Raw genomic sequence first — 55,177 nt, forward strand, 5'->3', positions numbered from 1 at the left:
AGGTAGAACTCCGCATCCTGCGAGGGAGATGCACCGGCCGCGGCTCCGTCGAACTCAGCGAGGGAAACGGAAGTCAGCTCTTCGCAGTTCAACTTCGAGAGCAGACGTTCCTGGATTGGCCTTGGCACATTTGTGAACGGTCGATTCCAATGGCTGTCAAAGAGTACGGCGCGACATTGAGGCGCCAGCGAACCAGCTCGAAACCGGTCGAGCTAGTATCCGGGCCGGGTCAATCCGAGACAATTTCGTAGTGAAGAAGCTGGGCTTCGTCGAGTGCCGACTTCACTCCAGGCGAGATGACGCCGGAGCCGAAGAGGATAATATCTTCACGGCGTACGAATACTTCATGGCCGAGTCCCATGGACACAAATGTGCCCGAAGAGCTTCGTTCGAGAAGCCGAGCTCTGCCATTCAATATGGTGAAGGCGGCGTGGCGCCTCGATACCCAGGGCCGCTCGACGATGATGTCGCATTCCGCCGATCTGCCGATTGTCACGGATTCGCCGTTTCGACAGGATCGCAGCTGATCTCTGTAGCGGATGACCAGATGAATCTGCCGCGGCAGGACCGAGCGTCTATCTGTAGTGGCGCCATGGCTGGTGATCTGCGTACCGGGGGCCCCATCGTCGCTCCACAGGGTATAGACATCGAAGAACTCTTGCTTCCCCTTCAAGGCCATTTTGTCGAGGAGCCGCAGGCCCTTGCGGCTTCTCGGGGAAAGGGCTTCGCAGAAGCTCTGGCTGATCAGCACCTCTCCGGGGTTCGCCGTGGTGGACAACCTTGCGGTGACATTGACAACGTCACCGAATATCGCGCCCCGCGCCCGAATGACCGCCCCGAAATGCAATCCGATACGGGCGCTCAACGGCCCTTTAGTCAGTTGATGGGTAATTTGGCAGACGGCCCTCAGCGCCATTTCCGGGCTCTCGAAGAGGCTGAGTATGTCATCCCCTTTCGAGTAAATGAAATCACCACGGTGCTTGGCGACAATCTCGCGCATCGTGTCCAGGCAATCCGAGACCTGCTGTAGAGCGGCATCGTCTCCGATCCGCTCATAGAGTGGCGTGCTGCCCACGACATCAGCTAAGAGGACTGCGGCAAGAAGCGTTTCCTGGTCCATCGATCTCGTGTCCGACCCAAAAAGTCAGCGTGCGTGTATAACACACGAGGTTGCCTGCGACATATCTGCTCGTGCGCCTGGGCCGGGGCGATGCCTCAGGTGATCGTCGCGGACGGACGGGCGTATGCCATTCGTCGGCTTCGTGCCGACATCCAGAACCCTCTTCGCCCCAATCGTTCGCGACTTCGGTGCTATGAGTGGACTTGGTCTTTTTAGGTTCGGAAAGGCTGACCGAGTTGCAACGGGCGACGGCCTTCTCATGCACCATCAACCACGACCCGATCTCGGCCCTCCGACTTCGCACGGAATAGTGCCAGATCGGCGGCTTTGACGAGATCATTCGGGCTCTCGTTCGTATTTGGGACCGGTGGCGACGCCAACGCCGTGCTTTGCGATAAGATCACGGATCCATTGATCAGATTTCAGGTATATTCTCTTTGAAGATCACCTGAAGTCGTGGTTGATGCGGTTCATAGTTCAGGTGCCTGACAGAGTGGCTTAAAATGTTGAGCGCTTCCCGCGCCTCGACGCGCGGATTTTGATCTATGACCGCATCGAGCGTCCCATCCAACAAAAGTTCCTTGGTGCCGTCTGTCACCTCGTGGCCGAGAAAGAGAATGTCTTTGGCGCGTCCACGCTCCTTCAGCGCCCGAGCGATGCCGGTGTTGCCGGCGCCGACATTGTAGATCGCGGCAAGATCGGGGTGCCGGTCCAGAAGCGCTGATGCTTCCGAATAAGCCTTCTCTCGGTCATCCAGCATTTCGCGCATCTCGACGATCTCGAGATTGGGCGACTCCTCGGTCAAGATGTGCCGGAATCCCATTTCGCGTTCCTCATGGCCGCGATAGGACAGCGAGCCGGCGAACAGCGCCACCTTGCTTGGGCGTTCCGACCCCATGAAGCGGTTGAGCAGATAGCCGGCCAGCCGCCCCGCGGCGCGGTTGTCGATGCCGATATAGGCCACTCTCGGAACATGCAGGATGTCGGAGGCGATGGTCACCACCTTGACGTCATTGGCCGACAGCGAGCGGATCGCCTCGCGCACCGTTGGATGATCGAGCGCGATCACGCCGACGCCTTGTGTCTGTCCACGCAATTCTTGCAGCAGGCGGGCGAGCCGGTCGGGGTTGAAGCCCTCTATGGTGGCGATGTGGACGTCGAGATCGGGGCGCGCTAGGGCCTGCGCCTCGATGTGTCGATGCAGCATCTTGATGAAGGAATTGGTGCCGGCCGGCAGAGCGAAGTCGAGACGGATGACCTCTCCAGGTGAGGGCCTGGGCGGCGCTCCGTTCGGGCCCTCCGCGATGTAGCCGAGGCGCTGCGCCATTTCGAGCACTATCTCACGCGTGCGCGCCCGCACACCGGGCCTGTTGTTCAGCACGCGGTCGACGGTGGCGGCGGAAACGCCGGCTTCCCGGGCTATGTCAGTCAAGGTGGAACGCACCGTCTTCATCTCCTCAATGCATAAGATCGCACAATGCCGCTAGCCCGTCCGACGGCCATAGCTGCCAGCCATCAGCGATTCTGATGGGAAATGATGTATCCAGCCTAAGCCGATGCGCAAGGAGGTTGGGCTAAATCGCGTCGCCCGGCGTGATAGTCGCGTGCCAGAAAGGCAGATTTCCCATCAAATCGAGTCATTGAGCCGGTGTGTCGACCTTTGCATGACGTATTTTCTCCGCAGTTGCGGTGTTACGATGTATTTTGAGTATTTATGATGTTGACAGCCTTCCGGTGCTGCCGTCAATATCCCTCAATGGGCTCGTGGAGGAAACATCGGGCCTGAGGGAGGAATTCCAATGTCTGATTTGATCCGCATATCGCGACGCCGATTGTTGGCGTCCGGAGGAAAGGCGGCGGCGTTCGTGGCTGCGGCCGGTATCGCACCGCAATTCATCCGTCCCGGCCGTGCCGTTGCGGCCGACGCGCTGGCGCCAGGCATGGTAGGCGGCCCCACCGGTTTCGAGGGCGCCGAGCGCTATCAATATGGCGCCGACACGCCGGAAGGCCGTGCCGTTGAGGCGGCCAAGGCCTTGAAGGGAGCAGGCAAGGCGCCGGCCAAGATCGTGCTTGGCCTGTCGGATGGCTCGATTGGTCAACTCACACAGCCTTTCCCGGCGGGTGCGCCGTCGATCAAGGAGCTGTGGGAAAAGGAAACCGGCATCCAGATTGAGATCGTCGGCCTGCCGAACGGCCAGGAATTCACCAAGACGATGCAGGACATCTCCACCAAGGGTGGGGCCTATGACATCTACTCGACGGAATGGAACCGCCTCGGCGACCTTGCCGAGACCGGCGGCATCGCCAAGCTCGACGACTTCGTCGCCCAGTACAAGCCCGAATGGGACGATCCCAAGACAGGCTATGTCGACGGCGCCAAGGGCGTGTCGCTGCTCAACAAATATCGCGGGTCCAACTATGGCGTGTCGCTGGACGGCGACTTCCAGACCTGGGTCTACCGCACCGACCTGTTCGGCGACGCCGCCGAGCAGAAGGCGTTCAAGGACAAATTCGGCTACGATCTGGCGCCGCCGAAGACCTGGAAGCAGCACAGTGACATCGCGGGCTTCTTCCAGCGGCCCGACAAGGGCCTGTTCGGCTCCACCGACCTGCGCAACCAGGGCTGGGGCTACACCAACTGGTATCAGCGCTATGTCTCGATGGCATCGCCCAACCAGTTCCTGTTCGGCGACGACGGCAAGCCGCTGATCAATTCCGAGCACGGCATTGCCGCCACCAACGAATATGTCGGCTCGCTCGTTCATCACTCGCCGGACGCGATCTCCTGGGGCTGGCCGGAGCAGTATGGAAATTTCGCCAAGGGCGGCGCGGCGATGACCTGCGCCTTCTCGAACCTGCCGAAATTCCTCGACAATGCCGGCAACAAGGATTCCGCCGTCACCGGCAAGATCGGCTCGATGCTGCCGCCCGGCCGCGAAGTCGACGGCAAGCTGATCAGCCGTTCCGTGCTGTGGTTCTCGCTGACCGGCATGGTCTCGTCTCAGTCGAAAAACCAGGAGGTCGCCTACCTCTTGCTGCAGTGGCTGGGCTCCGCCCGCATCTATGCCTGGATGAGCGCCAATCCGGGCGGCTATCTCGATCCGTTCCGGCTCTCGGATTTCTCCGATCCGCTGGTGCGCCAGACCTACCACGCCTACCACATCGACGTGGTGCGCGAGACCGTCGCCCGCACGGTGCCGACGATCAACTATCCCGGCGCCACCGCCTTCCACAACGCATTGGACGAAAACCTGATGGCGTCGCTGACCAAGGCCAAGACGGCGGAACAGGCGATGGCCGACACGGAAGCGGAGTGGAAGAAGATCGCCCGCCGCATCGGCGAGGACAAATTGCTTGAAGCCATAAGGACCAACAAGGAGGCCTGGCCGACTGTTCTCGACCCGATCAGCTGATCCGTCTCCCTGGATCAGCGCTGGAGGAGCATCTGTTCCTCCCCGCCGCAGTCAACGCCACCAGCAAAGCAGCCAGATGAAGCGTTCCGTCCCCTTCGAGATATTCCGCTACGCCGCGATCTTCGCGGCGATGGCGGTGACGCTGGTACCGATCCTGTGGATGGTGTCGATGGCCTTCAAGCCGATCGCCGAATGGTCGGCGACCGGCGCCGACCTGACATGGTGGCCGAAGAACCCGACGCTCGGCAATTTCCAGTTCGTCTTCGGTGAATCCAACAACAATCTGATCGTGGCGCTCGACCGCACCGCGCTGAAGCCGATCCTGTCGTCGCTGCTGTCGGCGGTGTTCGGCACGGCGATCGCAATGTCGGCGGGCACGGCTGCGGCCTACGGGCTGTCGCGTTTCGGCTCAGGCCAGAACCTGCCGCTGGCGCTGATCCAGCTCAGGCTGTTTCCGCCGATGGCGGTGATGATCCCGGTGATGATCATGTGGGCCTTTCTCAACTTCACCGACAGCTGGTTTGGCCTGGCGCTGATCTACGGCATCGTCACCCTGCCATTCGCTTTCTGTCTCATGAAGACCTTCTTCGACGACATGCCGCGCGAGATCGAGGAAGCGGCGCTTGTCGAAGGTTGTTCGCGGCTGCGCGTCTTCACACGCATCACGCTGCCGATGATGCGCGCACCGCTAGCCAGCGCCGCCCTCTTCGTCTTCATCCTCAACTGGTCGGACTATCTGATCGCGCTGCTTCTGACGACGCGTGAATGGGTGACGATCCCCGTCTACATGGCCTCGCTGTCCTCCTCGATGACCGGGCAGCTCTATGGCGCCAAGGCCGCGCTCGGTCTTATCGCCGCGGTGCCGCCGGTCATCATGGGCATCGCCATCCAGCGCCATCTGGTGCGCGGACTGACGTTCGGCGCGCTCAAGCAATGAGCGCGGTGACCGTGACTGTCTCAAAGGACGCAAAGGCCGCGCTTGGCAAGCCCGCGCTGCGGGACGAGGGAGCGCGGCTGGGATTCCGGCTGACGCTGCCGGCGCAGGTTTTGGTGCTCTTCATCTCCGTCTTCCCGCTGCTGATGCAGCTCTACATCAGCGTCACCGACTGGTCGCCGCTCTCCGGCCTCGGCTGGTGGAACGCATGGGAGATGTGGAACAGCTTCGCCAACTACACCGACCTTGCCGCCGATGCGCGCTTCTGGAGCGCGCTGAGGCGCACGGCCATCGTCATGGTCGTGTGCGTGCCCGTCGAATTCCTGCTTGGCCTGGCATTGGCGACGCTGTTCGCGGACGATTTTCCGGGCAAGCGGATCTTCTATTCGATCCTGCTGATGCCGATGATGGTGGTTCCAGCGGTGGCCGGCTACATGTTCTTCATGCTGTTCCAGTCGGGCGGGCCGCTGAACGACATCCTGTCGGCACTCAGCGGTTCCCGCGTCACCATCGCCTGGCTGTCTGACCCCACACTGGCGCTGATCGCGGTGATCATCGCCGATATCTGGCAATGGACGCCGCTGATGTTCCTGATCCTGCTTGCCGGCCTGGTCGGCGTGCCGCAGGACCAGATCAAGGCGGCGACCCTGCTCGGCGCCAACCCGTGGCAGCGCTTCGTCACCATCGTGCTGCCGAAGATGAAGACGATCATCATCATCGCGCTGGCGATCCGCGTCATCGAGAACTTCAAGATCTTCGACACGCTCTACATCATGACCGGCGGCGGCCCCGGCGTCGCCACGGAGACGATCTCCGTCTACATCTACAAGGTCACGACGCAGGACCTGATCTGGGGCTATGTGGCGGCGATCGCGCTGGCCATCCTGGTCGTGCTTTCGATCGTGGCCGTATTCGCCATGAAGCGCATGGCGCGGGCAAGGCTGGTGCCGGCATGAGCGCGATCCAGCTGCGCAACCTGGTCAAGACCTTTGGCGAGTTCACGGCGCTGAAGACCATGGATCTCGATGTCGCCGATGGCGAGTTCATGGCGCTGCTCGGGCCTTCGGGCTGCGGCAAGTCGACGACGATGAACATGATCGCCGGCATGGAAGAGCCGACCAGCGGCAAGATCCTGTTTGGCGAGCGCGACATGGCCGGCGTGCCCATGGGCCGCCGCGGCGTCGGCTTCGTTTTCCAGAACTACGCCATCTTCACCCACATGACGGTGCGCCAGAACCTTGCCTATGGGCCGCGGATGCGCGGTGCGGCGAAAGCTGAGATCGACCGCCGCGTCGGCGCCACCGCCGAGCTGCTGCAGTTGACGCCGCTGCTCGACCGCAAGGCCGACCGGCTCTCGGTCAACATCCTGCAGCGGGTGGCGATCGGGCGCTCTGCAATCATGGAGCCGGCGATCTTTCTGCTCGACGAGCCGCTGTCCAATGTCGACGCCGCCTTCCGGGCGGTGATGCGGACCGAGCTCAAGCAGCTGCAGCGCCAGTTCAGGCAGACGATGGTCTACGTCACCCATGACCAGCTTGAGGCCATGACCATGGCCGACCGCATTGCCGTCATGGATCACGGCGTGCTGCAGCAGGTGGGAACGCCTCTGGAAGTCTACAACAATCCGGCCAACGTCTTCGTCGCACGCTTCATTGGCGCCCCGGGCATGAACCTGCTGAAGGGAAGGCCGACGGAGAGCGATCGGGGTCTGGTGGTCGATCTCGGGCCGCTGGGGGTCACGCCGACGCTGCCGGACGAGCTGGCCGCCACCTTGCGCGGATCGCGCTCCGAGGTGCTTTACGGCTTTCGGCCCGAACAGGTGTCGCTGGTGCAGAGCGGGCACGGCCTCGCCATGCCGGTGAGCTTCGTCGAGCGGATCGGCGCGAGGACCATCGTCCATCTCGGCGATGGCGAGACCGCCGTGAAGGCGGTGTTCGACAATAATGTCGGACTGTCGATCGGCGAGCTTGCCGTCGTCGCCCCCGTGGCATCGTCCGTGCGTGTCTTCGATGCCCGCAGCGGCATTGCGATGAAGGCAGGTTGACATGGCCGATATCGTCTTTCGCAATGTCAGCAAGCGCTACGGCACGGCGCTCGCCGTCGACGACGCCTCGTTCACCGTCAATGACAACGAATTCTTCTGCTTCTTCGGGCCGCCGCTGGCGGGCAAATCGACAATCCTGCGCCTCGTGCTCGGGCTGGAGACGCCTGACGCCGGAGAGATCCTGATCGGCGGCAAACCGGTCAACACCGTCTCGCCGGCCGAGCGCAATGTCGCCATGGTGTTCCAGAACCTGGCGCTGTTCCCCCATATGAGCGCGCGCGACAATGTGCGTTTCCCGCTGGTCGAGCGCAAGGTCGCCGAGGCCCAGATCGAAAAGCGTGTCGCCGACGTCGCCGCCAAGCTGCATATCGGCCACATCCTTCACAAGCCGCCGGCGCAGCTTTCCGGTGGCGAGCGGCAACGCGTGGCCATAGCCCGCGCCCTGGTGCGCGACCCGAACGCCTATCTGATGGACGACCCGATCTCTGCGCTCGATGCGCGGCTGCGCGAGGAAACGCGCGTCGAGCTCAAGCGCATCCAGCGCGAACTCGGCAAGACGCTGATCTACGTCACCCATGACCAGGAAGAGGCGATGTCGATCGCCGACCGCATCGCCATTCTGGAGAATGGCAGGATCCGGCAGATCGGCGCTCCGGCGGAGATCTACGACCGCCCGGCGAACACCTATGTGGCGCGACTGCTTGGTTCGCCGATGATGAACATCCTCAAATCCGTTCGCGGCGACGGTGGCATCGAGGCCGCAGAAGGCACGGTCAGCATCGCCGATCGCGCTGCTCCGGCCGACGCGATCGAAATCGGGCTGAGGCCGGAGGACATCCAGGTCCGGCCCTGGGTCGACGGGGGCGTTGGCCGCCCGGCACGCGTGTTCGAGGTCGAGCCGCTTGGCGGCTACACGGTGGTAACGCTCGCCGCCGGAGAGGCGCGGCTGAAGGCGCTGCTGCGCGGCCAGCCCGACATCAGGCCGGATGCGGCGGTAGCGATATCCTGCGAGCCGGCCCGGGTGCATTATTTCGGGCAGGACGGAGGCGCGTTGGCGAGATGATCGCGGCTGCGAAAACAGAATTGCGGGAGGAAGACATGGCGAGCGAAGGCTTCGAGCCGGACGTGAAGGTCCGCACGAAAGAATACCGTATCGGCTGCATCGGCGCCGGCATGATCATGGCCGAGTGCCATCTGGCAGCCTATCGCGAAGCGGGGTTCAACGTGATGGCGATCGCCTCGCGGACCCGTTCCAATGCGCAGAAGGTCGCCACGCGTTGGGACATCCCGACCGTGCACGACACGCCGGAACAGCTGATCGAGGATTCTGAGGTCGAGATCGTCGACCTTGCCTTTCCGCCCGACCAGCAGCCGGCGCTGATCCGCCATGCGCTGAAGCAGAGCCACGTCAAGGCGATCCTGGCGCAGAAGCCACTGGCGCTGTCGGTCGATGAAGCCGTGAAGCTGCGCGACGAAGCATCAAAGTCCGGCAAGATCCTCTCGGTCAACCAGAACATGCGCTACGACCAGTCGATGCGCGTTCTGAAGCAGATCATCGACAGCGGCGCGCTGGGCGACATCGTCTTCGCGCAGATCGACATGCATGCCATCCCGCACTGGCAGACTTTCCTTCAGGACTACGACCGGCTGACGCTCGCCAATATGAGCGTGCATCATCTCGACGTGCTGCGCTTTCTGTTCGGCGATCCCTCGGAAATCACCACGCTGACACGCAAGGACCCGCGCACGACATTCGAGCATAGCGACGGCATCACCGTCTCGACGCTGCGCTTTCCCTCCGGCGTGCTCGCCGTGTCGCTGGAGGATGTCTGGTGCGGACCGCGCCAGGAGGGCTATCTGGACGACCAGCACATCAACTGGCGCGTCGACGGCACCAAGGGTGTCGCCAAAGGCACGATCGGCTGGCCGAAAGGCGCTGCCTCGACGCTGACCTATGCCTCGACCGAGACGACCGGCGGCGAATGGGTCAGCCCGAGCTGGGACACGATGTGGTTCCCGCATGCCTTCATCGGCGTGATGGAGCAATTGCAGCATGCGGTGAAGACAGGCGCGCCGCCGGCATTATCGGTGGCCGACAACGTCAAGACGATGGCGCTGGTCGAGGCCGGCTATCGCTCGATCGACGAGGGCCGCACGGTCAAGCTTTCCGAGATATCGATAAACTCAGTCAACTGAATCGCTTACAGGGAGGAATTCACATCATGATGCAGGCAGGTATTTTCACCGGCTATTTCCCGTACGGCCTCGAAGAGACGGCGAAGAAAATCCGCGGGCTCGGTTTCAACACGGTGCAGCTCGACCTGCATTTTAGGGATATCGATCTGTCGGCCGGGCAGATCACTGAGGAAAAGGCCAAGCAGGTGCGCGACGTCTTCCGCGACAACAACCTGCCGATCTGCTGCGTGTCGGGCTACACCAACATCATCCATCCCGACAAATCCGAGCGCGACAAGCGCGTCGGCTATCTCAAGGAGATCATTCGCAACGCCCGCAGCTTCGGCTCGCCCTACGTGATCTCCGAGACCGGTACCTACAACACCGAATCCGACTGGGTGCATCACCCGAAGAACAAGACCGAGGAAGGATTCGAGGAATGCCGCAAGGTGATCGCCGAGCTTGCCCAGACCGCCTATGACCATGGCGCGGTCTTCCTCCTCGAGACCTACGTCAACAACGTCGTTGGCTCGGTCGAGGAGACGGTGAAGATGTTCGCCCAGGTCGACCATCCCGGCCTCGGCCTGCTGATGGATCCGACCAACTATTTCGAAACCCACAACATCGACAGGATGGACCAGATCCTGAACCAGGTGTTCGATACGCTGACCGACAAGATCAAGATCGCGCATGCCAAGGACGTCAAGCGTTCGGGCAGCGACAAGTCGGAAAAGCATGCCGACATCGGCGACGAGGATGCGATGGAGAGCCACACCTTCCGCGGCGTCGGCGAGATCGAGCTGCCGGCGCCCGGGCTGGGATCGCTGAATTACGATCTCTATCTGCAGCGGCTGGCGGAAAAGCACCCAAACATCCCGGTCATCATCGAGCATCTCTCGGAAGACGACGTGCCGCGCGCGAAGAAATTCCTCGACGGGAAGTTCCGCGCCAACGGCCTGTGAGCGCCGGTTGCGCCGCCGGCGCATGGCGGCGCAACTCCAACCAAGGGAGGAATGAATGTTGAAATTCGCATTGAAAGTGGCTGCCGCGGCAACGCTGGTGGCCGGGGTCTCCTTGAGCCTGCCGGCATTCGCGCAGGACGGCCAGAAGACCTTCTATCTGCTGTCGCATGGTGGCCCTTCGGACGCGTTCTGGATCGACTGGAATGCCGGCGCGACCAAGGCCTGCGACCAGCTCAAGGTGACCTGCAAGATCTCGTTCAGCGGCGGCGACATGGCGGCGCAGAAGGAGGCTTTCAACTCGGCGCTCGCCGCCAAGCCGGACGGCATCGCCACCACCTCGGCTCAGCCCGGCCTGTGGACGGAGGAGGTGAAGGCCGCCAAGGCCGCCGGCATACCGATCGTGTTCTTCAACACCGACGATCCGGCGACCGGGCGGCAGGCCTATGTCGGGGCCGACCTCAGGGAAGCGGGCGTCATCTGGGCCAAGTATCTCGTCGACCACAAGATGGTGAAGCAGGGCGACAAGGTGTTCCTGCCGGTCGAAGTGCCGGGCGCCAGCTACCAGCAGCTCGAGACCGAGGGCATCGCCAGCGTCTTCGATCCGCTCGGCATCAAGTACGACGTGGTCGATTGCGGCACCGACCCGGCCGGCATCATCGCCAAGATGACCGACTACATGGTCGCCAACAATCCGCCGGCAATCATTGCACTCGGCGATTCCGTGGCAGCAAGCATCAAACGCGTCTTCGACGGGGCCGGTGTGTCGGCCGGCAAGGTCCCGGTCGTCGGCTGGGGCAACTCAAAGGAGACGGCCGAGGCGGTCAAGTCCGGCTTCGTCAATGCTGCGGCCTGGCAGTACCCGTCGGCGCAGGGCTTCATGCCGGTGGCGCTGCTCGGGCTTGCGGCCTCTGGCGAGCCGATCGGCTACGACATTCACACATTCAGCCTCTACGACGCCTCGAGCGTCGAGCCGATCCTGAAACTCTACAACAAGTGACGACAATCGGCGCCCCCCCCCAAATGGCGGGCGCCGGACGAAACGCATGGTCCTGACAGATATGGCAATCACAGCAGACGACGACACGCAGCGAGCGAAGGGCAGGTCTGCGCTGCTGCGTTCGCCGCAATTCTCCTCGCTCATCATCCTCATCGTGCTGCTCGTGGTGTTCGCCATCGCCGACGGCAACTTCCTGTCGCCGCTCAACATATCCAACATGATGGCGTTCCTGCCCGAGCTCGGCATCATCGCTCTCGGCATGACGCTGCTGCTGACGGCGGGCGAGTTCGATCTGTCGGTCGGCGCCGTGTTCGGCCTTGCGCCCGTCGTGGTGATGCTGCTGGTGCAGAATGGCGGTGTCGACATCGGCGTCGCCCTCCTGGCCGGGCTTGTGCTGTGCATCGCGATCGGCGCCATCAACGGGCTGATCGTCACCAAGATCGGCATTTCCTCGTTCCTGGTCACGCTGTCGATGCTGCTCGTCGTGCGCGGCGCGGCGCTCTACATCACGCAGGGATTCCCCCTGAAGTCGTGGGACCAGCCCGGCTTCTTCGTCACGCTGCTTGCCGGCAGCTTCAATGTAGGCTCGTTCCGGTTCTACACCTCGCTCTGGTGGTTCATCGGCCTGTCGCTGCTGGCGATTTACATCCTGCGCTACGCCAAGCTCGGCAACTGGATCAGCGCCATCGGCAGCAACCGCAACGCAGCGGTGGCGCGCGGCGTGCCGGCCGACGCGGTCAAGATCTGGCTGTTCATCCTGACCTCGGTGGTGGCCGGGCTGGCCGGCATGATCAGCGCGTTCCGGATTTCGGCCGCCTCGCCGGTGGCCGGCACCGGCTACGAACTCGAAGTGATCGCCATGGTGGTGGTCGGCGGCACGGCGCTCACTGGCGGGCGCGGCACCATCCTCGGCACCATCGTCGGCGCGCTGATGCTGCGCGCCATCCGCAACGGCATCGTGCTGATCGGTGTGCCGGGCTTGGCATACAACATCTTCGTCGGCGTCATCATCCTCGCCATGCTCATCCTGCACGCTTTGCTGCAGAAGAACGCCGCAAGGAGCTGAGGATGGAAGTGCTGCGTCTGCAAGACCTGCAAAAGTCCTTCGGCAACGTGCGTGCGCTGAAGAACGCCTCGTTCACCCTCAACGAAGGCGAGGTGGTTGCCCTGCTTGGCGACAATGGCGCCGGCAAGTCGACGCTGATCAAAGCGATCTCCGGCGTCTTCCCGGCCGACCACGGCGACATCTTCGTGCGCGGCGAGAAGGCGTCGATCCGCTCGACGCGCGACGCGATGGACCTCGGCATCGAGACTATCCATCAGGACACATCGCTCGCGCCGGACCTCAGCATCGCGCGCAATCTTTTCTTGGGTCGGGAGCCGGTCAATTTCGGCTGGCTCGGCGTGTTCGCGCCCCTCGACCTCGCCAAGCTTCGCAACGCCGCCTCGGCGCTGCTGAAGCGGGTCGGCATTTCGAAAAAGCTCGATGCCGATGCACTGGTTAGCACGCTCTCGGGCGGTGAGCGGCAATCGATCGCGATCTCGCGCGCCATGCAGTTCGCCGCCAAGGTGATCATACTCGACGAGCCGACCAACAATCTTGGAGTCGAGGAAACCCACGGCGTGCTGCGCTTCGTCAAGGAGGTGCGCGACGCCGGCCACTCGGTGCTGCTCATCACCCACAACATCCACCACGTGTTCCAGGTCGCGGACCGCATCATCGTCATGCGCCGCGGCGAAATCGTCGCGGAACAGACGGTCGCCGACACCGACCTGTTGACGGTGGAAAGCATCATCACCGGCGCCGACATGTCGGCCTTGCTCAAGGAGGCGAGGGCAAAGTGAAGGACGTCGCATGGTAGAGCTTTACGGCAAGACGCTGTCGCGAAGGCAGGTGGCCGAGCGGTCCGGCATGCTATCGCAGTTTGCCGGTGTGCGGCTTATGACGCTCGGCGACGGCGTGGAGCGCGGCATCCGGATGCTCGAGTTCCGCACCGGCTCCGGCCTGCGCTTCACGGCGCTGGTCGACCGGGCGCTTGATATCGCCGATTGCGACTTCCGGGGCCAGGCGATCGGCTGGCATTCGCCGAGCGGCTTTCGCCACCCCGGACTGCACGAGCATGAAGGGGAGGACGGTTTCGCCTTTGGCCGGTCGTTCTCGGGGCTGCTCGTCACCTGCGGCCTCGATCATATACTGGGCCGGCAAGACGTGCCGGCCGAAAGCTACAATTATCCCGGGCGCAAGCGGGTATTGCACTCGCTGCATGGACGCATCGGCACCGTGCCGGCGCGGCTGACCGGCTACGGCGAGGCCTGGGACGGCGACCGCTGCGTGCTGTGGGCGGAAGGCATCGTCCAGCAGGCAACCGTGTTCGGCGAGGATCTCCAGTTGCTGCGCCGCATCGAGGCCGATGTCGGCGGCACCGAGATCCGGCTGTCGGACCGCGTCGTCAATCACGGTTTCAGCCGCACGCCGCACATGTATTTCTATCACGTCAATGTCAGCCATCCCCTGCTCGACGAGGGTTCGCGTTACCTGGCGCCGATCCGAGATGTCGTCTGGGCGGCGCACGCCGGCGAACGCTACGAGGCGCAGAAGGTCGGCTACCGAACCGTGCCGGCGCCGCAGCTGGGATTCAGTGAGCAGGTCTGGGAGCACGAGCTTGGCGCCGATGCGGCGGGCGAGGTGCCGGTGGCCGTCGTCAATGATCACCTGGGCCTCGGCTTCGAGGTCGTTACCCGCAAGGATCAGCTGCCCTGCACCTATCAGTGGCAGAACTTCCAGGCCGGCCTATATGCGTTGGGAATCGAACCCTCGACGCATCATGTTCTCGGCAATCTCGCCGCGCGCGAACGGGGCGAGATGATCTGGCTGGACCATGGCGAAAGCCGCTCCTATGACGCCGTGTTCCGGGTGCTCGACGGTGCCGGCCAGATCGCCCAAGCGGAAGCGAGGATAGCGTCGATCGCCCGGCAGCCGCAACAGGACTACCCTGCGCTGTCGGGCGCTTTTGCGAGACTGCAGGCGGGACCGGCTTGAAACGCACGATCGGTTGCCGCGGCGGGCGAGAAGTGCGCCGGAATACGGAAGCAGGCGCGGCCCGGCCGGCCCCAGGCGGCCCTTGCGGAGCGCAGCGGGAAAGCGGAGATGACGATGACGGCAAGCAGGATGCGTGACTACAGCCTGGTCGGTGAAAGCACCAAGCGCGCCATCGAGACCGGATTGGCTTCGGCCGAATGGTATCACACCGATGTCCCGCGCAAGGCGATCAAGGAGTTGATGCAACGCTCCGACGGGCCGGCGATCCGCGACACGATCATCTGGGTCGCGGCGATCCTGGTGTCGGCCGCCGGCATCGTATGGTTCTGGGGCACGTGGTGGGTGGTGCCGTTCCTGTTCGTCTATGGCGTGCTTTACGGCTCGTCGAGCGACTCGCGCTGGCACGAATGCGGCCACGGCACCGCGTTCCGGACGCGCTGGATGAACGATGTCGTCTACCAGATCTCAAGCTTCATGCTGATGCGCAACCCAGTGCAATGGCGCTGGAGCCATGCCCGCCATCACACCGATACCATCATCGTCGGCCGCGATGCCGAAATCGCCGTCATGCGCCCCCCAGATCTGCTGCGGGCGGCGCTCGCCTTCACCGGTATTCTCGATTTCCGCTATTCGCTGCCGACGCTGGTGCGCCAGGCGTTCGGCAAGCTGTCCGATGAAGAGAAGAGCTATATCCCCGAGATGGAGCAGCACAAGGCGGTGATCGCTGCGCGCTGGCATGTCGCCATCTATGCGGCGACGGTCGGGCTGGCGTTGTTCACGTGGTCACTGCTGCCGCTGGTGCTGATCGGCCTGCCGCGCCTCTATGGCAGCTGGCACATGGTGCTGACAGGGTTGCTGCAGCATATCGGCCTGGCCGACAATGTCGTCGACCACCGGCTGAACACGCGCACCGTCTACATGAACCCGGTCAGCCGCTTCATCTACTGGAACATGAATTACCATGTCGAACACCATATGTTCCCGATGGTGCCCTATCATGCGCTGCCAAGACTGCACGAGCTGATCAAGCACGACCTGCCGGTGCCGAACCCGTCGATGTGGCATGCCTATCGCGAGGTCTGGCCGGTGCTGCTTCGACAGCTGAAATATGAGGATTTTTATCTCGAGCGGAAATTGCCGCCGACAGCCAGACCCTATCGCGGCGAATTTCACCAGGTGGATATGTCGGCGGCCGCTGAATAGCGATAGCGAATTTTGCCGGAGCCGGAGATGGCTGACTGGATGAAGCGTGCGCGGTGGACGACATCTCGAAAGAGGATGTCATCTGCTTCGATCCTCCCGGTTTGCCGCTCGCCCGATGACGAGTTCTTCGCCACCGACGGATATTGGACGCATGAGAAGGCGCATCTAGCCGAAAGCTGGTGATCGGCGACGTCATCGAATGCCTTGAAGCATATTGGCCGCTTCAATTGCGGCCGGCCAGGCCAAGGGCGCGCCGGGTCTGCGTCAATCTCGCGATCTATCCGGTGAGAGTCGAGGCCGGCAAGGTGATGCTCCAGATCTGACGCTTGGTAACCGGTCCAGCACCGCGTTTAGCAAAGCAGAGTGACGTTTTCATAGCCGAAAGAGACGGACCGTGGCCGATCTGCGCCATGAAGGCTAAGCCAGCTGACCATGCTGCGCGTGCTGGTCATTGACGTGGCCGAGGGGCGCCGAGCGGGCAGGGGTCGATCGTCTCGGTACCGCTGGAGCTGTGCTGAACCCTATATCGCGATGCGGCCCCCAGCCTGTTCACCGTGCGGACTAGAATTTCTTCGAGATCGGCACCGCCGGCGGTTTTCTTAGTTGGGCTTTCCGCCTCTGATCGACGAGGTCCTGATTCACTGCTGCTTCTGCTGATCAGCTTTGAGGTGCTGATTGTGCGGTTTGATCTGGCAGCGTTGATACTGGGCGCCACCGCGATCGAAGCGGATGGACAGCGCCTACCGCAGCGGCAAAACGACCGCTGAGCAAGATCAGTGTGAGGGAAGGAGATGGAATTTATTGGTGCGCAGCAAGCGCGGCAAAGCTGCGCAGCTGATCGTGGCTGGAAAGCGTCGCTACAAAGGCGGTGCGTTTGTCAGTTTGGAAGCCGACACGCGTCCGGCAGGCGACGGCGATCTCGCTGGCTGACTGCGGCGCGGGATTATTGTTGAACGACGGCAGGAAGTAGGCTCGGTCCGCCGTGCGTCCAGGACTCGCGTTCGAGTGGATTATGGTTCGGGGTGACGATAGCCGATCTGCGCAGCCCCGAACCTCCAGCGCTTTCCGCATGTTGGGCAGGGGTAGAATTGTCACTTTCACGCTCGATCTGCTCCGCGTGTGCGTCAGGATGATGCTACACTCAAACTCTCGAAGGTTCATGATCCTCTTCGGTAGCGACGGATTCGTGCCGTAAGCGAGCCGCCCCGGGAAACTGATTTCAATTCCTTCGCAGCCGCGGTCAACGAGGCGCGGTCATTCCCGGCGGCTATGATGAGCTCCATCGCCTGCTCAGGCGTTATGCCGTTCTGCTGGGCAAAATGGAAGTGTTCGTTGCGTTCGTTGGACGAGACCCGGTTCCTGTCGCCAAAATCACGCTCGCTTTTGTTGTCCGTCATCATCTTCTCCTTCAACCTCAATTCGTCGGCCCGAACCGCCCGCTGGAGCAAAACTTCCGAAACCGCCGTACGCGAAGGCCCATCGAGCCTCGCTAGGGCTGCTGTGAGTAGAAGTAAGCTCCAGCTGGCGAAAGCTGGGGGAGCTTGTCCAATGCCGGGGTGGGCTCGGCGCACGCCGTGGCATCGCTCCGGCGACTTTCACCACCCGCCCAGAACACGGGTGGGAGCAGCCTCGGAATGTTTGCCCGACCGCCAGGCAATGAAGATGGAACTACGCGACACCGAGTTCCTCGTCCTGTGGCATCAGCAGACGCTCTCGTGGATGTCTTACCCGGCATTCTCGCCCGAATGATCGAAGTGGATGGCGAGGCCAAAGGCGAGCGCTCGCTCGGCGATCATATTGACAAGATGGCTTTCGCCGATCGACAGCGCCGGAAGGGCCTCTTTCAACGCCTCGAGAGCATGCCGTGTCGACAAAAGACCCCGCCGCTTGCGGCTGCTCACATATTGATCGATCAGGCACTCCAGTGGCATCTGCCTGCCTCCGCTTCGGACAGGATCTCGTAGCGTGGCTGCGGAGCGACAGCATTCACATTGGTTAAGAGACGGCGGCGAACGCCATCATGCATGCCGCCAACAGACGGCGGTGGGGCTGATTTACGCCGGGTTGGAGCGCTATCCTAGGGTAAGCATGGCGCGACCGTCGCGCCGGGTTCGGACATTTCGATGCTACTGCTCCGGTACCGCGGAGGTTTGTGGATGGTTGCGTGCCGCCTCGGCGATTTCCGGAATGAACTTCGTCGCGGTGCAGCTTCGGTTTACATTGGCGCGGGCGGTAAATACCTCTTGCCCGCAGACTTGCGAAGCGAGCGCGATCGGCACATGCACCGCCAGTGGCAACTCGGTCTCAGCCACTCCTAGATGTCTTGCAACCTGTTGCTTCACCTCCGGCCGGCCGAGCGAGACGTCAACGCCGACATCATCCTTGGCGGTCGGCGACGATCCTTGCGCCGGCAGACGATCGTGCTTGCCTGTTTGCGATGAGTCGCCGGATTGTTGAGCCGGCTGACTTGTCTGCGCAGATGCCTGGGCGCCCAAAATCAGCGAGGCCCCCAGCCCCAAAAAAGCCCGGAGCCCCAAAGACACAATCCGAAGTCCGAATGTGCTCATTGTCATGTTCCTCACCGTGGGTTCAAACTTGGCGCCGCTCAGAGGTCGGTGTTGCTTCGGCCTCTTTCGAAGACAGGGATGTCTTCCTCGTCCTCATCATTGTCACCGGTTGGTATGTCCTCGGCGTAGCTGCGGGTCAGTTCCTCGGTTTCGCTTAAGCCGTCCATCGTCTCATTGGCGCCTGCCCCTTCATCATGACGACCGGTAATTTCGCTGCGGGGCCTTGCGCCGAGCGGCTGGTCGACATCGTCGGCTCCCACGAAACCTGGCTCCGCGCCGTGCCTGTCTTCGTGGCCCACGGGGCTGTCCAACACGGCGGCATCCTCCGGGCGAATGGGTTCATCATTGGCGAAGTCACTTCGTCTCGAATGCGAGGTCTCGTTTTGCTTTGGCATGTCAGGTCTCCTGTTCGTTTGGCAACTTCGACGACGCTGGTGCTTGCACGCCGGACTACCTGAGCGACGCACCTTTAGAGTTCCTGCATCGACCACCGCTTAAAGGTTGCAGCATCCCTGAGCGCGGAGGCAGTGTTGGCCACAGACTCCACAGCGCCGCGAAGAACCAACGTCGTGGCCAGATCCACTCAGCCCTGAGAACCGCTCTTGCTCAGTTGCTGGGCATGTTTGAAATGCTGCCGGATCACCGGCGCGGTCTTTTTCGCATGGGCCGCCAGATGTTTTGCCTGACCGTTTTCTGCATAGGAGGTCATCAGCGTCAGGGCTTCCTGGTGCGCTGCCACCTGGGCGTCGATATAGGCGTTATCGAACGCCCCGCTGCTGTCGTTGCTCAACGCTTCCAATTGGGCAGCATGCTTGCTTGTCATCTCCGGCGCCACTGCGACGTCGTCCTTCTTTGCCGCCGCAATGAGCCGCTTGGAAGAGGTCGTGTGGTCCTTGATCATCATGCGAGCGAATTCCTTCACTCGTGATGTCTTCGATTTCCGCAGTGCCAATTCACTCGACTGGATCTCGAACATATCTGAGCTCGCAGCTGCTTTGACAAATTCCTGCGGGGACGTCGTCGCGGTCTGAGCCATTGCCCCCGGGCTGATGAGACCGATGGCGATCGCAGCTAAAAGCGCTTTGACGAAATGCATGTTGTGCTCCTGCAATATTGCTTAACTGGCCCAACACGGCCGAGCTGCCGTTGTTCCCTTTTTGGTGACAATAAATACGGGGCGGCAGGCGTGGACCCCGGATGGCTCCGGCTCAGGGCTTTGATCATAGATCCGGCCGTAGCCAAGACCGGTGACTGCGCGGAGCTCAGCGCGGCCGTCGGCTTGGTGGGCAGCACGTTGTGCGACATTCAAATCTCCTAAAGAAATCGTCGGCCATCGTCGCGATGCTTCAGGCAGACCAGTGCGATTTTGCAGGGTTGCGCTGACGGGATTCTGATTCGGCCCGCCGGTCGGGTTCGTCAAGAGGAGCTAATATAGCATTGTATGTCAGATCGGCCGTATTAGCCGCTTACTGATCGTCGCATGGTCCATCTCTGAATCTTGTTGCACCGCACAATATTATTGACGATGGGGTGCTTAGGCAAGGATATTGAATGACAAGTAGAGGAATCACGTCCGAGTCAAAGTAAAATTTTATTATATCTTACTCTTGCCAATTACCAAGTAATGACCCAAGACGCATCTTTCGCGGGCCGTTAGCTTGTTTTTAAACTCTAATGCGTCACTATCGGGTCCGTAAATGCCCAAAAATGTCCCATCCTTTGAAGGGCAACAAGGAGGCGTACTATGGCAAGAATTTTTGAAATTCTTATGGGCAGTCTGACTGCCGGATCTGTTCTCGCAATTCTTTGCATGCCAGCGACAGCAGCTGGAATTAGTGTCGGAGGCGTCGGCGGGGTATCCGTCGGCAGCGGAGGAGCCAGCGCTAATGTGGGCGGCAACAGCGGCGCTACGGCTAGCGTGTCCCTAGGCGGTTCTGGGGCAAATGCCGCAGCCTCCGTCGGCGACACTGGCGGAGCGACTGCTTCCATCGGAACCGGCAGCGCCAATGTCGGTGTCGTCACCGGGGTTGGTACCGACGTAAATGTCGGCGTTGGAACCAATCCAGCCGCCAACCCCAGCAACCCGACCGCTTCGAGCAACCCGAATCTGGCTAGCGTTGTCGGCGATATGTCGAACGCTCAGGTCACTCGGATGAAGAAGCGCTGCGTCGAAGTGCTTAGCAACGAAGACACCTATGATCGTGACCTGCGCCGGCTCTGCCTGCTGATCTCGCGCCGCTAACCAGCGACCCCTTTCCGACCTGTCGGGGCTGTCGACTGACACTCTCCAGTTCCGACAGTGGAAGCCCGCCCGCCGAAAGGTTGGGCGGGCTTTTACAGTCAGCGTCCTTCCATCCGCAGCAGACAATCGCGCTTAGCATCAGCGACCTGGCCGAGCAAGCGATGGAAGACCGCGCGGACAAGCTGGGCATATCCTGCGCAGAGGAAGTCGGCAGCGTGTACGCGGCGATTCTCGGTGCTATCGTGCACCGCGATGCCGCTTGGCTGACTGACCGAGGCCGCGCTATATCGCGCCCGGCGGGCGTATTCAGTTCAGCGAGCCTCTGCCGGGGGAAGCCAAGACCATCTTTCACTTGCTCGACAAGGCCGGACTTGAAGGCAAGGTGTCGAAGCGCAAGGACAGCAAATACCGTCGACCAACTGGCTGAAGGCCAAGTGCTTTGCGAACGACGAGTTCGATCTGCTCGGCGTCGAGCGTGAAGCGGGCAAGCCGGCGTTCGCTGAGGATGACACAAATCGCCGTGCCTAAGAAAGATCAGGAGCGCGCCACCTACGCCTGGATGTACGGCGCCCAAGCGTGCAAGGATGGCAAGGAGCGTGAGGTGCCATTACTGGCAGGAACATGCCGACGGGTGGCTGCAGGGTTTTGACGGTGTGCCGATGGCTGGTTTTGGATAGACCAAGACCGTCAACGACGAGATGGAAGCCGAGGTCGACGAAGCCGCCGTCGAGCGGCCCGACGAATAGCCATTTTGCCATGTGCCGTATGTTCGTTTTTGATTGAAGAAAGGGTTTCGTTGGGCCTATAAAGATTCCGTTTACCATTGCCTTTTTGGGAGGATGCGATGGTTGCAACGCCCATAGATATCGCTCAAGCGGCCACTGCGACTACGGCCACCTTGCTGAAGTGGCAGAAGTCCATGGAGGAACGCGCCACGTTTCGCCAGAACATGGATCAATCGCGCAGGGCGATCCAAGCCTCACGCGATCTGCTGAAGCGCCTTCGTCAACGTCATCGCGACGACGATAGCGGCGCGGATGCGCTAAAGGATTAGCCGCCAGGGCAGATGTGAGACGGAGGTCCGGGAACGGATTGGGGCCACGTGCGGCACCTAATGTCGCGATGGTGATGGCCGATGATGTGCTTGAACAGGAGATTGCCCATCTCCTGCATTGCCGTCATATCCGGGTAAGCCGCTAAAACGGAGCCTTCACCACCGACGCTGCCGAGCAGCGGGATCAACACGAAGCTGTCATCCCGAAACTTGCTTATGGTGGTGATCGTGAAATCGTAGTCGGGATAGGCCTCATCAAGCAGGGCGCTGATCTCGGCGAGGAATTCAGGCGTCTCGAACTGTGCGCCGATCGGCGGCACCACAATCATGTCTTTGCATACTTGCATCTCGCGCCTTCCCAAGCCGTCTCATCGTGAGCGGCTGTTCCGCCAAGGTCAAATCACGTCTTCCCTGCCGATGATCTGGAGTCAGCAAAGTTATTCACACGTCGACAAGATGGTTAGAATTGTCGCGGTTCGGTTAAGACCTCGATCATGAGGCGTGGCGCATCGTGTTGTTGGGTCTACATATTGCCTTCCTGACCCTACCCGGTAGCTCAAGCCCGTTGCCGTAATTGGCAACGGGCTTTTTTACGTCTTCATCTGGCACAGTTGATCTAATTGTATGGAACCGCGACGACAACCAAGCAATTCTGCCTTAAGCGGTCGATTCCTCGGATGTAGCCGTGCCTACGAAAACCCGCTGTTGCGCGCGCGGCGGGGTTTCTTGGCATCAAGACGCTACCCCGCCCTCAGGCCCGTTGCTTAAGCGGCGGCCTTTACAGGTCCGGCGCCGCTATCTACTGCTGAATAGGTGGAGTCACGAGACCCGGAAAGGGCAACACGTTGCCGCCCGTCCCCCGCCGGCGGCGCAGTTCAATCTCGCGATAGACGAGGATGCCCATCACCATTTCCGCGCTGGCGATTTCCGATCTCGATGGCAACGACTTGAGCAATTGGTGCAGCTGTCGCGTTTCCATGGTCGCAATGTGGGCGGCAATGGCTTCGATGCTATCGCCCAAATTCGCCAGTAACCCTGCGGACATCTGCATCGCGCTACTCTACAGCCGGGAAAACGTGTTGAGATGCAGACGCGTCCTTTGGCCTTCTGCAAAGGCCAAAGCATAGGATTCGAGCTTGAATGATCGGGTGAGTTCCTGGTCTTCCTCGACCACGCGAACAAACCACTCGCCACAGGCTTCGCCAACTTCGACACAAGGGCGTGCTTTGCGAATTGGAATGATGTCAGCCAGGGCGTTGCCTCCCAGCAATCAGGCCAAACGGGATTGTAACGTCGTAAGCGGTCTTCAACAAGAAGAGTTTGGGCAGCAATACGAAACTGAGGTGTGGGCCACAAATGGCCGGCGCCATGGGTTGGGGAACCTGGGTGGGCACCGGCCAAGAGCGGACAGGTCCGCCGCGATGCATACATCGTCGATTGGTGCCGCGGTGGTAATGGTGTGATCGCGGAAGCTACGCTTTAGCCTTAGCCGCCGGCCTTGCCTTGCCCGTTACAGTTGCCGTGGGCTGCGGTGCCTTCCTACCCAGACCGATCGACTTCGCCATGGCAGACCGTGAGGCCGCATAGTTGGGAGCGACCATCGGATAAGTGGATGGCAAGTTCCACTTTGTTCGATACGCGTCAGGAGTGAGACCGAAATCCACGCGCAGATGTCGCCGAAGGGTTTTGAACCGCTTACCATCTTCAAGACAGATGATGTAATCGGGAAATACTGACTTCTTTGGATTTACCGCAGGCACTGGTTCTTCGGTCGCGGCAGCCACGCGATGGCCAATCCCAGACAGCGACGCGTGCACTGAGGCTATCAGGTCCGCCAAACCCGCGACCGGCACGGGATTGTTGCTGACGTACGCCGATACCACATCCGCCGTGAGTTCTACCAGTTCAGGGGCGTGGTCGGGGGCGTCGGTCATGGTGTGAGTCCTCGAATTTGAGAACGATCTATTATAGCTGCTGCCGCAGCTGCACAACTCGAGGCCCGATGATGGGCCGCTTCCCTCGTAAGCACCAATCCTGTTGAGCCTGTGTTTGCCGATGGAGGAAAGGACCATCCGAAGCAGTGCCAGACTTATCACAGGTTAAGTCGGTCCGGTGTTTATGATATAAGGTCGGGCATCATTCGCGTTCTGCTGGCCGCGGGTGACTGAGAGACCATAGCGCTCCCGCCCAAACGGAGAGCCGACATGCTTTATCAAAGCCCATTAACCGCCAAGTTCCATCGTGCCTTCACCCTCACGTCAGGTGAGCGTCAAGCTCTCGACGCGGTAAGAATAAGGATCGTTGCGATTGGCGCAAACCAGAACTTGGTTCGGGAAGGCGACCAGCCGTCCCGGTGCATAATGGTCCTGGCTGGCTTAGCCAGCACCTCGAAGGTAACAGGAGACGGGAAGCGTCAGGTCACTGCTTATCATGTGCCTGGCGACATGCCCGATCTGTTGAGCCTGCACCTCGATCTGTTGGATAGCGACGTTCGAACGGTGAGCGCTTGCAGTGTTGGCTTCATAGATCACTCGGCTATCCGGCTGCTCTGCGAACGCCACCCCAGGCTGGCGGCAAATCTTTGGCGAACGACACTGGTTGATGCATCGATTTTCCGCGAATGGGTGGTCAATGTCGGGAAGCGCCAAGCGCTTGGCCGAGTGGCCCACCTTCTCTGTGAAATCATGCTACGTATGGAAGACGCCGGACTCGCGTCCGATCAAACCTGCGCTTTTGCTGTGACTCAAGCTGACCTTGGCGAAGCGACAGGGCTGTCGGCAGTCCACATCAACCGCACGCTCAAGTCTCTTCGGGAGAAGCGCCTTACATCACTTGTGAATGGCCAATTGACCATCCATGATTGGGAAGGACTGGCCTTTCTTGCTGAGTTCCGGCACGATTACCTGCACTCAGCAAGGACCAATAAAACGGCCGAGTTCATGTCAATGCACTGATTGCTCCAGGGGAAAATCGCCAGAAATGCGGATTGGCTCCAAGGGTAGCCGGACCACTTGTTGGCCTTCGCTGACCATCAGCGGTGCGATCGCCTCCCAAACATGTTTTGCCATGGTGGCGCGGCGGAAATGATCAGCAGGTTGATACCAAGCCTGTCTGGCTTGCTTCTTTTTGATGCGGCAGGCGGGGCCGCCTTGCCCCAGGCCAAACGCAGGCCCCAAACGAACCCGGCCTCACTTGGTGCACGCTCCTTTTACCGCGCGGTCAATGCTTTGATGGCGCGTCGAAGCGTTAGCGCAAGGGGTTCACTTGCGCGCAGAGTGCATTCGAATGCTTACCGGCCCACACGGGCGTTGACTATCCGTATGGCCGTCTGGGTCGTGGAGGTTAACTGGGACGGGACACCTGCTCTCCTTGCCAGCCTTCGGGACGTTTCCTCGCAGCGTGCGCAGGAGGAACGTCGACGTCAATCCCAGAAGCTCGGAGCAATTGGCCGCCTCGCAGCCGGCATAGTTCACGATATCAACAATCTGATAGCAGCGTTCGACTCGGGCCTGCGGCTCCTGCAAAAGCAACTCGCCGAAAATCCCGGCGATCCGAAATCAGCCATCCTGATCGACGAACTGCTCAAACGAACACAGAACGGCGTGGCACTTACGCAGCAATTGCTTGCGTCTCTCGGAGCCAGTCGCTTACGCCCGAAAGCATTGATCTGAACGGACGGATCGAACAGCTTTCGATGCTGCTGGAACGAACGCTCGGGAGTGCAATCAAAATTGAACGCAACTTGGACGCGGCGCTTGGCCCTGTTCTGGTCGACCCCAACCAGCTCGATGTCGCCATGCTCAATCTGGCGGTGAACGCCAAGGACGCCATGGCCGGCGTGGGAACGCTCACAATCGAGACTAGCGATGTCCCGGACGACATCGACGATGGGCATTCACTGGCGGGTTCGTGCGTTCGTATGACCGTGCGCGATGCCGGTTGCGCATGAACAAGGAGATTCTGGCGCAGGTCTTCGAGCCGTTCTTCACCACCAAACCCGATGGACGCGGGACCAGACTTGGACTTAGCCAGGTTTATGGCTTCGTCAAACAATCCGGTGGGCACATTCGGATCGAGAGCGAAGCTGGTGAAGGAACAAGCGTCCATCTTTTTCTGCCGCGTGTGCAGAAGCAGTAACCAGGCTCTGCCGGTATCGTCTTTGCATTGGGTATCGCGGAAGTGACGTGGCCAGTCCGCCAAAGCAATCCCGTAGAGCGACATAATGGGTTGGTTAGCGGCCGCTTTAGAGATCGGTGCAGAGGGTACACGGGCTTGTCCCTTTATCCTTTTTTCTCCCGGCCGCGCCACTGTCTATTATCGGCGGCTAGGCCGCTATCACCTTCTGAGCGGGTTAGCGATGGAGTGCCTTGGACGGTGAAAACGATTCCGGCATCCTCAAACGCTTTGCGGATGGCGGCCATGTTGTGGGGACGCGGTTTCCTGTATCCGTTCTCAAAAGCGCTGATCACCATCTCGCTAAGATTGGCCTTGGCGGCAAGTCGCACACGCGGCCAGTTCAGTAGGGCTCGTGCTGCTCTGACTTGATCTGCTGAGAGTAGGGTTCGGCTGTCCATAGCCAGTCGAACATTTAGTATCGCTAAACTGTTCCTCTTGACCTTCTGCGATTTCTAACGGTGTGAGGCCGGCTTGTCGGAAGCCGTCATCGATTATGGCTGCAACCTTTCGGACGGTTGTTGCCTCGGCTCCAACAAGACGTGCTGCCTGCATTCTTGCTTGGAGATCAGCCAAGCGGGCAACCAGGGCTTGCGTCCTCTCGAGTTCAGGGTTCGTCATGTTCATTGTCCAGCTGAGTGGCAATTTGAATTTGTCCGGCTGAGTAGCGTTTGAATGCACACACTCGCCACCCAAGGGTGGCGAGTGTGTGTTCGTTCGAAATCTCAGTCGTAAACTTTCACGATCTTGCGGGTGCCCGGATCGACCAGGACCGTGCGGTTGTCGACCACCACGTAACGGTATTTGACGTTCGGGACCTCGTGGATCTCCACAGTTTCCGGCAGAGCTGTCCCGACGTTCAATTCCACGCCGGGAAGGTTCACCGAAGCCAAGGGCTGCTTCTTGACATACTCACGGATGACCGTGTCCTGTTCCGGCTGGATGATAATGTCGTCAGCGGCGGCGGAGCCGATCCCCGCCAAGAGCAATATGGCTGCGGCGGTGTTCACAAAGTGCATCTTCATATCTTCTCTCCTGCAAGGACCGGCACACGACGATCATCGTCCCGCGCTGCCCGGCAACCAACTTTGAACCGGGGTAAACGTTCCCGCCTACGCACCTTTGTCTAATTCGATTGGTCTAAAGTCCGACCGTACAACGCAATGGTCTTACCTTTGGACTAGGCGGAACGGATTAGGGCTTCAGGTTGTTGGTTCTCCACAACGGGAGAGAACAAATGGATCAAAGTGTTGGCCAGGCGCGATGGTTGCTCGCACCGATTTTTGCAACGGCCGTTACCTTTCTGGTAATGGCGGTCGTCCTTAGCTGACATGTCTTGGATCGGCGCAGCCAGGTCCCTTCCTGCGCTGATAGGATTCGCGAGTTGCTTGAGCGGCTGGCGAATCCTCTATTTTACCGTGCGCTGGGCCTGCTCCTTCAGCAGGCGGGGCGCTTCGTTCAGCTCATGTAAGTTGGGAGGTTTACTATGCATCGGCGATCCTTTTTGACAGCGATGTTTGGCGTTGCAGGGGCAGCAGCCTTTGCAAGCGCGGTCCGGCCTATCAACGCATTGGCCGGTGTTCCAGCGGCCAAAAGTGGCATTCTCGAAGAACTCGACGCGCCAGACGCCTTCGACAACGAAGGTACTCACGCGGAAGTGGAGCCGGTCAACCATCGGCGCTACTACGACCAAGATTACGACCCAGACTACGACCCAGATTACTACCACCGGCGCCGCCGCCGGCGGGGCTGGAGAAGAGTCTGCCGTAGTTACTGGCGACACGGGCGCCGTCGGGTCCGGTGCTATCGCCGACGTGGTCCTTCGGTCGTCTTGCGATTTTAGCTAGTCGGCTGCTTCTGCCCATGGCCCGTTCCGGCTGACGTGCTGAGAACGGGCCGGTACGATTCCTTTTTCGTGGCAAACGCAATCCATCTGAGGGCACTCATCAGCAGCGCCGATGGACCTGACTTACAGCTTGGTGGTGTCGCTGTGGTGCGCCAGGAGCGGTCTGACGATCCCTCTTGTGCAGCCCTTCGGCTGCCGCCAGCCTGGGAAAGCTTTTCGGAACGTTTGGTTCTGGCCGTTAGGCCACGGGGCCAAGCTCAGCCATCAGGACACCCCGCAAGCGATGAGCAGCGGGGCCTGGTAAGGCCCGGCGACCTCCTTTTGACATACGGGGAGAAACCAAGAAGGGCGCCGAGCCTTACCGGCGCTGCTTTGAGGCAGACGACGCCGATGAGAGTAGGCGATCATGCTAATTTCTGCGAACCATGCGAATGAGGGAAAGCCGTGTGCGATTCTTCGCTATCCAGCCACGAACCTCTGCCTTTCGGACATGGCGGTCCGTCGCTCGATCGATGATGAAGAACGCCTGATGTAGCTGCTCGACTTCGTAGAGCCCGACCCGGATCTCGAACCCTGTCTGGCCAGTGGCATCGAAGTCACCGGGACCAATGACAGGGAAGGCGACGGCGATGGCGAAGCGGACGACGAGCGCGAAGCCAACGATGCCGATTATGGCTTCATAGAGGGAGGGCAAGGCCTATAATTGTCCGGTCGAGAATGAATAGCCCGCTGCCTCACGGTGGACTGGCTTCAGTTTTTGTGCGGCACGATGTAGCGACTGCTCACCGCACCCGCCCCTGTGCCCCGCGTGACGACAATCGTGCTATACCCGGCTGGAACGGAACCTGTAGCGGAGGGGTCGATCGAACTGCATCGCCCGACGATCTCCCCGTTGGGAGCGCCCTCGAGCCTCACGGCTAACGCCAACTGGCATGTGTCAAGGGATCCGAACATGGCCGGTGATGTATCGAGTGGCTTGCAGACTCCCTGGGCGGGACTGCAAGAAAGCAAAATCATCACAGCTGCAGTTGCCGGATCCATTCGTGAAGCTCCGTTGTTCGACGAGCCTCAACGCAGAATAGCGAGCTTTGTTTCGTCGGTGCTAAAATACGAGTTTTCTGGTCTGGCTCACGGTGGCGGGCTTTTCATTGTCACAGCTTTCGCCTCTCAATTGTCCCGATCCCGAACGGTAAAACAGCCATCCGACGAGACACACCGAGGGGATTGCGATGGCCAGAAGGATGCCGCCGGCAATGTTCACCATCAACATGAAATCCATCGGACCTCTCCCTCTTATATGCCGACAGTCGGAAACTCGTGAAATCAACATGGGTGAACAGGTTGCGAACATGCTGCTACGGTTTTTGCAGAGCCAAGAGATGAGACGAGACGGACCAGCACGACAGGGACTAGCTCTCGTCGCAACAAATTGACACACAAGGACTCGACGGAGTCGAATGGCAAGGGCAGGGACGCCATCAAGCGAATTTCAAAACCGGTGCCTTGGCCGACGGGCAATCGCTGATAACATCAAGGTATGCCTGAGGCGACGTTACAAGGCAGTGTACTTGGGTGCAGCCGGCCGCAGGCGGCCGAACTCTCGCCTTCCAGAGGTTCTGGAGTGCGCCGACCGACCCCGTCGTGCTCGTCAATGTGTAGGTTTGCAGTGTGGTGTTCCTTCAAGGTCAATCAGCAGCTTATGCATGGAGGACCACGGCAAGCGGCGTTTTATTCCCGGACAGCGCAAATTCTGTCTCGACAATGTGATTGGTCCGGGCGCCTCGTTTTTTAACGCTCTTTGGCCCGCAACATCGGCCGTCCAGTTCGGGAATATCGGGACCTTTCAAGAATTCGGATATTGTGAGAGCAGCGACGCGTCGTGCGACGAAGGGGAAACAACTTCGCAGTCTCGTGCGACAGCGAGGCGCCTGGCTCAGCGTCTGCTTGCCGGCATCCTGTGTGGGGCGGGAGCGCGGGGGGCAGTCCAGGCGACCGGCAGGCAACGCTCGCGTCTGTCCATCGCGGTGATGGGAGCCTCGTCGAGTTCAGCAGCGTTGTGGAAGCAGTCCGCTGCGCGCGTCAGAACGCTATTGCTAAGCGCAATGCCGGGGTGCCCGATGATCGTCGCATTGAGTTCCGGATTGGCATTCACCTGGGTGACGTCGTGCAGGAGCGCGATGACGACCTGATGGGTAATGGCGTCAACATCGCCGAGGGTATCCGGGTTGCCCGGGCGTAGCGGCTTCGAAGCCGCCGATTATAAGTATTCTCGCCCTGTGGCGGCCGATTCTGCGATTAGGAATTGGACGAATAGGCATGGGGGAGAAAGGCCGTTATTCTAAGCCTCATCCACCCTCGATGCGGGAAATAACGAGATCATGGAGTAGGAAAATCTCATGCTATGCGGCGGAGGTGCTTACAAGGGCGAGATTCACACCCGCCCAACGACAAGGCGCCCATCCCCTGCCCGATGGACGGTGGATAGAGTTTTGGTGCCATGAGCCAAACCCACACATTACAACCGTCATCTATCCGCTTCCCGGTACAACCACGGCTGGTGCCGGCGATCAAGGCGGCGTACTTCGCCGACCTGCCGCCAGCCGACATCACCCTCGAGCTGCTCGACGACTGGTATGGCCGTCTGCTGCGGGTCAAAGGTGTCGACATCGCCTACCGTGCCGTAAAGACGTGGCGTTCGCTCTATAATGTCATGGCCGGCATGAAGCTATGCCCGCCCGGCTCCGACCCATCGCAGGCGATCCGCCGCCAGACGCCACCACCGCGCCATCAGACCTGGACGGCAGGCGAGGCGGGGCGCCTGGCGCGCCGGCTACCGCGAACTGGCCTGCATCATCGCCGTTGCGTGGGACACGAGCTTCTCACCCGTCGACGTGTGCACGCTCACACCGGCGCAGGCAATGCAGACAGCACAGGAATGGGGTTTTCTGATTGCACGCAGCAAGAGTGGCGAGGCGGCTTTCGGCACGCTGTCGTCACGCACGCAGCGCCTGGTGCTGGCCTATGTCGAATCCTAGGCGTCACCCTGCTTGACGATGCGCCGATCTTTCGCTCGCGCGGTTTCGCGCCGGGCCCGAAGGGGGGCCGGCCGCGCGCCGGCGTGCCTTACACGAAGGATTCTCTGGTCGACGACTTTGCCGATCTGCGCACGCTGGTATTCGGGACATCGGAGAAGCGGCGGCTGATGGACATGCGGCGTTCCGGCGCGGTCGAGGCGATGCCGGAGGCGCGTCGGTCGAGGCAATCTCGGCCAAGATGGGCAATTCGATCGACGGGAACAAGGCGCTGCAGAAGACCTATATGCCGGTCAATCTGGCCGCCGTCCGCTCAGCCGATGCCAGCCGCCGCAAGGGCAGAAAGCTGCTTGGCCTGGAACGGAACGAATACAGAAAGTTGAAACTCTCCGCAGAATGAGAGTTGAAACTTTTCAAGGGGCGGTAGCTAACCCCTTGAAATTAATGGCGCGAGTGACGGGGCTCGAACCCGCGACCTCCGGCGTGACAGGCCGGCACTCTAACCAACTGAGCTACACCCGCGCATTGGACGAGCACGTGTCAGCCGTGTTCGTCGTTGGGGCGGTGGATAAGGGGTTCGCCACCGGGTGTCAAGCGCAGCTGGACAGCATAAACGCAAACAGGAGAAGGTTTTTTGACGGGCGGCACTTTGCCCGCGAAAACCACTGTGCGGCTAAGCTCGCAGCTGTTCATTTGGCCTTGCGAAGCCGGTTGCGACCGCTTAAAGGTCCGGCCGGAGCGGGCGATTAGCTCAGTTGGTAGAGCGCTTCGTTTACACCGAAGATGTCGGCGGTTCGAGCCCGTCATCGCCCACCACTCAAGCTCTTGATAAATCGGTGCTTGCCCGGAGTTACGGTCTCATATCCGGTTGTACGCGTTGTCGGCATTCTGCTTCCTGGCCTTGTCGCGTTCGAAAGGGGTGACGCAGACCAAGTCGCTCTCGAACGCTTCACGCCAGACGTAGCCGTCGCGGCAGGTGCTGTCGCCGTAAGGTCCGCCTGTCGGCGAACGGTTGTTGCGGGCATTTGCATTCTGGGCCTGCACCTCACCGTAGTCGGCAGGACTCACGCACACGCTGTCGCCGAAGATCGCCGATCGCCAGACGAATCCTTCCTTGCATCCTTTGGCCTCGATCGCTGCGGGCTCGATAGGCGACGGCAAAGGGGAGGGCCTCGGCCACAACGCCACCGTTGTCCCGCCGATGCCGAGCGCGATCATCGCGGCCAGCCCGTACAGCAGCCAGAGCCTCGGCCGCCGCGCCGCTGGCTTCGCAATCGCCGACGCAATCGCCGCCATATCGTCGTTGAAGCGCTCGTGGCGGACCTCCATGGCTTGACGCTTGGCCAGGTCCTGCAGATCGGGTGGCAAGGCGCTTTTCTTTGGCATGCTGGCGCCGTTGACGAGCACGGGGATGACGCGCACCCCAGCCTGGAGTGCCGTACGGATCTCCTTGCGCACGAAGTCGTCGGGGGACTCCAGCCGAACCTGGCCCTGCTCATCGGTAAGCGCGGCCCACTGCGGCCCCACGATCGCCAGCATGATTTTGCAACTGGCCAAACTGCGGGCAAGCGCCACCTCAAAGTCATCGCCGGGGTTGAGCTTGTCGACGTCCATGAAGATGGACGCATCAGGAAGCGCGCGGTTCAGATTATCGTAGACGCGGCCCGCCACGCCGGAATCGGTCTGCCGCCGGTAGTTGATGAATACGTCGCCAAGCAAGGCCTGCCTCTTCCCACATGAACGAGAAGGCCTCAAAGTAGCATGAGCGGTGACCTCGCAGCTAGTCTGGCGACAGACTGGCCATTACTGCGGATGCAGTCCGTTTCACGTCTCGCCAGAGGACACATGCACCGGCCCTTCGCGTCGCACGGTGGACTAAGTACAAGAGGCCATTACGGCGCGTCGCCAAAGCGGAATATACACAAATGTCTTCCGTCTGGATGGCAGCTGCAGAGCAAGTTCGGCCCACGCCCGCAACGCCAGGCGAACAATGCCTTTACCGGATTAACTTGGCGTATCCGGAAAAGCAGGTTCATCCGGAAGGGCAGGGTGTTCTGGAAGGGTGGGTTCACCTGCACGGGTAGGTTCATCAGGAAGCTTAATATCTTGAGCGTCTATGCAATGTCGCTCTCTCAAAACCGGGGAACCGCTTTTGAGCGACACGCATTGGGTGAGCACAGAAAGGCGATCGGCTCCGCCACTTCTTCCTGTTTCGGCTCGCCGATGCGGGCAAGCGTGTACTTGTCGACGTTGTTCGCATACGGCTTCGATATCGGCGTAGGTGCCGTGTCACCGTGCCGCGATAAGGGTTCACAGCGGTCGAGTTGACGATAGCGTTCTCAGCGAAGATGTCGGCGGTTCGAGCCCGTCATCGCCCACCATATCTGGCCGACCATATCTCGAATGCCGGGCGCGGCCGCAACGAGCCGCACCCGCACTTCTTTCCCAGTGCAACCTATCGCTTGACGTAGCAGTTCTTCTTCACGCGGCGGATGGGATCCTCGCCAAAGGCGTCGACGCTGCATGTGACGCCGTTCCTGAATACGCCCTGGACGTACTGGCCACGCGCCCCGTATCTCACCAGTTTGCGGCCACGGAACTCGCAGAACCGCCCCTCCGAGGCGCAGGCCACCCATCTGCCGCCGCCCTGGCCGTAGTCGTCATCACCGTAATTGTCATCGTCGTTGTTGTCGCCATAGTCGTCACCGCCGCCGCGCCTCACGATATAGCAAGCCTTGTCGCGGCCGGGCGCCGGGTCGCCAAAGACGCGATTCGTACACGGCACGGCACGACGATCGATGAAGCGCGAAGTGGTCTGCCCGCGCGCGCCGTAGACCACTTCCGAGGGGTAGGGCAGGCGGCAGATTTCGCCTTCGTCGGCGCATCGCTGCATCCGCTGGGCGGATGCGGTGGCTGGAAAAAGAATAGAGACGGACGAGGCCAGGCCGACCAGGCAGATGAATGTAAACGTCATCCGGATCAAAGCATTGAAGGTTTTTGACACGATTTGTCTCCCGTTCGATTCGACCAGCATGGTACAGCAGCCTTGTTAAATACACGATGAACGAAAGCCCTCCGGGAAGGCAGGACAATGATGGATCATCCAGGGCGCCTGATGCTGCGGTTGCTGTTCGCATTGGCAATCGTCGGCACTGGACGCTTCGCCTATGCAGGGAATGCGGGCGACGGCGTCGACCAGCCGGCGGCCAAGGCCGCCTTGCTCAAGGCCTATCCCGGACTTTTCACCATTTCGGGCAATGTACTGACCTGGACCGACGGCACCACGATGGTGTGGGACGACGGCAAGGCGCGCGACGCCGACGCGCTGCTGGAGAGCCCTGACATCGAAGACATGTTTCGCTACGTCTATCCCGGAGCAGCGGAGGGCGCGCTGGTCCCGGCCGAGGATTTCGATCCCGGCCGCATCCGCAACGAACCTTTCTTCGAGAAGCTCTACGGGGCAAGTGCCGCCGAGGTGGGCAAGCACATCGCCAACGTCAAATGGTTGCCGAAGCTCGGCAAGAAGACCGTGCAGGTCACCAGGATTTTCGGCATCAACGACCGGCTGGGCAAGGTCTCCGCTGCGCTTGAGGCGATGCCCGCGGAGCTGAGCCGTTACGGGCTCAAGCCCGGCGGCGGCTTTGTCTGGCGGCCGATCGCCGGCACCGACCGGTTGAGCGTTCACTCGTTCGGAGCGGCCTTCGATATCAATGTCGGCTTCTCCGACTATTGGTACAACAACAGGAACAAAACCAACCCGAAGGCCCACATTCCCTTCAAGAACCGGATTCCGCTGGAAATCGTGGAATTTTTCGAGAAAAACGGCTTCATCTGGGGCGGGCGCTGGTATCACTACGACACCATGCACTTCGAGTACCGGCCTGAGTTGCTGCTGTACAAGAAATCCGGCTGATCACGGCGGCAGCAGCCGGAAATCCTTGCCTTCGGGCAGCAACTGGCCGCCGTCGACGACGATGGTGGTGCCGGTGATGTAGCTGGCATCGTCGGAGGCGAGGAACAGGAAGGCGTTGGCGACGTCGCGCGGACTGCCGAGGCGTCCGAGCGGGATCGAATCCTCCATGTTCTTGATGTAGGCGGCGCCGCGATGCAGCTCGATCGCTTCGGTCAGGATGTTGCCGGGCTCGACGCCGTTGACGGTGATGCCGTAGCCCGAAAATTCCAGCGCCGCCGAGCGGATGAAGCCGTTGATGCCGGCCTTGCTGGCGGCATAGTGGCCGTGGCCGGGGCTGGTGACGTGCGGACCGGTGATCGACGAGGTGTAGAGCATGCGCCCGTAACCTTGCGCCTTCATCGGCGCCAGCGCCGCCAGCGTGGCGTTGAACGTGCCGCGCAGATTGACCGCCATCACCCGGTCCCAGTCGTCCGGGCTGGTGTTTTCGATCAGCTGCCAGGGATAGATGCCGGCATTCTGCACGATGATGTCGAGGCGGCCATGGCGGCTCAGCGCCAGCGCCACCGCAGCTTCTGCATCGGCCATTTGCGAGATGTCGGTGCGAATGAAATCCGCGCCGAGCTCGTCCGCGGTCGCCTGGCCGGCTTCGGCCTCGCTGTCGGCCAGGACCAGCCTTGCGCCTTCTTCGGCAAAGCGCTGGGCGATGCCCTTGCCGATGCCGCGCGCGCTGCCGACGATCAGCGCGACCTTGCTTTCGAGCCGTCCTGTCATGCCAGCCGTCTCCTATGCCAGTCTTTGGCGAATGGTTTGCTTGAAGGCGTCGAGCAGCACGGCGGCGAGCACCAAAAGGCCGTGGATCACCTGGGTGAAATTCGCCGGCAGGCCCATCAGATTGATCGCCGTGTTGATGGAGGAGAGCAGCAGCACGCCGGCATAGACGCCGGGCAAGGTGCCGACACCGCCTTTCAGGCTGACGCCGCCGATGACGACCGCGGCAAAGGCGTTGAACAACAGCCCGGTGCCGAGATTGGCGGTGGCGCCCGAGGTGCGGATGGCGAGCAGCCAGCCGGCGAGGCCGGCAATGGCGCCGGCAAGTACGAAGGCGATGATCAGATTGCGGTTGACGCGGATGCCGGCGCGGAAGGTCGCGGTCTCGTTGCCGCCGATCATCACGAGGTGGCGGCCGAACGGCGTCTTGGCCATGATCAGCGAGAACAGGACGAAAAAGGCGACGGCGATCCAGGCGGTCAGCGGCAGGCCGGCCATTCGCTGGATGCCGAACCCGCGGTTGGCCGGCGCCAGATCCTGTGCCGAGCGGCCGCCGGAAATCACCAGCACCAGGCCGCGCACCCAGATGTAGGACGCCAGCGTAATGATAAAGGCGCTCATCTTCACCTTGACCACGAGATAGCCGTTGAAGGCGCCGATGAGGCCGCCGACGGCCAGCGCAACCAGCAGCGAAACCGGAACCATCAGCCATTGCGGATTGAGCTGTATGCCCATGCCGATGCCCGATGAGCAGAACAGGATGCCGACCGCCATGGCGCTGAGTGCGGCCACCGATTCCACCGACAGGTCCATATGGCCGGCAATGATGACCAGCGACAGGCCGATCGACATCACGCCGAGAACGCTCGAGGCCTCGATGATGTTGGCGAAGATGCCGAGCTGGAAGTAGTTGGGGACGAAGACGGAAAAGACAACCAGCACAAAGATCAGCATGAACCAGACGAGGTTGTCGAGGACGAACTCCAGGGCTTTGCGGCTGCGCGGGTTCATGGGCTGATCCGGTTGGCGCCCCCGAGAAAATCAGGCTGAGAAATCAACTCGATTTCGTCGGGTTCAGGCGCGGGTTTAGGTTCGCCACGGTGTCCTGGGACGCGGCGTCGTGAATGGGCAGGCTCCGGGCCGCAATGGCCCGGAGCGCTTCGCTAGGCGACTATTCGACAGACTTGATCGTGTCCGTCGGCGGCTTCTGGTTGCCCCAGAAGGCCGGATTGTCGACGTTTTCCTTGGTGATGGCGGCGCCCGGGATCTTGATGTTGGGGCCCCAGCTCTCCTTGGTCACGGTCGACTTCAAGCCGAGCACGTCATACTCGCCAGGCTTGATTTCCTGCTTGCCGGCGATCTTGTCCATGAACATCGCCACGGCCGCGGCCTGCGCGTAGAGCGGCTGCTCGACTTCGACATTGAGCCAGCCCTTGCGGATCAGGTCGAGACCGACCGGAGCGCCGTTCGAGCTCATCAGCATGACGTCGCCCGGCTTCTTGCCGGCGGCCTCGAGCGAGGCGACGGCTGCGACCGACAGGTGCGCGGCATGGCTGAAGATCAGGTCGATGTCGGGGTTGGCGAGCATCTGGTCGGCAACGATCGTGCCGGCGTTGCTGGCTTCCCATTGCATGGCCGGCAGCGAGATGATCTTGACGTCAGGAAACGCCTTCAACTTCTCCTCGAAACCCTTCTGGATGTCGAGCGTGTAGGGATCGCCGGGATCGCCGAGCACCTGCAGGATCTTGCCCTTCACAGAACCGTTCTTGGCGGTCAGAAGCTTTTGCGCCTGCTCGGCGGCGACGTAGCCGATCTCGACCGTGCCCGCCACCGAGGTGAAATCGGACGGGGTCGAGGTGATCTGGCGGTCGAACTCGACCACCGGGATGCCGGCTGCACGCGCCGCTTCGATGGACGGCTTCAGCGCGTTGAAATCGACGGCGGCCAGGATGATCGCCGCCGGCTTCAGCGCAATGACGTCGTTCATCTGCGATTGCTGCGCGTCAGTCTTGTTATCGGCGTTGAGTGTTTTCACCTCATAGCCGACCTGCTTGAGGAACAGCTCCAGCGCGCTCACCGAGCCGGTCTGGAATTCATCGAGCAGGGTCGGGACCATATAATAGACGGTGCCCTTGGTCTGGGACATTGCCGGCGTGAGCGAGGCAAGAGCCAGTGCCAGGATACCGAAGACAAGAACCAGTATTCGCTTCATGTCGTTCGCTCCTCTTTTATACCGGACCCCTCTTTTGTCCCTCAACCTGCCGGTCCGGCACCGGCAAGCGTCTCACCGGTGATCATGTTGATCACCGCATCGGGACTTGTTTTGTTGCGTGCGACATCGCCGGCCACGACGCCTTGCCGGATCACCACGATCCGGTCGGCGACCTGGAAGGCCTGTTGCATGATGTGGGTGATGATGACGACGCCGATGCCCTGGTTGGCCACCTGGCGGATCATCTCGAGGCCGCGCCTGGTCTGCTCGACGCCGAGTGCCGCGAACGGCTCGTCCAGCAGCACCAGCTTGCCGCCCCAATGGACGAAGCGGTTGAGCTCGATGGCCTGGCGCTGGCCGCCCGAGAGATGCTCGACATTGGTGCGCAGCGACGGGATGCGGGTGCCGGCACTTGCCAGCGCCTTGCCGACCACGGCCTCCATGGCGCGCTCGTCGAGGATGGGGACACCGAGAACCTTGCGGGTGATTTCGCGGCCCATGAAGAAATTGGCGACGACGTCGACATTGGTGCAGAGCGACAGGTCCTGGTAGACGGTCTCGATGCCGGCAGCCTTGGCCTCGGCCGGCGTTTTCGCCAGGAATTCCTTGCCCTCGAACAGCATGCGGCCGGAGCTCGGCTCGAGGCCGCCGGCGATGATCTTGACCAGTGTCGACTTGCCGGCGCCGTTGTCGCCGAGCAGCGCCACGACTTCGCCCTTGCCGATCGAGAAGCTGATGCCCCTCAGCGCATGAATGGCGCCGTAATTCTTGGTGACGTTTTCGAGTACCAGCAGCGGTTCGGTCATGCCGCCACTCCCTTGCTGTGCATGAGGTCGGACCGGCGCTCGCGCTCGGCAATGAACATCTGGCCGAAGCGCGGCGACAGCACGCCCGAAACGGCTAATGCGGCAGCGCCCCGCAGCACCGAATGCTTGCCGCCGGTCGCCACCGTCACGCGCGGTGTCTTGCGGTCGCGCCGCGCCGAGACCGAATTGGGGAACTGTCCGGCCGCGCTGACCAGCTTTTCCAGCAGGTCTGTGGGCGCAAGCCCGCCGAGGATCACGGTTTCGGGGTCGAATATATTCTCGATTGTGACGATGGCGTTGCGGAAGATCGGCGCGATCTCGGCCACCCAGGCGGCGTCGCTGATGTTGCGGCGGCGACGTGCTTCCAGCGAGAGATACCGTTCGAGGCAGCCGCTGTTGCCGCATGGGCAAGGCTCGCCGCCGGGAACGGCAGGGATGTGTCCGATTTCGCCGGCATTGCCCCAGGCGCCGCGCATCACCGCGCCGTCATGCACGATGACGCCGCCGAGGCCGACGCCGAAATAGAGGTAGTAGTATTCGGAATAACCGGAGCCGAGACCGTAAAGCCGTTCCCCCATGGCGGCCGCCGCCATGTCGGTTTCGAAGAAGGCCGGCAGCCCGGTCGACGCCGCCAGCCGTTCCGGCAGCGCGACATCCTTCCAGCCGGCCATGGTCGTCGGGCCGACGAAGCTCATCGACTCCACGCCGAACGGTCCAGGCAGCGCCATGCCGATGCCGAGCACGCGCCCGCCGGGCCGCAGCGCCGTCAACTCCGGCACCATCGCGCCGATCAGCTCGAAGGCATGGTTGGGCGTCGCATGCGGCGCCTCGCGATGCATGCTCTCGATGACATCGCCGCTGAGATTGATGAGCGCCGCGTCGATCCCTAGCGGGGTGAGGTGGACGCCGACGGCATAGCCGCCCTCGGGGTTGATCCTGAGCGTCGCCGGCGGCAGCCCGCGTCCGCGCGGCTCTTCGCGCAGCGACAGCACATAGCCGTGCTCTTCGAGTTCGCGAACGATGGTCGATACGGTCTGGACGGTGAGGCCAACGCGGCCGGCAATGTCGCCGCGGGCGATGGGACCGTGAAGACGGATGGACTCCAGCACGATGCGCCGGTTGTAGGGCCGTCCGAACTCCTGATTGGTTCCCCGCAGTGCCATGTCCCGCGCCCCTTAGGAAGACCAAGACTTGCACAGGCAATTTATTCAGTCAAATGGAATTCAAAAATAATTCGGAATGGTTCCCGGACGCGGTGCAGGACCTGTCCCATGCGCCGCGCTGGCCGATTGCAGCCGGGCTGAAATCACCGCAATGGTGAATGACGTCAGGCGGGCGCGGGGCTCGCCGGCCAACAATCCAGCAGGAAAACCGATGATCGAATTGCCTTTTGCGCGCGATGAGTACCAGCGGCGGCTCAAGAAGATCCGCGCCGAGATGGCGGCGCGTGGGCTGGAACTGCTGGTCGTCAACGATGTCGCCAACCAGCATTACATCACCGGCTATGACGGCTGGTCGTTCTACACGCCGCAGGTCGTGCTGGTCCCGATCGAATACGAGGCCGAGCCGGTCTGGATCGGCCGCGCCATGGATGCGGCAGGCGGCTTGCTGACGGCCTGGATGAAGCCGGAGAATGTGGTCGGCTTCCCCGAAGACCACGTGCAGCGAGCCGATCGCCATCCGATGGACTGGATGGCGGCCTGGATCGTCGCCAAGGGCTGGGGCGCGAGACATATCGGCATCGAGCTCGAAGCCTATTATTTCTCACCGAAGGCGCATGCCCGGCTCGTCGCCGGCCTGCCCAATGCGAAATGGCACGACGCCGATCTGCTGGTGAACTGGATCCGCGCCGTCAAATCCGCGCCCGAAATTGCTTATCTGCGCAAGGCGTCGACACTTGCCGAATCGGCGGTTTCGCGGGCCTTCGAAGTCATCGCGCCAGGCGTGCGCGAATGCGATGCGATTGCCGCGATCCAGGCGGCGCAGATTGCCGGCAGTCCAGACTTCGCCGGCGACATCACGGCACTGCCGCCGACCATCCTCGGCGGCGAGAATGCATCGGCTCCGCACATCATGTGGAGCGATCGGCGCTTCGGCAAGGACGAAACGATTGCGCTCGAACTTGCCGGTGTCTGCCGCCGCTATGCCGCAGGCCTCGCCCGAACGATGCAGCTCGGCAAGACGCCGGCCCGTGTCGCCGACACCGCAAAGGCGGTGATCGAAGGCATGGATGCGGTGCTCGACGCGGTCAGGCCGGGGACCACAGCCGAAGCGGTCGAGGCCGCATGGCGCAAGGTTATCCAGCGCTACGGGCTGAAGAAGGAATCGCGCATCGGCTACTCCATCGGCGTCGCTTATCCCCCGGATTGGGGCGAGCACACGATCAGCCTGCGGCCCGGCGACAAGACCGCGCTGCAACCCGGCAACGTCCTGCACTCCATTCTTGGCATGTGGATGGATGGCTGGGGCATCGAGATCAGCGAGACCATTCTGGTGACCGAGACCGGCCATGAGACGCTGACCAAATTCCCGCGAGACATCCATGTCAAATCCTGACCGGTCAGCCACGACGGACGCCACCGCGACCCGCCTGACGCATCTGCTCAATATTGGATCGTCCGGCGCTCGATCAGCACCACAAGACAAAACAGGACGATCGACAGGCCCGATGACAGCACGATCGCCGCGTAGAGGCGGTCCGACTGGTAGTTGAAGGACGCCTGGATGATCAGCGCGCCAAGTCCTTGGTCGGAGCCGATCCATTCGCCGACAATGGCGCCGATCACGGCAGTGGCCGAGGCAATCCTCAGCGATGAGAACGGCATCGGCAAAGCGCGCGGCAGCCGCAGGCTCCAGAACGTGACGCCGGAGCACGCGATGTCGGATTGCCAAACAACAGGATGGTACAACGGGTGAAGGAGGCGGGGGCGTGCAACCAGCCGCCTGGCTTGACCCTACAGATACTGCTCGACCTTCTTGCCGACGGTCAGGAAGCGCAGCGGGTCGATGGCCTCGCCATTGTGGCGGACTTCGTAGTGCAGGTGCGGGCCGGTCGAACGGCCGCTGCTGCCGGTTTTGCCAATGATGTCGCCGGCCGCGAGTTTTTGGCCGACGGCAACGTCGATCTCGCTCAGATGGCCGTAGCGCGTGGCAAAGCCGTTGCCGTGATCGACCTCGACCATGCGGCCATAGCCGCCGTTCCAGCCGGCCTTGGTAACGATTCCGGCCGCCGTGACCTTGGCTGCCATGCCGACCGGCGCGCGGAAATCCATGCCCGAGTGCAGGGCAGCGGTGCCGAGGATGGGGTCAGTGCGCACGCCGAACGGGCTGGTGACGGAGTGGCCCGGCGCCGGGTTGGCGAGCGGCAGCCGCCGCGCCTCTTTCTTCAACTGGTCGAGCGTATCCAGCGCCTCGTCCAGTTCCTTGACCTTGCTGTCGAACATCATCGAGCTGTCAAGCGGGATCAGCGGTCCGCCGACATCGCTTTCGTTTTTGCCGAAATCACTGTCGACCGGCAGACCGGCCGCTTCCAGCGCCTGGGTGATGGCATCGGCGTTCTTGTAGGCGTTGTCGGCCAGGGTTTCGATGCGGGTGAGTTGCTGGCTCTCGATAGCCTTCAGTGAATCATTGATCGAGACGAACAATTTGTCGGCGCGGTCCGCAGCCGTTTCGCTGGGCAGCGGATCGGAACGTGTCGACCACAGCGAGAATGGCCTGGTGTCGCCCGAACCAAGGCTGGCGACCGAATAGGCGAGTGGCTCGCCGCCAGTCAGTTCGGCATGTTCGTCGGGTTTTGCCGCCACATCCGCGGCGGCCGGCGTGCCGACCTCGTTTTCCGCCCGTTCGAGGATCGGGCCGAGGCGGCCATGGCGCTGGCTGAGCTGGCTCTGCCGCTCGATCAATTCGCTGACCTTGGTCTCCATCAGTTTCTGGTCGAGAAGCTGGCGGCTGGTGATGCGGTCGACCTGCGCGCGAAGCGCCGAGATGCGATCCTCATAGGCCTGCTGCATGCGCGCCTGCCGGGCCGCGGTGGCGCCGATCAGATCGTCGCGCAGCACGAGATAGGAGGTCGCCAAGAGATAGCCGATGGCGATCGCCGCCAGTGCCGAGCCGAGAAAGGCGACGAGCCACGGCCGGATGGTGAAATGTCGTATTTCATTGCCCCGCGCAATGATGACCGTATGCGGCTCCTTGCGCCTGCCGAAGACCGCTGACTGACCGGTTAGGTTCACGGGACCAAGCTTTCGTTACGACACCAACGAAGCCCGATTACACATTATTAGGGTTAACAAAGTTTTGCCGTCGCGGGCGCGCTAGTGACCAACGGTGTCAGCCACCCGCATATGTCTTATGCCCCAATGCACTGCGCGGCGTTGGCCAGATCGGTGGCGCCTCAAAGCGCGCGCACCGCCTCCAGCACTGCTTCGGCATGGCCTTTCACCCGGACCTTGCGCCAGATCCCGGCGATCCGCCCGTCCTTGCCGATCAGGAACGTCGCCCGCTCGACGCCCATATAGTTGCGGCCATACATCGTCTTCTCGACCCACAGATTGTAGGCCTCGATCACCTTGCGCTCCTCGTCGGCAACCAGGTCGACGGTGAGATCGTATTTGGTTTTGAACTTGTCGTGCTTCTTCACGCTGTCCGGCGACAGGCCGATCACCACGGCGCCGGCCTTTTCGAACTCCGGCTTCAGCTGCGAAAAGCTGATCGCCTCATTGGTACAACTTGTGGTGTCGTCCTGCGGATAGAAATAAAGTACAACAGGCTTCCCCCGCATCGAGGCAAGGCTGAGTGAGCCGCCGCCGTCGCGCGGAAGATCGAATTGCGGCGCAACGTCGCCAACGTCGAGATCAGCCATATCGATGCCCTTGTTTGAGGTTACGCGGCCCTAAGTCAAAGAGATAGAGCATGATGCCTGGACAAACGGAAACCGTTTGTCCCAGAAAACCGCCTCACACTTTTCGGCATCATGCTCTAGCCTGCGTCGTTATAGTGTCGGGCGGGGATTCGTCCACGATCGAATTCGCACAACGGAAAATTGCGTGGATCAGGAAGAACCGCAGCACGAGAAAATCCGGTTCAGGCGTGACGAGATCACCGACCTGGGGGCTTTCCCGTCTGCTTGCCGCGTGCCGCCGCTCGGCAAGGCACGGATCGGCCGCGGCTTTCGCATCCTTGCGCGGCTGTTTGCCGGCGTTGCGGCCCTGGTGCTGCTGGCCGCCGCCGCCGTCTACGTCATCGGCGCCACCGGCATCGGCAGTGAACGGCTGCGGTTGGAAGCCGAAACGGCGATCGAGAAACTGGCCGGTTTCGACGTCAAAGTCGCCGTCGGTCCTGCCAGCCTGACACTTGACGGATCGAGCTTCATTGCGCTGCAGGTCAAGGATGTCAGCGTGGAGACCGCCGACGGAAAGCCGATGGCCGATGCCGGGCGCGTCCGCTTCGGCATCCGGCTGGTCCCGCTGCTTTCGGGCGAGGTTCGGCTGACCAGCGCCAGGATTTCCGACGCTCATATCGTCACCGCGGCGATGCCGTCGGGTGGTGACTGGACAGCGCGCCTGCGCAATCAAGACGGTCTCATCGATCCGGAAAAACTGGCCGCCGCCGTCTTCAGTGACGTCAATCGTGCACTCGATGCCGTGCGCGAGGATTCGATGCGCCGCATCGATCTTAGAAATGTCGCGTTCGAGCTGCCCGAGGCCGGATCGGTCAAGCTGGTCACGATCGCCAACGCCACGGTGCTGCAGTCGGGCCCCGGCAGCATGGAGTTCTCGTCCGAGGCGGATGTCGATGGCCGCGCGCTCACCGTCACCGCCACCGCCACCCGCGATACGAGCTCGATGCGCGTCACCGCCTTGAACGCCGTCATCGACATGGCGGATGTCGCGGAGACAACGCCGGGGGCCGGCGGGAAAACCGGCGCGATTGCTTTGAAGCTCACCGGATCCGAAGGCTCGGGCGAGACCGATTCGCGGCTGACGGGCTCGCTGTCGCTAACCGGCTCGGTGCTCGACCTCGGCACACGCGGGCTGTTGCCGGCCGATGTCGATGTCGACGCCGCCCTCGTCTCCGGCTCCAACAAGATCGATGTCGGCAGGCTGGTTCTAAAGACCGGGCGCTCGGCGTTCAATTTCGCCGGCTCGATCGGGCCAAAGCCGTCGACCGGCGCGGCCGGCGAGGAGCCTTCCTATCGTTACGACCTGACCAGCGACGGCTCGACGCTGGCGCCTTCGGAATCGCCCGAGCCGGCGCTGAATTTCTTCGCCCGCATCGCCGGCGTCTATCAGGTCAAGAGCCGCAAGCTTGTCGCCGACCAGATCGGCATCAGGTCGGGATCGGGGAGCGAAGTGCTGGGAACCGCTGCGGTTTCCTTCATCGACAACGGACCGCCGGGTATCTCGGTGTCGCTCAACGTCCACGACATGGCGGTCTCGCACGTCAAGCAATTGTGGCCCTGGTTCTCGGCCAAGAACGCGCGGCTGTGGGTGCTGCAGAACCTGTTTGGCGGCCGCGTCGTCGATGCCAGCCTGCAGTTCCAGGTCGTGCCGGGGCGTCTCGGCAACGGCGTGCCGCTTTCGGCCGACGAGGTGTTCGGCCGCTTCCAGGTCGAGGGCTCGCGTTTCGACACCGCCGGCCGCATCCCGCCGATACGCGATGCCGTCGGCGTCGTTTCCTTCCACGGCAACGATGTCGACGTCGCGCTGTCCTCGGGCAGCGTCTATATGCCGAGCGGCCGCACCGTGGCGGCAAGCAATGGCACACTGTCGGTAAAGGCGGCAAACCACCCGCCGGTGATCGGCGCGCTCGACATCGACGTCGCCGGTGAGGCGCCGGCCATCGCCGAACTTGCCTCCTACGAACCGATCAACGCCATGCGCCATGTCGGCATCTTGCCGGACGACCTGTCGGGCACGGTGACCGGCCACGTCAAGGCCGACATTCCGTTGCAATCCGGCGTCGACACGTCGAAGCTCGATTGGCTGGTATCGCTCGACTACAAGGACCTGTCGCTCGCCAAGCCGTTCGAAGGCCAGATGGTGACCGATGCCGACGGCTCGATCGAAGTCGGGCCCGACAAGGCGGTGATCTCTGCCAAGGCGCGGCTGAACGGCATTCCAGCCGAGCTCGATCTGGTCGAGCCGCTCAGGGATGACGGGCCGCCGCGCAGCCGCAAGGTGGCGCTTGTGCTCGACGAAAAGACGCGCGCCATGGCCATGCCTGGCCTGTCGCCGCTGATTTCCGGCACCATCAAGGTGGCAATCGACAAGAGCGGCGAAGGCGGCAGCCAGAACGTCGACGTCGACCTGACGAGCGCCAGGCTGGACATTCCCTGGGCAGGCTGGAGCAAGGGGCCGGGCATTGCCGCCAATGCCACTTTTACCATGACCAAGTCCGGCGATACCACGACGCTGTCCGACTTCGACCTCGACGGAAAGAGCTTTTCGGTCGAAGGCAATGTCGTCCTGGTCAAGGGCGCGCTGTCGTCGGCCCGCTTCAGCAAAGTCGCCTTGAACCGGGGCGACGATGTCGCCGTGACGGTGAAGCGGTCGGGCAAGGGCTTCGCAGTCGATGTCAGCGGCAACGCGCTCGATGCCCGCTCGCTGATCAAGCAGTTCACCTCCGATGTCGATACCGCCACCAAAACCACCGGCACGGACGCGGTTTCGGTCAGCGCCGACGTCAATTCGCTAACCGGGTTCCATGACGAGGTCCTGTCCAATTTGAAGCTCGACTACAGTGCCGCCGGCTCCAGGGTGAACAGGCTCAAGGTCAGCGCCGCGGCAAGTTCCGGCGCCGCCATCACCATCAGCAATACGGCAGGCAATGGTGCTCGCGCGCTCACCATGAAGTCGGCCGACGCAGGCGCCATATTGCGCTTCCTCAACATCTACGAGCATATGGAAGGCGGATCGATCACGCTGGCGCTCAGCGGCGCAGCCGACGGCCCGATGCGTGGACAGGTCGATTCGAGCAACTTCTTCATCGTCAATGAACCGAAGCTCGCCTCGATCGTCTCGACCACGCCAACCGGCGACAGCCGCAGCCTGAACGAAGCGGTCAAGGGCAAGATCGACACTTCGCGGGTAAAGTTCGAGCGCGGCTTTACCGAGATCGACAAGGGGTCGGGCTATTTGAAATTGGCGAATGGCGTGCTGCGCGGCCCGCGCATCGGCACCACCTTCCAAGGCACGCTCTACGACCAGAACAACAATATGGACATGACCGGAACCTTCATGCCGGCCTATGGCCTCAACCGCATCTTTGGCGAACTGCCGCTGGTCGGCGCGCTGCTCGGCAATGGCCGCGACCGCGGGCTGATCGGCGTCACCTACCGGCTTAAGGGCAACGCCAACAAGCCGGTGCTGGACATCAACCCGCTATCGGTAATCGCGCCGGGCATTTTCCGCTCGATCTTCGAATATCGCTGAGGATCCCAGAAGACGGGTCAGACCGGCCGCACCAGAACGTGTTTTTTCTTGCCCACTGAAAGCTTTGCGACGTTTTCCGGACTCAAATCAAGAGGCGTCACCATCCGCCGGTCGTCCGCCACCGGCTGGTCGTTGAGGCGCACGGCGCCACCCTGTATGTGACGCCTTGCCTCGCCGTTTGACCCGGCAAGGCCCGCGCTGACCAGCAGCGACAGGATGCCGATGCCGGCTTCCAGCGCGGCGTCGTCCACTTCCACGGTCGGCAGCGTTTCGGCCGTCACGCCTTCCTCGAATGTCTTGCGCGCAGTTTCCTCGGCCGCGAGCGCCGCCTCGCGGCCGTGCACGATGGCCGTGGTTTCGGTGGCCAGCACCTTCTTGGCCTCGTTGATCTCCGAGCCGCCAAGGGCGGCCAGCCGCGCGATCTCCGACAGCGGCAGCCGGGTGAAGATCTTCAGGAAGCGCTCGACGTCGGCATCCTCGGTGTTGCGCCAGTACTGCCAGAAATCATAGGGCGAGAAGAGGTCGCCGTTCAGCCACACCGCGCCCTTGGCCGATTTGCCCATCTTGGCGCCCGACGATGTCGTCAGCAGCGGCGTGGTCAGCGCATAAAGCTGCGGCGTGCCCATGCGGTGGCCGAGATCGACGCCGTTGATGATGTTGCCCCACTGGTCCGAACCGCCCATCTGCAGCCGGCAGTCGTGGCGGCGGCTGAGCTCGACGAAATCATAGCCTTGCAGGATCATGTAGTTGAATTCGAGGAAGGACAGCGACTGTTCGCGCTCGAGCCGCAGCCTGACGCTGTCGAAGGTCAGCATCCGGTTGACCGAAAAGTGGCGGCCGACATCGCGCAGGAACTCGACATAGTTGAGCTTCATCAGCCAGTCGGCATTGTTGACCATGATGGCGTCATTGCCAGTGTCGCCGAAGCGCAGGATGCGGCCAAAAATTCGCTTGATGCCTTCGATGTTGGTGGCGATCGCCTCGGGCGTCAAAAGGCTGCGCTGGTCGTCACGGAAGGACGGGTCGCCGATCATCGAGGTGCCGCCGCCCATCAGTGCGATCGGCCGGTGGCCGGTCTCCTGCATCCAGTAGAGCATGGTCGCCGATATCAGATTGCCGATGTGCAGGCTGGTCGCCGTGGCGTCGTAGCCGACATAGGCGGTCACGGTTTCCTTCGCGAAAAGTTGATCCAGCCCGGTCTCATCCGAAATCTGGTGGATGAAGCCGCGCTCGCTCATGACGCGCAGGAAATCGGACTTGAAGGCGGGCATTGTTTCTTCCTGAAAGCGCCGGGTCCGAACGGCCCGGCATGGCCTGAACGCGGGCGTTTAGCATCCAAGCGCGTCAAGCAAAAGTGGTTTCCGATTTTGCGCCGGCATGGACAGCCTATTCTGCACTGCCGCGCATGCTTGCTTCATCCTGTCGGCTGGCGTAATGAGGCGCCGCGCCAACGGGTTCGATCCGCTGGAACGGCACCGCACGGCATCCACCGAATGCCATATCTTGTGACAGAGCCCGACGCGATATGCCGGACGCATTGATATCCATCGTCATTCCCTGCCGCAACGAGGCGGCGAACCTGCCGCTGCTGATCGACGAGATCGAGGCGGCGATGACCGGGCGCGACTTCGAAATCATCGTCGTCAATGACGGTTCGACTGACGACACCGCTTCGGTGCTTGCCGCTGAAGCCGCCAAACGTCCGTTTCCGCTTCGGCAGCTTCGGCACGAAAAATCCGCCGGCCAGTCGCTTTCGGTGCGCTCGGGCGCTTTGGCGGCGCGCGGCTCGATCGTCGCCACCATCGACGGCGACGGCCAGAACGACCCGCAATATATCCCCGTGCTGGTCGATGCGCTGCGTCGGGCAGGGCCCGATTTCGGCGCCGCGCAGGGGCAGCGGTTGAAGCGCCGCGACAGCAAGATCAAGCAATTGGCATCGCGTTTCGCCAACTGGCTGCGCGGCGCGATCCTGCATGACGACACCCGCGACACCGGTTGCGGCCTGAAGGCCATCCACACCGATATTTTGCGCAAACTGCCGTTTTTCGACGGCACGCATCGTTTCGTTCCGGCGCTGGTCATCCAGGAAGGCTACCGCGTCGTCCATTGCGACGTCGTCGACCGCTCCCGCCGCCACGGCAAGTCGAATTACGGCATCTTCGATCGCGGCCTGCAGGGCGCGCTCGATCTCGCCGGCGTCTGGTGGCTTCGGCGCCGGCGCCGCAGAATGCCAAAGGTAGAGGAAATCACGCATGGCTAACGTGTTTCAGGAATTGGCGACCTGGCTGCACCAGGTTTTCGTCAAGCAGTTCGACGCCTGGGTTCTGCTCGGCTTCGTTGCCCAGTTCTTCTTCACCATGCGCTTCCTGGTGCAGTGGATCGCTTCGGAAAAGGCCAAGCGCAGCGTCGTGCCGATCGCTTTCTGGTTCTTCTCGCTGTTCGGCGGCGGGCTGCTGCTCGTCTACGCCATCCAGCGTGAGGATCCGGTGTTCATCGCCGGCCAGGCCATGGGCATGGTGATCTATGTCAGAAATTTATGGCTCATCGCCAATGAGCGCAAGGCGGCGATGACCAAGGTCGACTGAGCCACCAGTCCCGCCAAATTCAGTCTGTCCGGTGTCGAAATGAGCAGGAACTACATCTTTCTCTTCCTGTTCAGCCTGATGATGACGGCGTCGGGACTGGCCTCTTTGCCGCCGCTCGACCGCGACGAGCCGCGCTTCGTCCAGGCGACCAAGCAGATGACGGAGACCGGCGACTATGTCGACATCCGCTTCCAGGACGCGTCGCGCTACCAAAAGCCGATCGGCATCTACTGGCTGCAATCGGCGGCGGTGACGCTGAGCGGCCAGGGGGCACAGGCGCCGATCTGGATTTACCGGCTGGTCTCGGCGCTGGGCATCGCCATCGCCGTCGTCGCAATCGCCTGGACCGGGGCCAATCTGTTCGGCGCCAATGCCGGTCTTGCCGCCGGCCTGGTCATGGCGGCGATTTTCGCCACCGCCTTCGAAGGCCGCGACGCCAAGACCGACGCGATGCTGCTTGCCTGCTGCGTTCTGGCGCAAGGCGCGCTGGCGCAGATTTATCTGGCATCGCGCCGCGACGAGCCGGTCGCCGGCCATCTGCCGTGGATTTTCTGGGCGGCGCAGGGGGCGGCGATCCTCATCAAGGGGCCGATTGCACCGCTGCTGTCGGCGCTGACGGTGCTCACGCTGGTTGCCTTCGAGCGCGATTGGTGCTGGCTGGCAAAGCTGAAAGCGGCGCGAGGGCTGGCTCTGGTTCTGCTCATCGTGCTGCCCTGGCTCGCCCTTATCACCTGGAAGAGCAACGGCGCCTTCCTGCAGCAGGCCGTCGGCAAGGATATGCTCGGCAAGGTCGCGCAAGGCGAGGAGTCGCACGGCGTTCCGCCGGGCTTCTACGTGCTGACCTATTGCCTGTTCATGTGGCCGTTCGGCCTTGTGGCGCTCGGCGCCGGACTGCAGGCGCTCAACCGATTGCGCGACGATCCGCGCCTGCGTTTCTGCCTCGCCTGGTACATTCCGTTCTGGCTGGTCTTCGAATTGATCCCGACGAAACTGCCGCATTATGTGCTGCCGGCCTATCCCGGCATGGCCCTGCTCATCGGCTGGCTTGTGACGCTGACACCGCAAGAGGCAAATGCGCCGCTCAGGCGCTGGCAGACATGGCTGTGGTGGGCGACCGCATTCGGCACCGTCCTGGTGACAGTCGGTCTCGCCGTGCTTTGCGTCGGTGCGCCGATCTATCTCATGAAGACATTTTTATGGTGGAGCGTTCCGGCCGCCGCGGCAGCATTGGGCGCCGGCTACCTCGCTGTTTCGCGCCAGAAGCTGGTGCCGCTGGTCCGCATCGGCGGGGCTGCGGTTTGCGCCGGTATAACCTACGCCCTGCTGTTCGGTGTCATCGTGCCGTCACTGAAACCGATTTGGATGAGCCGGGAAATCGAGGCTGCGGTTCGCGCCGATCGTCCCTGTGAGATGAGCGTGCTCGCCTCCGCGCAATATCACGAACCGAGCCTGGTATTTCTGGTGGGCACAAAGACGGTACTGACCGATGTCGATGGGGTTGCGCAACATCTGCTTGGCGATCCGGCCTGCGCTTTGGGCCTGGCGCCGGTCGGCGATGAAAAACGGCTGGATGACCTGCTGGCAGGGCAAGGCAAGAAGGCCAGCCGCGTCGCTGAAATCGACGGCATCAACTATTCGTCAGGTGATAAATTGTCGCTCGGCCTGTACCGTGTGGCGAACTGATATCTCTTCGATGATCGCTTCGAGCTCCGCATGTTGACGAAGTCGCCATCACCGGCGCGTGCCGCTATGCCTGCCATGCTCCGGCAGTCTGTCGATAATTTCCGCGATACTTTCGGGATTGTACGGCATCGCCTGGCGACGCGCCCGGCGCGCTACCCGAAAATCCTGTGGTCGGTCTGGGTCGTGGCCTGGCTTTTGCTGACGATCGCGGTGTCGCTCCGGTTCGACCATCTTGCGGGCACCATGGCGAGGCAGTGGGCTTCAGGCTCGACCAATGTCTTCCGCATCGCCGAGTTTTTTACCTTCTTCGGCCTAGGCGGCTGGTATCTTGTCCCGTCGGTACTGGTGCTGATTGCTGCGAATCTGACGGATTGGCGCAGCCTTTCCCGGCGCGCGCGGATGACCTTCTACAACTGGACCTGCTTTGCTTTCATGGTGCTGGGTTCGATCGCACTCTCGGCCATGGTCGTCAACGTGCTGAAATATGGCGTGGGCAGAGCCAGGCCAATGAATTTCGACAAGCTCGGCGATCTGTCGCTGCATCCTTTTTCCATGGAGGCGCGCTTTGCCAGCTTCCCATCCGGCCATGCCACGACCATGGGTGTCATTTTCGGCATTGCGCTGCTGTTGTTGCCCCAGCGCAGATGGGTGCTGCTGGCTGCAACCTTGTCGGTCGCATCGACCCGAATCTTTATCGGCGCGCACTATCCGAGCGACACTGTCGCCGGATTCGGCCTTGGCTGTGCTGTTGCCATCGTCTGCGCGATGGTGCTTGGCCGGCTGGGATGTATCTTCCGCTACACGGCGTCGGGGTTGCCGGTGGCAAAAACTACGTTCCGCCTATTCCGTCGGGCTCGCAAACCAAACCAAAACGATGCGCCGAGACAGACGAATTTCCGCATTGGAGCAGCGCCGGCAGGCAACTGAATTGCTGACGCCTTTGGAACCATCTAAGACCACCCCAGCTAGCTGTCGATGCCACCCCAGCTCCGCACCAGCCGAGCCATGTCGGGCGCGCCGGCGGCGTCCTTCTCCAGCCCTTCGGCGACACCGACGCGGTCGGCGACAGGCCGGTTCTGGCTGACTTTCCACTTGCCGCTGATTTCGGCGATCTCGATCTCAAGCCCGACAATGCCCTTGATTTGCGACTGGATGAAGGTCGGCGGCGCATCGGTCACCGCCCAGGGTGCCTCGCGGGCGCCTTCCTGCGACAGCGTCAGCTCGGTGATCTGCTGTGCGATCCAGGCGGAATCCTCGATCACTCTGACGGTTCCTCGCACCTGGACAATGGCGTAGTTCCAGGTCGGCACGACCTTGCCGGTCTCGCGCTTGGTCTCGTACCAGGACGGCGTCACATAGGCGTCGGCGCCCTGGAAGACGACCAGCACCGGCGATGTCGGATTGTCGGCCAGCTGACGCCATTGCGGGTTGGCCCTGGCCAGATGGGCGCGCAGCCGGCCATTCGGCCCAACCTCTGCATCAAGCAGGAAGGGAATGGCATTGGCGACCGGGCCATCGGTGCCGTTGGAGATCAGCAACCCCAGCGGATGCGTCCGGATCAGCCCGTGCAGGACGTCCGGCCGCGTTTCCTGGAAATGGGGAGGCTGGTACATGATCGGTCATGCCTTCTTGCGCTGGCTGAACCGGCATTGTGCACCGTTCAGCCGAGCCGCGCCACATGTCAGGCTGGCTTCACCGTTTGGATCACCCGAAATGGCATTGTCGCGCCCATGATGGGCACGACTCTGACGGCATCGGACCGGGAGTTTTTGTTTTGACGCAATTCCGGACGGAAAACCCGTTTACACTTTTCCTGGAATTGCTCTTAGCGCAGCCGCTTCGGCCGCGGATCGGACAATTCGCCGGCCAGCCGTCGGTCGAGATAGTCGGCGCATTCCTCGAGCAGCAGATCGGCGTCGTTGGCGAAGAAGTGGTTGGCGCCTGGCAAGGTCTTCTGCGTGATGGTGATGCCCTTTTGCGTGTGCAGCTTGTCGACCAGGCCCTGCACATCCTTGGGCGGCGCCACCTTGTCGGCATCGCCATGGATGATCAGACCCGATGACGGGCAGGGCGCCAGGAACGAGAAATCATAGGTGTTGGGCTGCGGCGCGATCGAGATGAAGCCCTCGATCTCGGGCCGGCGCATCAGAAGCTGCATGCCGATCCAGGAGCCGAAGGAATAACCGGCCACCCAGCAGCTCTTGGAATCCGGATGCAGCGACTGCACCCAGTCGAGCGCTGCGGCGGCATCCGACAATTCGCCGGTGCCGTGGTCGAATTCGCCCTGGCTGCGGCCGATGCCGCGGAAGTTGAAGCGAAGCGTGGTGAAATCGCGCTTCTGGAACATGTAGAAGAGGTCATAGACGATCTTGTTGTTCATCGTGCCGCCGAATTGCGGATGCGGATGCAACACGATGGCAATCGGCGCGCTCTTCTCCTTGGAAGGCTGGTAGCGGCCCTCCAGGCGGCCGGCCGGACCGGTGAAAATGACCTCAGGCATGAACTACTCCAAATGGCATACGAATGCGCGGCGCCCGGAACAACTCTTTACTCTAGCCCCAGCCCTTCCGGGCCTTGACGCAGGGCAAGCGTCTTCTTAGAAGCTAGTTTAGAATTGTTCAAAACTGGATAGCCAGCCGTGACGGCCCGGCCATCCTCGCCGCAAGCCGCGTAAATAGGACGTCTTGCCTTGCAATTTCAAGGAAATAACGCGCTATCCTTGCGGAAAGGGTCTTGACGGGATCGATTGGGTGAAAATGGCCGCAGCACGCGCCTATCTCGACTACAATGCCAGCGCGCCGCTCATTGCCGAGGCGCGCGAGGCGATGATTGCCGCGCTCGATCTCGTCGCCAATCCGTCGTCGGTGCATGCCGAGGGGCGCGCGGCGCGGCGCCTGATCGACACTGCCCGGCGCGATGTGGCAGCACTTGTCGGCGCCAAGGCCGAGCATGTCGTCTTCACCTCCGGCGCGACGGAAGCCGCATCGACGCTGCTGACACCGGATTGGCGGATGGGCCGTGGCACGGTGCGCATGAGCCGGCTCTATGTCTGCGAGGCCGACCACCCTTGCCTGTTGAACGGCGGCCGCTTCCCGGCAACACAGGTTTCGCGGATCGGCGTCGACGCCGATGGCATCGCTGACCTCGCTCAGCTGACAGCCGCTCTGGCCGCGCATGACAAGGCCGAAGGCCTGCCGTTGGTCGCGATCCATGCGGCCAACAACGAGACCGGCGTCATCCAGCCGATTGATCGCATCGCCGCGATCGTCAATGCGGCGGGCGGCATTCTGGTGGTCGACGCGGTGCAGGCTGCGGGCCGTGTTCCCATCGATATGTCAGCGGCTTACGCCGACTATTTGATTCTGTCTTCGCACAAGATCGGCGGCCCCAAGGGTGTCGGCGCCGTCGTTGCGGCAGCCGATCTGATGATGCCGAAGCCGCTGATCAATGGCGGCGGCCAGGAAAAGGGCCATCGCGGCGGCACCGAAAACCTGGCGGCCATCGCCGGCTTTGGCGCCGCGGCGCGGCAGGCTTTGGCTGGACTGAAAGACGTCGAAGCGATCGCGCAACGCCGCGGCGAGGTCGAGAAAACACTCAAAACGCTGGTGCCGGACGCAGAAATCTTCGGAACCGGCGCGCCAAGGCTTGCCAATACGACATTCTTCGCTATTCCCGGCATCAAGGCCGAGACGGCGCAGATCGCGTTCGATCTGGCTGGCGTTGCGCTGTCGGCGGGATCGGCCTGTTCGTCGGGCAAGGTCGGGCCGAGCCATGTGCTGAAAGCCATGGGTCATGGCGACAGCCTGGGCGCTTTGCGCGTGTCCATCGGCCACGCAACGAGTGCCGGGGATATCGAACTGTTCCGTGCTGCGCTGGCCGGTATTGCCCAGCGCCGGGCGGGCAGGGAACAAGCCGCCTGAGGCGGCGACAAAGAATTCAGGCCTCGCGGCCTGGTGGAGCCGTGCGTTTGCAAGTG

General features: G+C 61.8%; 54 protein-coding genes, 2 tRNA genes and 3 pseudogenes. 31 read left to right on the top strand and 28 right to left on the bottom strand.

The window, feature by feature from the left end:
• Positions 1-229: 229 nt before the first annotated feature.
• Positions 230-1,120, bottom strand: coding sequence for an adenylate/guanylate cyclase domain-containing protein (locus NKJ78_RS02280; RefSeq protein ID WP_023731706.1), 891 nt, complete (start codon positions 1,118-1,120; stop codon positions 230-232).
• A gap of 415 nt (positions 1,121-1,535) precedes the next feature.
• Positions 1,536-2,564 (bottom strand): LacI family DNA-binding transcriptional regulator, encoded by a 1,029-nt coding sequence (locus tag NKJ78_RS02285; protein WP_023697399.1) that lies wholly within the window; start codon positions 2,562-2,564, stop codon positions 1,536-1,538.
• A gap of 355 nt (positions 2,565-2,919) precedes the next feature.
• Between NKJ78_RS02285 and NKJ78_RS02290 the strand changes: the two genes are divergently transcribed.
• From NKJ78_RS02290 to NKJ78_RS02355, 14 genes and pseudogenes are all read left to right on the top strand, one after another.
• Positions 2,920-4,533, top strand: a complete 1,614-nt coding sequence (locus NKJ78_RS02290) for an extracellular solute-binding protein (protein ID WP_023749389.1) — start codon at positions 2,920-2,922, stop codon at positions 4,531-4,533.
• A gap of 76 nt (positions 4,534-4,609) precedes the next feature.
• On the top strand, positions 4,610-5,470 hold the full coding sequence (locus tag NKJ78_RS02295) for a carbohydrate ABC transporter permease (protein WP_352459448.1): 861 nt from the start codon (positions 4,610-4,612) through the stop codon (positions 5,468-5,470).
• A complete protein-coding gene (locus tag NKJ78_RS02300; protein WP_023834197.1) occupies positions 5,467-6,423 on the top strand; it encodes a carbohydrate ABC transporter permease in 957 nt (318 codons plus the stop codon). The genes NKJ78_RS02295 and NKJ78_RS02300 overlap by 4 nt, the downstream gene beginning before the upstream one ends.
• Positions 6,420-7,511, top strand: coding sequence for an ABC transporter ATP-binding protein (locus tag NKJ78_RS02305; protein ID WP_023740299.1), 1,092 nt, complete (start codon positions 6,420-6,422; stop codon positions 7,509-7,511). The genes NKJ78_RS02300 and NKJ78_RS02305 overlap by 4 nt, the downstream gene beginning before the upstream one ends.
• A 1-nt stretch (position 7,512) precedes the next feature.
• Positions 7,513-8,574, top strand: a complete 1,062-nt coding sequence (locus NKJ78_RS02310; RefSeq protein WP_023740300.1) for an ABC transporter ATP-binding protein — start codon at positions 7,513-7,515, stop codon at positions 8,572-8,574.
• A 35-nt stretch (positions 8,575-8,609) separates the two neighbouring features.
• Positions 8,610-9,707: a Gfo/Idh/MocA family protein gene (locus NKJ78_RS02315; RefSeq protein WP_352459447.1), complete on the top strand. Its 1,098-nt coding sequence runs from the start codon at positions 8,610-8,612 to the stop codon at positions 9,705-9,707.
• A gap of 26 nt (positions 9,708-9,733) precedes the next feature.
• Complete coding sequence (locus NKJ78_RS02320) at positions 9,734-10,648, top strand: sugar phosphate isomerase/epimerase family protein (protein ID WP_023739479.1); 915 nt, start codon at positions 9,734-9,736, stop codon at positions 10,646-10,648.
• A 55-nt stretch (positions 10,649-10,703) separates the two neighbouring features.
• Positions 10,704-11,645, top strand: coding sequence for a sugar ABC transporter substrate-binding protein (locus NKJ78_RS02325; RefSeq protein WP_023689426.1), 942 nt, complete (start codon positions 10,704-10,706; stop codon positions 11,643-11,645).
• A 61-nt stretch (positions 11,646-11,706) separates the two neighbouring features.
• A complete protein-coding gene (locus NKJ78_RS02330; RefSeq protein ID WP_352459463.1) occupies positions 11,707-12,711 on the top strand; it encodes an ABC transporter permease in 1,005 nt (334 codons plus the stop codon).
• Positions 12,708-13,490, top strand: coding sequence for an ATP-binding cassette domain-containing protein (locus tag NKJ78_RS02335; protein ID WP_196814833.1), 783 nt, complete (start codon positions 12,708-12,710; stop codon positions 13,488-13,490). Before NKJ78_RS02330 ends, NKJ78_RS02335 begins: the two co-directional genes overlap by 4 nt.
• A gap of 10 nt (positions 13,491-13,500) precedes the next feature.
• The gene (locus NKJ78_RS02340) at positions 13,501-14,685 is read left to right on the top strand and encodes an aldose 1-epimerase family protein (protein WP_352459446.1); all 1,185 of its coding nucleotides are present in this window, start codon (positions 13,501-13,503) and stop codon (positions 14,683-14,685) included.
• A 108-nt stretch (positions 14,686-14,793) separates the two neighbouring features.
• Positions 14,794-15,888: a fatty acid desaturase family protein gene (locus tag NKJ78_RS02345; RefSeq protein WP_352459445.1), complete on the top strand. Its 1,095-nt coding sequence runs from the start codon at positions 14,794-14,796 to the stop codon at positions 15,886-15,888.
• A 27-nt stretch (positions 15,889-15,915) separates the two neighbouring features.
• A pseudogene (locus NKJ78_RS02350) lies at positions 15,916-16,211 on the top strand (Rieske 2Fe-2S domain-containing protein).
• Positions 16,212-16,617: 406 nt separating this feature from the next.
• The gene (locus tag NKJ78_RS02355) at positions 16,618-16,818 is read left to right on the top strand and encodes a hypothetical protein (RefSeq protein WP_156929821.1); all 201 of its coding nucleotides are present in this window, start codon (positions 16,618-16,620) and stop codon (positions 16,816-16,818) included.
• A 227-nt stretch (positions 16,819-17,045) separates the two neighbouring features.
• On the opposite strand, the gene NKJ78_RS02360 is transcribed toward NKJ78_RS02355, so the two are convergent.
• From NKJ78_RS02360 to NKJ78_RS02380, 5 genes are all read right to left on the bottom strand, one after another.
• Entirely contained in the window at positions 17,046-17,285 is a 240-nt protein-coding gene (locus NKJ78_RS02360) for a DUF3606 domain-containing protein (protein ID WP_352459444.1), read from the bottom strand.
• Positions 17,286-17,612: 327 nt separating this feature from the next.
• On the bottom strand, positions 17,613-17,819 hold the full coding sequence (locus NKJ78_RS02365; RefSeq protein ID WP_023708917.1) for a hypothetical protein: 207 nt from the start codon (positions 17,817-17,819) through the stop codon (positions 17,613-17,615).
• 195 nt (positions 17,820-18,014) lie between these two features.
• Positions 18,015-18,455, bottom strand: a complete 441-nt coding sequence (locus tag NKJ78_RS02370; RefSeq protein ID WP_023749387.1) for a hypothetical protein — start codon at positions 18,453-18,455, stop codon at positions 18,015-18,017.
• Between the two features lie 38 nt (positions 18,456-18,493).
• Complete coding sequence (locus NKJ78_RS02375; protein ID WP_023743177.1) at positions 18,494-18,850, bottom strand: hypothetical protein; 357 nt, start codon at positions 18,848-18,850, stop codon at positions 18,494-18,496.
• Positions 18,851-19,038: 188 nt separating this feature from the next.
• Positions 19,039-19,551 carry a DUF4142 domain-containing protein gene (locus NKJ78_RS02380; protein ID WP_023739470.1) on the bottom strand — a complete coding sequence of 171 codons (513 nt, stop codon included), beginning with the start codon at positions 19,549-19,551 and terminating at the stop codon, positions 19,039-19,041.
• Between the two features lie 648 nt (positions 19,552-20,199).
• On the opposite strand from NKJ78_RS02380, the gene NKJ78_RS02385 reads away from it, so the two are divergent.
• Positions 20,200-20,697 (top strand): hypothetical protein, encoded by a 498-nt coding sequence (locus NKJ78_RS02385; RefSeq protein WP_031253499.1) that lies wholly within the window; start codon positions 20,200-20,202, stop codon positions 20,695-20,697.
• Between the two features lie 844 nt (positions 20,698-21,541).
• Entirely contained in the window at positions 21,542-21,751 is a 210-nt protein-coding gene (locus NKJ78_RS02395; RefSeq protein WP_023708908.1) for a hypothetical protein, read from the top strand.
• Here the strand turns inward: NKJ78_RS02395 and NKJ78_RS02400 are convergent.
• From NKJ78_RS02400 to NKJ78_RS02410, 3 genes are all read right to left on the bottom strand, one after another.
• Entirely contained in the window at positions 21,748-22,080 is a 333-nt protein-coding gene (locus NKJ78_RS02400) for a hypothetical protein (RefSeq protein ID WP_023708907.1), read from the bottom strand. The two genes, NKJ78_RS02395 and NKJ78_RS02400, sit on opposite strands and share 4 nt — an antisense overlap.
• A gap of 470 nt (positions 22,081-22,550) precedes the next feature.
• Positions 22,551-22,802 carry a hypothetical protein gene (locus NKJ78_RS02405; protein ID WP_023739468.1) on the bottom strand — a complete coding sequence of 84 codons (252 nt, stop codon included), beginning with the start codon at positions 22,800-22,802 and terminating at the stop codon, positions 22,551-22,553.
• Between the two features lie 421 nt (positions 22,803-23,223).
• Positions 23,224-23,685 (bottom strand): Ros/MucR family transcriptional regulator, encoded by a 462-nt coding sequence (locus tag NKJ78_RS02410; RefSeq protein ID WP_023708904.1) that lies wholly within the window; start codon positions 23,683-23,685, stop codon positions 23,224-23,226.
• A 270-nt stretch (positions 23,686-23,955) separates the two neighbouring features.
• Here NKJ78_RS02410 and NKJ78_RS02415 point away from each other — a divergent pair, with 270 nt between their 5' ends.
• From NKJ78_RS02415 to NKJ78_RS02430, 4 genes are all read left to right on the top strand, one after another.
• Positions 23,956-24,705, top strand: a complete 750-nt coding sequence (locus NKJ78_RS02415) for a Crp/Fnr family transcriptional regulator (RefSeq protein ID WP_023708903.1) — start codon at positions 23,956-23,958, stop codon at positions 24,703-24,705.
• Positions 24,706-25,071: 366 nt separating this feature from the next.
• Positions 25,072-25,422 carry a nitrogen regulation protein NR(II) gene (locus NKJ78_RS02420; protein ID WP_352459443.1) on the top strand — a complete coding sequence of 117 codons (351 nt, stop codon included), beginning with the start codon at positions 25,072-25,074 and terminating at the stop codon, positions 25,420-25,422.
• A 23-nt stretch (positions 25,423-25,445) separates the two neighbouring features.
• On the top strand, positions 25,446-25,700 hold the full coding sequence (locus tag NKJ78_RS02425) for a nitrogen regulation protein NR(II) (RefSeq protein WP_352459442.1): 255 nt from the start codon (positions 25,446-25,448) through the stop codon (positions 25,698-25,700).
• Positions 25,697-25,888, top strand: a complete 192-nt coding sequence (locus NKJ78_RS02430; protein ID WP_352459441.1) for an ATP-binding protein — start codon at positions 25,697-25,699, stop codon at positions 25,886-25,888. The genes NKJ78_RS02425 and NKJ78_RS02430 overlap by 4 nt, the downstream gene beginning before the upstream one ends.
• 143 nt (positions 25,889-26,031) lie before the next feature.
• Here NKJ78_RS02430 and NKJ78_RS02435 read toward each other — a convergent pair whose 3' ends face one another.
• The 4 genes from NKJ78_RS02435 to NKJ78_RS02450 all read right to left on the bottom strand — a co-directional run bounded on the left by NKJ78_RS02435 (position 26,032) and on the right by NKJ78_RS02450 (position 29,049).
• On the bottom strand, positions 26,032-26,325 hold the full coding sequence (locus NKJ78_RS02435; RefSeq protein WP_352459440.1) for a helix-turn-helix domain-containing protein: 294 nt from the start codon (positions 26,323-26,325) through the stop codon (positions 26,032-26,034).
• Between the two features lie 324 nt (positions 26,326-26,649).
• Positions 26,650-26,949 (bottom strand): DUF1236 domain-containing protein, encoded by a 300-nt coding sequence (locus NKJ78_RS02440; protein ID WP_352459439.1) that lies wholly within the window; start codon positions 26,947-26,949, stop codon positions 26,650-26,652.
• Positions 26,950-28,179: 1,230 nt separating this feature from the next.
• Positions 28,180-28,464: a hypothetical protein gene (locus tag NKJ78_RS02445; protein ID WP_023739463.1), complete on the bottom strand. Its 285-nt coding sequence runs from the start codon at positions 28,462-28,464 to the stop codon at positions 28,180-28,182.
• A gap of 408 nt (positions 28,465-28,872) precedes the next feature.
• On the bottom strand, positions 28,873-29,049 hold the full coding sequence (locus NKJ78_RS02450) for a hypothetical protein (protein ID WP_023708898.1): 177 nt from the start codon (positions 29,047-29,049) through the stop codon (positions 28,873-28,875).
• 744 nt (positions 29,050-29,793) lie between these two features.
• Here NKJ78_RS02450 and NKJ78_RS02455 point away from each other — a divergent pair.
• Both NKJ78_RS02455 and NKJ78_RS02460 read left to right on the top strand, forming a co-directional pair.
• A pseudogene (locus NKJ78_RS02455) lies at positions 29,794-30,006 on the top strand (nucleotidyl cyclase domain-containing protein); the annotation flags it as partial.
• Positions 30,007-31,043: 1,037 nt separating this feature from the next.
• Entirely contained in the window at positions 31,044-31,202 is a 159-nt protein-coding gene (locus NKJ78_RS02460) for a hypothetical protein (RefSeq protein WP_023739460.1), read from the top strand.
• A gap of 45 nt (positions 31,203-31,247) precedes the next feature.
• Here NKJ78_RS02460 and NKJ78_RS02465 read toward each other — a convergent pair.
• Positions 31,248-31,324 (bottom strand) — tRNA-Asp (locus NKJ78_RS02465).
• A 218-nt stretch (positions 31,325-31,542) separates the two neighbouring features.
• On the opposite strand from NKJ78_RS02465, the gene NKJ78_RS02470 reads away from it, so the two are divergent.
• Positions 31,543-31,618: transfer RNA gene (locus NKJ78_RS02470), tRNA-Val, on the top strand.
• A 42-nt stretch (positions 31,619-31,660) separates the two neighbouring features.
• On the opposite strand, the gene NKJ78_RS02475 is transcribed toward NKJ78_RS02470, so the two are convergent.
• Both NKJ78_RS02475 and NKJ78_RS02480 read right to left on the bottom strand, forming a co-directional pair.
• Positions 31,661-32,521, bottom strand: coding sequence for a toll/interleukin-1 receptor domain-containing protein (locus NKJ78_RS02475; protein WP_023739412.1), 861 nt, complete (start codon positions 32,519-32,521; stop codon positions 31,661-31,663).
• 736 nt (positions 32,522-33,257) lie between these two features.
• Positions 33,258-33,836 (bottom strand): hypothetical protein, encoded by a 579-nt coding sequence (locus NKJ78_RS02480; RefSeq protein WP_245260457.1) that lies wholly within the window; start codon positions 33,834-33,836, stop codon positions 33,258-33,260.
• Between the two features lie 57 nt (positions 33,837-33,893).
• Between NKJ78_RS02480 and NKJ78_RS02485 the strand changes: the two genes are divergently transcribed.
• Positions 33,894-34,715: a M15 family metallopeptidase gene (locus NKJ78_RS02485; protein ID WP_156929815.1), complete on the top strand. Its 822-nt coding sequence runs from the start codon at positions 33,894-33,896 to the stop codon at positions 34,713-34,715.
• On the opposite strand, the gene NKJ78_RS02490 is transcribed toward NKJ78_RS02485, so the two are convergent.
• From NKJ78_RS02490 to NKJ78_RS02510, 5 genes are all read right to left on the bottom strand, one after another.
• Positions 34,716-35,486: an SDR family oxidoreductase gene (locus NKJ78_RS02490; RefSeq protein WP_023739410.1), complete on the bottom strand. Its 771-nt coding sequence runs from the start codon at positions 35,484-35,486 to the stop codon at positions 34,716-34,718.
• Between the two features lie 12 nt (positions 35,487-35,498).
• The gene (locus NKJ78_RS02495; protein WP_352562334.1) at positions 35,499-36,494 is read right to left on the bottom strand and encodes an ABC transporter permease; all 996 of its coding nucleotides are present in this window, start codon (positions 36,492-36,494) and stop codon (positions 35,499-35,501) included.
• 160 nt (positions 36,495-36,654) lie between these two features.
• Positions 36,655-37,695: a sugar ABC transporter substrate-binding protein gene (locus tag NKJ78_RS02500; protein ID WP_023684845.1), complete on the bottom strand. Its 1,041-nt coding sequence runs from the start codon at positions 37,693-37,695 to the stop codon at positions 36,655-36,657.
• Between the two features lie 41 nt (positions 37,696-37,736).
• A complete protein-coding gene (locus NKJ78_RS02505) occupies positions 37,737-38,501 on the bottom strand; it encodes an ATP-binding cassette domain-containing protein (protein WP_023669142.1) in 765 nt (254 codons plus the stop codon).
• Complete coding sequence (locus NKJ78_RS02510; protein WP_023739408.1) at positions 38,498-39,664, bottom strand: ROK family transcriptional regulator; 1,167 nt, start codon at positions 39,662-39,664, stop codon at positions 38,498-38,500. The genes NKJ78_RS02505 and NKJ78_RS02510 overlap by 4 nt, the downstream gene beginning before the upstream one ends.
• Positions 39,665-39,875: 211 nt before the next feature.
• Here NKJ78_RS02510 and NKJ78_RS02515 point away from each other — a divergent pair, with 211 nt between their 5' ends.
• Complete coding sequence (locus NKJ78_RS02515) at positions 39,876-41,057, top strand: M24 family metallopeptidase (RefSeq protein ID WP_023739407.1); 1,182 nt, start codon at positions 39,876-39,878, stop codon at positions 41,055-41,057.
• Positions 41,058-41,104: 47 nt separating this feature from the next.
• Here NKJ78_RS02515 and NKJ78_RS02520 read toward each other — a convergent pair.
• From NKJ78_RS02520 to NKJ78_RS02530, 3 genes and pseudogenes are all read right to left on the bottom strand, one after another.
• Positions 41,105-41,362, bottom strand: a pseudogene (locus tag NKJ78_RS02520) (ABC transporter permease); the annotation flags it as partial.
• A gap of 93 nt (positions 41,363-41,455) precedes the next feature.
• Complete coding sequence (locus tag NKJ78_RS02525; RefSeq protein WP_023739405.1) at positions 41,456-42,733, bottom strand: M23 family metallopeptidase; 1,278 nt, start codon at positions 42,731-42,733, stop codon at positions 41,456-41,458.
• A 161-nt stretch (positions 42,734-42,894) separates the two neighbouring features.
• Positions 42,895-43,362, bottom strand: coding sequence for a peroxiredoxin (locus NKJ78_RS02530; RefSeq protein WP_023697549.1), 468 nt, complete (start codon positions 43,360-43,362; stop codon positions 42,895-42,897).
• A gap of 184 nt (positions 43,363-43,546) precedes the next feature.
• On the opposite strand from NKJ78_RS02530, the gene NKJ78_RS02535 reads away from it, so the two are divergent.
• Positions 43,547-46,933, top strand: coding sequence for a YhdP family protein (locus NKJ78_RS02535; RefSeq protein ID WP_023739404.1), 3,387 nt, complete (start codon positions 43,547-43,549; stop codon positions 46,931-46,933).
• A 17-nt stretch (positions 46,934-46,950) separates the two neighbouring features.
• Here NKJ78_RS02535 and tyrS read toward each other — a convergent pair whose 3' ends face one another.
• A complete protein-coding gene (gene tyrS, locus NKJ78_RS02540; RefSeq protein WP_352459436.1) occupies positions 46,951-48,204 on the bottom strand; it encodes a tyrosine--tRNA ligase in 1,254 nt (417 codons plus the stop codon).
• A gap of 254 nt (positions 48,205-48,458) precedes the next feature.
• Between tyrS and NKJ78_RS02545 the strand changes: the two genes are divergently transcribed.
• From NKJ78_RS02545 to NKJ78_RS02560, 4 genes are all read left to right on the top strand, one after another.
• On the top strand, positions 48,459-49,193 hold the full coding sequence (locus NKJ78_RS02545) for a glycosyltransferase family 2 protein (RefSeq protein ID WP_352459435.1): 735 nt from the start codon (positions 48,459-48,461) through the stop codon (positions 49,191-49,193).
• On the top strand, positions 49,186-49,518 hold the full coding sequence (locus NKJ78_RS02550) for a lipid-A-disaccharide synthase N-terminal domain-containing protein (RefSeq protein ID WP_023669132.1): 333 nt from the start codon (positions 49,186-49,188) through the stop codon (positions 49,516-49,518). Before NKJ78_RS02545 ends, NKJ78_RS02550 begins: the two co-directional genes overlap by 8 nt.
• Before the next feature lie 39 nt (positions 49,519-49,557).
• Complete coding sequence (locus NKJ78_RS02555; protein ID WP_023739401.1) at positions 49,558-51,201, top strand: ArnT family glycosyltransferase; 1,644 nt, start codon at positions 49,558-49,560, stop codon at positions 51,199-51,201.
• Positions 51,202-51,384: 183 nt separating this feature from the next.
• Positions 51,385-52,128, top strand: coding sequence for a phosphatase PAP2 family protein (locus NKJ78_RS02560; protein ID WP_352562335.1), 744 nt, complete (start codon positions 51,385-51,387; stop codon positions 52,126-52,128).
• Positions 52,129-52,166: 38 nt separating this feature from the next.
• Here NKJ78_RS02560 and NKJ78_RS02565 read toward each other — a convergent pair whose 3' ends face one another.
• Together NKJ78_RS02565 and NKJ78_RS02570 are read right to left on the bottom strand one after the other, a co-directional pair.
• A complete protein-coding gene (locus tag NKJ78_RS02565; RefSeq protein WP_023700865.1) occupies positions 52,167-52,814 on the bottom strand; it encodes an FMN-binding negative transcriptional regulator in 648 nt (215 codons plus the stop codon).
• A gap of 212 nt (positions 52,815-53,026) precedes the next feature.
• Positions 53,027-53,701, bottom strand: a complete 675-nt coding sequence (locus NKJ78_RS02570; protein WP_023669128.1) for an alpha/beta hydrolase — start codon at positions 53,699-53,701, stop codon at positions 53,027-53,029.
• A 256-nt stretch (positions 53,702-53,957) separates the two neighbouring features.
• On the opposite strand from NKJ78_RS02570, the gene NKJ78_RS02575 reads away from it, so the two are divergent.
• Positions 53,958-55,121, top strand: a complete 1,164-nt coding sequence (locus NKJ78_RS02575; protein ID WP_023711505.1) for a cysteine desulfurase family protein — start codon at positions 53,958-53,960, stop codon at positions 55,119-55,121.
• Positions 55,122-55,177: the final 56 nt, after the last annotated feature.

Source organism: Mesorhizobium sp. M0037, from assembly GCF_040323635.1.
Lineage (GTDB): Bacteria > Pseudomonadota > Alphaproteobacteria > Rhizobiales > Rhizobiaceae > Mesorhizobium.

What these genes read in the sequence shown, in the direction of transcription:
- NKJ78_RS02575 (WP_023711505.1), top strand. Translation starts at nt 53,958, where the DNA reads ATGGCCGCAGCACGCGCCTATCTCGACTACAATGCCAGCGCGCCGCTC.
- NKJ78_RS02435 (WP_352459440.1), bottom strand. Translation starts at nt 26,325, where the DNA reads ATGGACAGCCGAACCCTACTCTCAGCAGATCAAGTCAGAGCAGCACGA.
- NKJ78_RS02360 (WP_352459444.1), bottom strand. Translation starts at nt 17,285, where the DNA reads ATGACGGACAACAAAAGCGAGCGTGATTTTGGCGACAGGAACCGGGTC.
- NKJ78_RS02550 (WP_023669132.1), top strand. Translation starts at nt 49,186, where the DNA reads ATGGCTAACGTGTTTCAGGAATTGGCGACCTGGCTGCACCAGGTTTTC.
- NKJ78_RS02405 (WP_023739468.1), bottom strand. Translation starts at nt 22,802, where the DNA reads ATGCAGATGTCCGCAGGGTTACTGGCGAATTTGGGCGATAGCATCGAA.
- NKJ78_RS02500 (WP_023684845.1), bottom strand. Translation starts at nt 37,695, where the DNA reads ATGAAGCGAATACTGGTTCTTGTCTTCGGTATCCTGGCACTGGCTCTT.
- NKJ78_RS02410 (WP_023708904.1), bottom strand. Translation starts at nt 23,685, where the DNA reads ATGACCGACGCCCCCGACCACGCCCCTGAACTGGTAGAACTCACGGCG.
- NKJ78_RS02485 (WP_156929815.1), top strand. Translation starts at nt 33,894, where the DNA reads ATGATGGATCATCCAGGGCGCCTGATGCTGCGGTTGCTGTTCGCATTG.
- NKJ78_RS02345 (WP_352459445.1), top strand. Translation starts at nt 14,794, where the DNA reads ATGACGATGACGGCAAGCAGGATGCGTGACTACAGCCTGGTCGGTGAA.
- NKJ78_RS02420 (WP_352459443.1), top strand. Translation starts at nt 25,072, where the DNA reads ATGGCCGTCTGGGTCGTGGAGGTTAACTGGGACGGGACACCTGCTCTC.
- NKJ78_RS02440 (WP_352459439.1), bottom strand. Translation starts at nt 26,949, where the DNA reads ATGAAGATGCACTTTGTGAACACCGCCGCAGCCATATTGCTCTTGGCG.
- NKJ78_RS02340 (WP_352459446.1), top strand. Translation starts at nt 13,501, where the DNA reads ATGGTAGAGCTTTACGGCAAGACGCTGTCGCGAAGGCAGGTGGCCGAG.
- NKJ78_RS02385 (WP_031253499.1), top strand. Translation starts at nt 20,200, where the DNA reads ATGGCAAGAATTTTTGAAATTCTTATGGGCAGTCTGACTGCCGGATCT.
- NKJ78_RS02505 (WP_023669142.1), bottom strand. Translation starts at nt 38,501, where the DNA reads ATGACCGAACCGCTGCTGGTACTCGAAAACGTCACCAAGAATTACGGC.
- NKJ78_RS02280 (WP_023731706.1), bottom strand. Translation starts at nt 1,120, where the DNA reads ATGGACCAGGAAACGCTTCTTGCCGCAGTCCTCTTAGCTGATGTCGTG.
- NKJ78_RS02290 (WP_023749389.1), top strand. Translation starts at nt 2,920, where the DNA reads ATGTCTGATTTGATCCGCATATCGCGACGCCGATTGTTGGCGTCCGGA.
- NKJ78_RS02400 (WP_023708907.1), bottom strand. Translation starts at nt 22,080, where the DNA reads ATGATTGTGGTGCCGCCGATCGGCGCACAGTTCGAGACGCCTGAATTC.
- NKJ78_RS02330 (WP_352459463.1), top strand. Translation starts at nt 11,707, where the DNA reads ATGGCAATCACAGCAGACGACGACACGCAGCGAGCGAAGGGCAGGTCT.
- NKJ78_RS02515 (WP_023739407.1), top strand. Translation starts at nt 39,876, where the DNA reads ATGATCGAATTGCCTTTTGCGCGCGATGAGTACCAGCGGCGGCTCAAG.
- NKJ78_RS02480 (WP_245260457.1), bottom strand. Translation starts at nt 33,836, where the DNA reads ATGCTGGTCGAATCGAACGGGAGACAAATCGTGTCAAAAACCTTCAAT.
- NKJ78_RS02380 (WP_023739470.1), bottom strand. Translation starts at nt 19,551, where the DNA reads ATGCATTTCGTCAAAGCGCTTTTAGCTGCGATCGCCATCGGTCTCATC.
- NKJ78_RS02325 (WP_023689426.1), top strand. Translation starts at nt 10,704, where the DNA reads ATGTTGAAATTCGCATTGAAAGTGGCTGCCGCGGCAACGCTGGTGGCC.
- NKJ78_RS02450 (WP_023708898.1), bottom strand. Translation starts at nt 29,049, where the DNA reads ATGGATTTCATGTTGATGGTGAACATTGCCGGCGGCATCCTTCTGGCC.
- NKJ78_RS02295 (WP_352459448.1), top strand. Translation starts at nt 4,610, where the DNA reads ATGAAGCGTTCCGTCCCCTTCGAGATATTCCGCTACGCCGCGATCTTC.
- NKJ78_RS02370 (WP_023749387.1), bottom strand. Translation starts at nt 18,455, where the DNA reads ATGAGCACATTCGGACTTCGGATTGTGTCTTTGGGGCTCCGGGCTTTT.
- NKJ78_RS02565 (WP_023700865.1), bottom strand. Translation starts at nt 52,814, where the DNA reads ATGTACCAGCCTCCCCATTTCCAGGAAACGCGGCCGGACGTCCTGCAC.
- NKJ78_RS02395 (WP_023708908.1), top strand. Translation starts at nt 21,542, where the DNA reads ATGGTTGCAACGCCCATAGATATCGCTCAAGCGGCCACTGCGACTACG.
- NKJ78_RS02315 (WP_352459447.1), top strand. Translation starts at nt 8,610, where the DNA reads ATGGCGAGCGAAGGCTTCGAGCCGGACGTGAAGGTCCGCACGAAAGAA.
- NKJ78_RS02365 (WP_023708917.1), bottom strand. Translation starts at nt 17,819, where the DNA reads ATGCCACTGGAGTGCCTGATCGATCAATATGTGAGCAGCCGCAAGCGG.
- NKJ78_RS02375 (WP_023743177.1), bottom strand. Translation starts at nt 18,850, where the DNA reads ATGCCAAAGCAAAACGAGACCTCGCATTCGAGACGAAGTGACTTCGCC.
- NKJ78_RS02570 (WP_023669128.1), bottom strand. Translation starts at nt 53,701, where the DNA reads ATGCCTGAGGTCATTTTCACCGGTCCGGCCGGCCGCCTGGAGGGCCGC.
- NKJ78_RS02300 (WP_023834197.1), top strand. Translation starts at nt 5,467, where the DNA reads ATGAGCGCGGTGACCGTGACTGTCTCAAAGGACGCAAAGGCCGCGCTT.
- NKJ78_RS02425 (WP_352459442.1), top strand. Translation starts at nt 25,446, where the DNA reads ATGCTGCTGGAACGAACGCTCGGGAGTGCAATCAAAATTGAACGCAAC.
- NKJ78_RS02415 (WP_023708903.1), top strand. Translation starts at nt 23,956, where the DNA reads ATGCTTTATCAAAGCCCATTAACCGCCAAGTTCCATCGTGCCTTCACC.
- NKJ78_RS02305 (WP_023740299.1), top strand. Translation starts at nt 6,420, where the DNA reads ATGAGCGCGATCCAGCTGCGCAACCTGGTCAAGACCTTTGGCGAGTTC.
- NKJ78_RS02355 (WP_156929821.1), top strand. Translation starts at nt 16,618, where the DNA reads ATGGACAGCGCCTACCGCAGCGGCAAAACGACCGCTGAGCAAGATCAG.
- NKJ78_RS02545 (WP_352459435.1), top strand. Translation starts at nt 48,459, where the DNA reads ATGCCGGACGCATTGATATCCATCGTCATTCCCTGCCGCAACGAGGCG.
- NKJ78_RS02460 (WP_023739460.1), top strand. Translation starts at nt 31,044, where the DNA reads ATGGGCAATTCGATCGACGGGAACAAGGCGCTGCAGAAGACCTATATG.
- NKJ78_RS02310 (WP_023740300.1), top strand. Translation starts at nt 7,513, where the DNA reads ATGGCCGATATCGTCTTTCGCAATGTCAGCAAGCGCTACGGCACGGCG.
- NKJ78_RS02555 (WP_023739401.1), top strand. Translation starts at nt 49,558, where the DNA reads ATGAGCAGGAACTACATCTTTCTCTTCCTGTTCAGCCTGATGATGACG.
- NKJ78_RS02495 (WP_352562334.1), bottom strand. Translation starts at nt 36,494, where the DNA reads ATGAACCCGCGCAGCCGCAAAGCCCTGGAGTTCGTCCTCGACAACCTC.
- NKJ78_RS02510 (WP_023739408.1), bottom strand. Translation starts at nt 39,664, where the DNA reads ATGGCACTGCGGGGAACCAATCAGGAGTTCGGACGGCCCTACAACCGG.
- NKJ78_RS02530 (WP_023697549.1), bottom strand. Translation starts at nt 43,362, where the DNA reads ATGGCTGATCTCGACGTTGGCGACGTTGCGCCGCAATTCGATCTTCCG.
- NKJ78_RS02320 (WP_023739479.1), top strand. Translation starts at nt 9,734, where the DNA reads ATGATGCAGGCAGGTATTTTCACCGGCTATTTCCCGTACGGCCTCGAA.
- tyrS (WP_352459436.1), bottom strand. Translation starts at nt 48,204, where the DNA reads ATGCCCGCCTTCAAGTCCGATTTCCTGCGCGTCATGAGCGAGCGCGGC.
- NKJ78_RS02490 (WP_023739410.1), bottom strand. Translation starts at nt 35,486, where the DNA reads ATGACAGGACGGCTCGAAAGCAAGGTCGCGCTGATCGTCGGCAGCGCG.
- NKJ78_RS02430 (WP_352459441.1), top strand. Translation starts at nt 25,697, where the DNA reads ATGAACAAGGAGATTCTGGCGCAGGTCTTCGAGCCGTTCTTCACCACC.